We start from the raw sequence: 56,508 nt of genomic DNA, 5'->3' as shown, positions 1-56,508 counted from the left end.
GGCATTCGCATTCTGTTCGACGTGGTGGTGAACCACGTCGGCTACGCCACGCTGGCGGATATGCAGACGTTCCACTTCGGCTCGCTGTATCTGCAAGGCGCGGAGGTGGAGAAAACCCTGGGGAAAAACTGGAGCGACTGGCGCCCCGGGCCAGGGCAAAACTGGCACAGCTTCAACGACTACATCAACTTCAGCGACAAGGCGGGCTGGCGCCCATGGTGGGGGAAAAATTGGATCCGCACCGACATCGGCGACTATGACGCGCCGGGCTATGACGATTTGACGATGTCGCTGGCCTTCCTGCCGGACATCAAAACCGAAGCGCCCGGCGCCAGCGGCCTGCCGCTGTTCTACCGCCACAAACCCGACACCGCCGCGCGCGACATGCCCGGCGCCGCCACCCGCGATTACCTGACCATCTGGCTCAGCCAGTGGGTACGCGATTACGGTATCGACGGTTTCCGCGTCGATACCGCCAAGCACGTGGAAAAACCGACGCTGGCGCTGTTGAAACAGCGCGCCACGGCGGCATTGGCGGCGTGGAAAGCGGAGCATCCGCAGCAGGCGCTGGATGATGCGCCGTTTTGGATGACCGGCGAGGCCTGGGGCCACGGGGTGATGAAAAGCGATTATTACCAAAACGGTTTCGACGCGATGATCAACTTCGATTTCCAGGACCAGGCGTCGCAGGCGCTGGGCTGCTTCGCCGATATCGACGCCACCTACCGGCAGATGGCCGAACGGCTGCAGGACTTCAACGTGCTGAGCTACCTCTCTTCACACGACACCCGGCTGTTCTTCGCCAGCGACGCCAAAGGCTCGCAGGTGCACCAACAGCGGGCGGCGAACCTGCTGTTGCTGGCGCCGGGCGCGGTGCAGATTTACTACGGCGATGAAAGCGGCCGCCCTCTCGGCCCAACCGGCTCCGATCCGCTGCAGGGCACCCGCTCCGACATGAACTGGCCTGAGCTGCAGGGGGAAAAAGCCCCGCTGCTGGCCCACTGGCAACGGTTGGGGCAGTTCCGCGCTCGCCACCCGGCGATCGGCGGCGGCGTGCAAACCCCGTGGCCGCACGCCGCCTACTATGCTTTCAGCCGTCGGCTCGGCGACGATAAGGTGATGGTGGTATGGGCCGGCGAACGGTCACAATAATCCAGCGTAATATGCTACTAATCGGCCAATGAGCGAAGTTTGTGCCCATTGGCCGATTTGTCGGCCGCATTGCAGCGGGATTTGTCTGGCGGTATGGTGGGTGATTACCTGCTAAGAAACAGTACTGCTGCACCTATGACTTTCTCACTTTTCGGCGAAAAATTTACCCGTTATGCGGGCATTACCCGTTTGATGGACGACCTGAACGAAGGCCTGCGCACCCCCGGTGCCATCATGCTCGGCGGCGGCAATCCGGCGCAGATCCCAGAGATGGAAGCCTACTTCAAACAGCTGTGCCAGGAGATGCTCGACCAGGGCAAACTGACCGAGGCGCTGTGCAACTACGACGGCCCGCAAGGCAAGGACGCGCTGCTGAAAGCGCTGGCCAATCTGCTGCGCGACGAGCTCGGCTGGGAGATTTCGCCACAGAATATTGCACTGACTAACGGCAGCCAAAGCGCGTTTTTCTACTTGTTCAACCTGTTCGCCGGCCGCTACGCCGACGGTTCGCGCCGCCGCGTGCTGTTCCCATTGGCGCCGGAATATATCGGCTATGCCGACGCCGGGCTGGACGAAGGGCTGTTCGTCTCCGCCAAACCGAACATCGAGCTGCTGCCGGACGGCCAGTTCAAGTATCACGTCGATTTCGAACATCTCACCATCGGCGATGACATCGGCATGATCTGCGTTTCACGGCCGACCAACCCGACCGGCAACGTGATCACCGACGAAGAGCTGATGAAGCTCGACCTGCTGGCGCAGCAGCGTGATATTCCGCTGGTGATCGACAACGCCTACGGCGTGCCGTTCCCCGGCATCATCTTCAGCGACGCCACGCCGCTGTGGAACCCGAACACCATCCTGTGCATGAGCCTGTCCAAGCTCGGCCTGCCGGGCTCGCGCTGCGGCATCGTGATCGCCGACGAGAAGGTGATCACCGCGCTAACCAACATGAACGGCATCATCAGCCTGTCGCCGGGCAGCATGGGGCCGGCGATGGCGACGGAAATGATCGCGCGCGGCGATCTGCTGCGCCTGTCGAACGAGGTGATTCGCCCGTTCTACAAACAGCGCGTCGAGCACACCATCGAGATTATTCGCCGCTACCTGTCGCCGGAGCGCTGCCTGATCCACAAACCGGAAGGGGCTATCTTCCTCTGGCTGTGGTTCAAGGATCTGCCGATCACCACCGAAGTGCTGTATCAGCGCCTGAAAAAGCGCGGCGTGCTGATGGTGCCGGGCCACTACTTCTTCCCGGGGCTGGAGCACGACTGGCCGCACACTCACCAGTGCATGCGCATGAACTACGTGCCCGATCCGGAGAAAATCGAGCGCGGCGTGGCGATCCTGGCGGAAGAGATCGAACGCGCGCATCAGGAAGCGAACTGAGCTCAACCCATCGGGGCGCCACCACGGCGCCCTTTTTTTGGATTACAGCGTCCAGAACAGCACCGCCAGCAGCTGCGGCGACATGATGCGCAGGAACATCGCCAACGGATATACGGTGGCGTAAGACAGCGCGGCGGCGCCGCTGGTGGGATGCAGACCGTTGGCGAAGGCCAGCGCCGGCGGATCGGTCATCGATCCCGCCAGCATGCCGGACAGCGTCAGATAGTTCATCTTGCCCACCGTGCGCGCCAGAATGCCGACGCTCAGCAGCGGAATAGCGGTGATCAAGGCGCCGTACCCGACCCACGTCAGCCCCTCGCCGTGCAGCAACGTATCGATGAAGTTGCCGCCCGACTTCAATCCGACCACCGCCAGAAACAGCACGATGCCCAGTTCGCGCAGCGCCAGGTTGGCGCTCGGCGGCATAAACCAGTACAGCTTGCCGATGCTGCCGATGCGCCCCAGGATCAGCGCCGCCACCAGCGGCCCGCCGGCCAGCCCCAGCCGCAATGCCGCCGGGAAGCCGGGCACGAACAGCGGAATGGAACCGAGCAATACCCCGAGACCAATACCGATAAAGACCGGCAGCATCTGCACCTGCTGCAGTTTTTGTTGGGCGTTGCCGACAATCGCCGTCACCGCATCGATGGCCTCCGGCCGGCCGACCAGGTTGAGAATGTCGCCAAACTGCAGCGTCACGTTGCTGCCGGCCACCAGCTCCACGCCGGCGCGGTTGAGGCGTGAAATCACCACGTCATACTTTTGCTTCAGATTCAGATCGCGGATTTTCTTGCCCAGCACCTGCTCGTTGGTCACCACCGCCCTCACCACCTGTAGCGCAGTGCCGCGCGTCGACAGCGAGGCATCCACCTCTTCGCCGATCACCAACCGGGCGTTCTCCAGATCTTCGCGTTTGCCCACCAGGTGCAGGTAGTCGCCAAGCTCCAGCCGCTCGTGCGGCGCCGGCACCATCAGCAGCTCCCCGCGCTTGAGGCGCGAACAGACGATCGCTTCACCGTTGAGCAGCGGCACGCTTTTGATCGCCATGCCCTGCAGATTGGGGTTGCGCACCGCCACGTTGATGGCGTGCAGCAGCTCGCGCTGATTGCCCAGACGGCTTTCAAACGCCTGCGCCTCACGCTCGATGTTGATGCGGAAAAACAGCCGGATCAGCCACATCACCAGCAGGATGCCGCATATGCCGAACGGATAGGCCATGGCGTAGCCCATCCCCATGCCGTCCACCAGCGCCGGATCGGAACCGAGATCGGTCAGGATTTGTTGACCGGCGCCCAGCGCCGGGGTGTTGGTGACCGCGCCGGAGAACACGCCGAGGATGATCGGCAGCGGCACGTCGAACAGCTTGTGTACCGCCGCCGCCACTATGCCGCCGGTCACCACCAGCAGCACCGCGAAGGCGTTGAGCCGCAGACCGGAGACGCGCAGCGAAGAGAAGAAACCGGGGCCGACCTGGATGCCGATGGTGTAGACGAACAGGATCAGGCCAAACTCCTGGATAAAGTGCAGCATGTCCCCGTTCAGGCTGATTTGCCCGCTCTGGGCAAAGTGGCCAACCAGGATACCGCCGAACAGCACGCCGCCGATGCCCAGCCCGACGCCATACAACTTCCAGTTCCCCATCCACAGCCCAATGACGGCCGCCAACGCCAACATGCTGACGGTCAGGGCGATATCGCTCATAGGTCACATCCTTGCCAAAAAAGTTGAACACGGGATTTGCGGCCAAAGACACACAATTAACAAGGATTATGGCATCGGGCAGAAGGGGGGACTGTGGCACGCGCCACATAACGCAGCGAGGGAGATCCGTTGGGATCTCCCTCGCATGATGATGACCGCTTTTCAGTCGGTTATTTCGCTTCCAGCTCCGGCGTCGCACCGATGGCGATACGCTGCGGCTGCAAGGCTTCCGGCACCTGACGCACCAGATCAATGTGCAGCAGACCGTTTTCAAATTTGGCTTCGGACACCTGCAGATGCTCCGCCAGGGTGAAAGTCAGCTGGAACTCTTTGCACACCAGACCTTGATGCAGGTATTCAACCTGTTTTTCCGGCGGCGTGGGTTTACCGCTGACGGTCAACCGCGGCCCTTCCACTTCGATATTCAGTTCGCTTTGCCGGAAACCGGCCAGCGCCAGAGAAATGCGGTAGTGATTGTCATCGCTTTTCTCGATGTTATACGGCGGGAACCCCTGAGGTTCCTGGCCGCCCATTGAACTGGCCAATTTATCAAAACCAATCCACTGACGCAGAAGCGGGGATAAATCGTAATTACGCATAGGAACAACTCCTTTCATTAAGCGAGATGTGTTTATTCAGCCCCCTGACGGCAGGCTAATCATGACTTCATATTTACCGGCAGCGTACCTGCCGGCGAAACGGAAATTTATTTAATTTCGATGCGGCGCGGTTTTAATGTTTCCGGCACGATGCGTTGCATGTCGATATACAACAGGCCATTCTCCAGTTTGGCGCCTTTAATTTGAATATGTTCGGCCAGCTGGAATTTACGCTCGAAATTACGCTCGGCGATGCCCTGGTATAAATAGGTTTTTTCTGCCGGTTCATTGTTGTGCGCCCCGCGCACGATCAGCAGATTATCCTGCGTGGTGATCTCCAGCTCCTGCTCGGCAAACCCGGCTACCGCGATGGCGATCCGATAATGATTTTCATCCACCAGTTCGACATTATAAGGGGGATAACCGCCGTTTCCCTGACTCTGGCCAGCCTCCAGCGCGTTGAACAGGCGATCGAAACCAATGGCGGAACGGTATAGCGGGGAAAGATCAAAATTACGCATAAAACAGCCTCCTAAGGCACTTCAGCGAGGTTGAAATAAATACGCCTTCCACTCTGGACAGGCTAATTAAGCCAGAATTCCCTTACGGCGAATTCTCAATTCGGCTCTGATGATAAAATGGGGGTTGCTTTCATCAATTCAACAGGCGAGGATCAAAAAAAATTTGCATCAATAAGGTAAAAGTTTTTTTTACCACTTACACTAAAGTGAGAGAGCCGCCACAGAGCGGGATTTTGCTTCTTTTAAAGCAGCAACAGGATGTTATAAATCAGCTTAATTTAGGGGAACAGCAACCCTGCAGGATGGATTAATGACGACGATGAAAGCGATAGCGACGGGCTGCATGTTGTTGGCGACCAGCGGTTGCTCCAGCGTAATGAGCCATACCGGCCCGAATCAGGGTTACTATCCCGGCACCCGCGCCAGCGTGGACATGCTGAAGGACGACAACACCAGCTGGGCGATGATGCCGCTGGTGGCGCTGGATCTGCCGTTCTCCGCGGTGATGGATACCGTGCTGCTGCCTTACGACTATCTGCGCTCCGGCAACGATGCCACCGCAGACTCGCCAAAAGCGCGTATCCTGCGCAGCGAGCAGCAGAATCTGGCGGCGACCGGCAATCCCGGCCAGGGCGACGACAGCACCGCCACGCACTAATCGCGCACGCAGCGGGTCATCAGGCCCGCCTTACGCCTCAACCACAAAGATCTGGTTGAACCCCGCTATCTCGCGCATAAACGCCACTTTCTTGCCATCCGGCGAAAACACCACGGCATCCCCCGACGGCGGCTGCACGCTGCGCGGCGTCAATCGCTGCAGGCGGCCGCTGGCCACCTCGCACAGCATCACGCTGTTGTCGCACACCAAGGCTATCGTCCCGCCCTGCGGGTGCCAGCTGAACGCCGACTGGATGTCATGCTCGCTGCGGCTCACCTGGCGCGGCTCGCCACCATTAGGCGACACCGTCCACAGCTGCACCACGCCGCCGTCGTCCTTCATCAGAAAAGCTATCTGGCTGCCGTCCGGCGAACTGCGCAGCCAGTGGCGCGGCGCACCAGCCACGCCAGGAAAACGGCGATCCCCGGTAAAGGTTACCCGCCGCTGCCTGACGCCAAGCGGCGGCGCCGGCAGCTCGCTTTCCGTCCCCTGCAGCGGCAGAGCGCCCGCCCGGGCGTAGTCGACGTCGTTCTCCGGCAGATCGACGATAAACACCTCAGACAGCTTCTCTCCGGCGGCGGACAACGTATCGCCGATAAATGCCAGCGCCCAGCGCTGCCGGCTGCCGTCGGCCTTACGGTAGCCTTCGCGGCCGATCCAGCCTTCTTCGTAAGCGCGATTAATCTGATCGCTGCCCGGCCGTGGCTGCGGCACCGTCTCGCTGACCAACACGCAATAGTGGCTGCCGTCGTACTCGCGCGGGTGCTGTTTTGGCGGGTTAACCCCGTGCAGCGGCACGGCCACGCCGACGTTGCGCAGATCGCGCGCCGGATCGCGTTCATGCATCACGTGATCGTTGTAGGTAAAGCTGAGGCGGCTGCCGTCCGGACTGAAAACGTGCACATGGCTGCCGCCGCGCAGCGCGCCGGGCGTATAGGGCGCGGTGATATCCAGCGCGTCGAGGGTGATGGCCAACTCGCGATCCGGTTCGCTGACGATCACCCCGCGGCGATGGTGAAAATCATACTGCCAGGCGCTGTCCGGGTGCTCAGGTCCGTGAATAAAGGCATAGCGCGCCGGCGCATCGGGGCTGACCGTGACCACGCCGACGTGGGCGCCGTGCTGGGCGCGATAAATCACCTCCACCGCGCCGCTGGCGACGTTGACACGCTCGATGCTGAGGCCGGTGAAAGAGGCGCCGTGCGGACGCACGTCATAAGCCAGCCATTGGCTGTCCGGCGTCCAGACGTTGATATTGGTTAACTGATGCCCACGAGGGTCGAAAGTCAGTTGTTTTTCCCGATGGCTCATGGCGGCTCTCCTGCACATGCTGGCACTGAGCCGTCATCTTACCGGATCGCCCGCAGCGTTTCATATGGCCTGTGAGGGTGAGGCGGGAGGAATTTTTCGGTTCGAAATCACGCAATTATTTTTCAGCGTCTTATCATTTAAGCCGATCGACGGCGTCGGCAGGAAATAAGCGGCCGACTAGGCGATTGTATTCCTGCCGGCGAAACTCAACGGCGCCAATGTAATAGGGTGGGTGATGAAAACGCTATTTTTTCATTCTCATCTTCCTTATAAGAATAAGGCAGCGGCGGCGCCTTACTTAACGCAAATAAATAAAAAATCGTGCCGCTAGACGACCGGTTTATGATTATTTTCACCGAAAACGCAATGTTCCTTCCGACCGTTGCCGTTTTCTGATCGGTGTGCCCGAGGGTCGGGCTGCGGGGTTTACAACTAATACAAAAAAGTACAAACTGGATTTTTAGTCCAAAAAAATCTTCTGGAGCCGGTATGAACACCCTCTTCGATGCCATTGTTTCCGCTCATCAGCAACTGCGCCCTCAGGTGCGGGTCACGCCGCTGGAGCGCAGCGTGCTGCTTTCTCAGCAATTGGGCTGCGAGCTGTATCTGAAATGCGACCACCTGCAGCACACCGGTTCCTTTAAATTTCGCGGCGCCAGCAACAAGCTGCGGCTGTTGGATAACGAGCAACGCCGGCGCGGCGTGATCGCCGCCTCAACCGGCAACCACGGCCAGGCGGTCGCTCTGGCGGGGCAGCGTATGGGCGTTGGCGTCACGGTTTATGCGCCGGAGACGGCGGCGAGCATCAAGCTCGACACCATCCGGGCGCTGGGCGGCATCGTGGAATTGGTGCCGGGCGATGCGCTGAACGCCGAACTGGCGGGGGAACTGGCCGCACGCGAACAGGGGAAAACCTATATCTCGCCGTATAACGACGAACAGGTGATCGCCGGCCAGGGCACCTGCGGCATGGAGCTGGTTGAACAACTCGCCGATCTGGACGCGGTATTCGTGGCGGTGGGCGGCGGTGGCTATATCGCCGGCATCGGCACCGTTCTGCGGCAACTGTCGCCAAACACGCAGCTTATCGCCTGCTGGCCGGAAAACGCCACCAGCCTGTACAGCGCGTTGGAAGCCGGCCATATCTTCCCGGTGGAAGAACAAGAAACCTTGTCCGACGGCACCGCCGGCGGCGTCGAGCCGGGCGCCGTGACCTTCCCGCTGTGCCAGCAGCTGATTGACCGTAAAGTGCTGGTCAGCGAGGCGGAGATCAAACTCGCGATGCGCCGGATCGCCGCCAGCGATCGCTGGATTATCGAAGGCGCAGCAGGCGTGGCGTTGGCGGCGGCGATCAAACTGGCGCCGGAATACCGAGGTAAAAAGGTGGCGGTGGTGCTGTGCGGTAAAAACATCGTGCTGGAGAAATACCTCAAGGCCATCGCCGATGCGCATCCTTAATCGGCAGCAAATTCTCGCTGCGTTCGACGCCGAGACCATAACGCCGCTGCTGAAGCAGGGTTTTATCGCCTACTCGCAACAGCGGGTACAACAGCCGCCGGCGCAGCATTTCCTGTTCGAACAGGCCGCCGGCGACTGCTGCATCAAATCCGCCTGGTTGGAAGGCGACGAACTGTTCGTGGTCAAGATCTCCACCGGTTTCTATCGCAATGCCGAACAAGGCCTGCCGAGCAATCAAGGGCTGATGATGGCGTTCTCCGCCCACACCGGCGAGCCCCGCGCACTGTTGCAGGATGAGGGTTGGCTGACCGCGCTACGCACCGCACTGGCCGGCCGCATCGCCGCCGATCTGTGCGCGCCGCCGCATATTCAGGCGATAGGCATGGTCGGCACCGGCCTGCAGGCGCGGCTGCAGCTGCAATGTCTGAAACCGGTGACCGATTGCCGCGAGGTATGGGTGTGGGGCCGCAACGAACAGGCGCTGGCGGCGTATCGACGCGATGTCGAGGCCGAGGGTTTTCGGGTGCGGGTCACGCAGGATGCGGCGGAGCTGGCGGCGCACTGTCAGCTGATCGTCACCACCACGCCCAGCCGCGAACCGATTTTGCAGGCGGCGGATATTCGGCCCGGCACGCACATTACCGCGGTGGGCGCCGACGCGCCCGGTAAGCAGGAGCTGGCGACCGAGCTGGTGGCCCGCGCGGACGCGCTGCTGGTCGATGCGCTGGCTCAGTGTACAGACTATGGCGAGATCGCAACGGCTTATCGGCAGCACAAGCTGATTTCAACGCCGATCGTCGAAATGGGCGCCGCATTGGCGCAGGGCGGACGGGTGCGACGCGAGCCGCATCACATCACCATCGCCGATCTCACCGGGCTGGCGATTCAGGATCTGCAGATCGCCAAAGGGGTGTTGGCGAAAGTATAAAGAGGCGCCGCAGCGCCCCGCGTTATCAGGCGTTGAGCACGAACTTCTCGATAGCGCGCGCCACGCCGTCTTCGGTATTGGCGCTGGTGACAAACTGCGCCACCGCTTTCAGTTCGGGAATGGCGTTGCCCATCGCAACGCCGACGCCGGCATATTCGATCATCGCCGTATCGTTGGCCTGATCCCCCAGCGTCATGATGTTTTCCCGCGCCACGCCCAAATGCTCGGCCAGCATTCTCACCCCGGCGCCCTTATCGACGTTCTTGTGCAGGATCTCGAGGAAATAAGGCGCGCTTTTCAGGATGGTATAACGCTCGCGCGTTTCCGCTGGGATGCGCGCGATAGCGCGGTCCAACAGCTCCGGCTCGTCGATCATCATCACTTTAGGGAAACGCATCTGGCGATCCATCTCTTCCACGCTGCGGTATTTCAGCGGAATGCCGGTCATTTCCGCTTCGTGTATGGTGTACTTGCCGATATCCTTGTTCGGGGTATACAGGGTATCGAAATCAAACGCCTGGTAGTGAACGCCGAACTCGCGCGCCATCTGCTCAAAGTGCAGATAATCCTCAAAGCCCAGCGTTTCTTGCAGAATGCAGGCGCCGTCAGCCGCACGCAGCACCAGCGCGCCGTTATAGGTGATACAGAAATCGCCGGGGCCCTGAATGTCCAACTGGCGCAGATAGTCCTGCACGCCGACATATGGCCGCCCGGTGGCCAGCACCACGTGCACCCCTTTGCGCCGCGCCGCCGCGATAGCCTGCTTTACCGCCGGCGTGATTTGGTGCTGCGGATCCAGCAACGTGCCGTCCATGTCGATCGCAATCAGTTCAATAGCCATTCAACGCTTCTCCCAGTGGTTTTTTCCCATGCTAACGCGTTTCAGCCACGGCTGTCAGCGCCAAAAAAGGCGCAAAAAAAATCCGCGCGGGTCGCCCGGCGCGGATTTTCACAGCCATTAACGCATCAGATATCGATGTTCGCCGCTTTCAGGGCGTTTTCTTCGATAAAGGCGCGACGCGGTTCAACCGCATCGCCCATCAGCGTGGTGAACAGCTGATCGGCAGCGATGGCGTCCTTGACGGTCACGCGCAGCATGCGGCGACTTTCCGGATCCATGGTGGTTTCCCACAGTTGCTCCGGGTTCATCTCGCCCAGACCTTTATAACGCTGCACCGACAGGCCGCGGCGCGACTCTTTCACCAGCCACTCCAGCGCCTGCTCGAAGCTGTCTACCGGCTGACGGCGTTCGCCGCGCTCGATGAACGCGCCCTCTTCGATCAGCCCGCGCAGCTGCTCGCCCAGCTGGCAGATCTTGCGGTATTCGCCGCCGTGGATGAAGTCGAAGTCCAGCTTGTAGTCGGTATCCACGCCGTGGGTGCGGATGCGCAGCGCCGGCTCGAACATCTGGCGCTCACGGTTCTCGAAGATCACGAAATCATAGCTGCTGCCGTGCTGCTCTTTGTCGTTCAGCGCCTGCACCAGCGACGCGATCCAGGTCTTCACCTTGGCTTCATCGCTGAGATCGCCTTCGTTCAGCGTCGGCTGATAGATCAGGCTGTTCAACAGCGCGCGCGGGTAGCGGCGCTCCATGCGGCCGATCAGCTTCTGCACGCCATAGTGCTCGGCCACCAGTTTTTCCAACTGCTCGCCGCCGAGCGCCGGTGCGCTGGCGTTGGTGTGCAGCGTGGCGCCGTCCATCGCGATGGCGATCTGGTACTGATCCATCGCCTCATCATCTTTGATGTACTGCTCCTGCTTGCCTTTCTTCACCTTGTACAGCGGCGGCTGTGCGATGAACACGTGGCCACGCTCGATGATTTCCGGCATTTGGCGGTAGAAGAAGGTCAACAGCAGCGTACGGATGTGCGAACCGTCGACGTCGGCATCGGTCATGATAATGATGCTGTGATAACGCAGCTTGTCCGGGCTGTACTCGTCGCGGCCGATGCCGCAACCCAGCGCGGTGATCAGCGTCGCCACTTCCTGTGAAGAGAGCATTTTGTCGAAACGCGCTTTCTCGACGTTGAGGATTTTCCCCTTCAGCGGCAAGATAGCCTGGTTCTTGCGGTTGCGCCCCTGCTTGGCAGAGCCGCCCGCGGAGTCCCCTTCCACCAGGTAGAGTTCGGACAGCGCCGGATCGCGTTCCTGGCAGTCCGCCAGCTTGCCCGGCAGGCCGGCCAGATCCAGCGCGCCTTTGCGGCGGGTCATCTCACGCGCTTTACGCGCCGCTTCGCGCGCGCGCGCCGCGTCGATGATTTTGCCGACCACGATTTTCGCGTCGCCCGGATTTTCCATCAGGTAATCCACCAGCTTCTCGTTCATCAGAGTTTCAACCGCGGTTTTCACCTCGGAAGAGACCAGCTTGTCCTTGGTCTGAGAGGAGAACTTGGGATCCGGCACCTTCACCGACACCACGGCGATCAGGCCTTCACGCGCGTCATCGCCGGTGGCGCTGACCTTGGCCTTCTTGCTGTAGCCTTCCTTCTCCATGTAGCTGTTCAGCGTACGAGTCATCGCGGTACGGAAACCGACCAGGTGCGTGCCGCCGTCGCGCTGCGGAATGTTGTTGGTGAAGCAGTAGATGTTTTCCTGGAAACCGTCGTTCCACTGCAGCGCCACTTCCACGCCGATGTCGTCTTTCACGGTGGAGAAGTAGAACACGTTCGGGTGGATCGGCGTTTTGTTCTTGTTCAGGTACTCGACAAACGCCTTGATGCCGCCTTCGTAATGGAAGTGGTCTTCACGGTCAGTGCGCTTGTCCTTCAGGCGGATAGACACGCCGGAGTTGAGGAAGGACAGCTCGCGCAGGCGCTTGGCCAGAATGTCGTACTCGAAATCGGTCACATTGGTAAAGGTCTGGTGGCTTGGCCAGAAGCGCACCATAGTGCCGGTCTGCTCGGTTTCGCCCACCACGGTCAGCGGCGCCTGCGGCTCGCCGTGGCTGTAAGTTTGTTCGTGCACTTTGCCTTCGCGGCGGATCACCAGCTCCAGTTTCTCCGACAGGGCGTTAACCACCGAGACGCCCACGCCGTGCAGGCCGCCGGAAACTTTATAGGAGTTGTCGTCGAATTTACCGCCGGCGTGCAGCACGGTCATGATGACCTCTGCGGCTGAAACCCCTTCTTCCGGGTGAATGCCGGTCGGAATGCCGCGGCCGTCATCCTGCACCGATACCGAGTTGTCGGCATGGATGGTGACCTGAATGTCGCTACAGTGGCCCGCGAGCGCTTCGTCGATAGCGTTGTCCACAACCTCGAATACCATGTGGTGCAGACCGGTGCCGTCATCGGTATCGCCGATATACATGCCCGGGCGCTTGCGCACCGCATCCAGCCCTTTTAATACCTTGATACTTGAGGAGTCATAAGAATTCGACATCAACGTTTCTCGCTCATTTTAGTCCTGTGGTTGAACCTCTATTTTACCCTGTTCCACGCGGAACATCTTGCCCTTTTCACCGGCCATGTCGGTCACTTGCTCAGCGCTGACCGCGCTGACAAAAACCTGGGCCTGGGTGGCTTTCAGGCGATCGGCCAGCAACCGGCGACGGCCGGTGTCCAGCTCGGAGGCAAAATCATCAATCAGATACAGGCAACGCCGCCCGCTCTGCCGGGTGAGAAACTCACCCTGCGCCAAGCGCAACGCGCACATCAGCAGCTTAAGCTGACCGCGCGATAACAAATCCTCTACCGGCGTGCCGTCGGCACGAATGCGAAAGTCCGCTTTATGCGGCCCCACCGCGGTATAGGTCAACGCCCTGTCGCGCTCAAACTGGCGCTCCAGCAGCTCGCCGTAGTCGCTCTCTTTGTCCCAGCCGCGCTGGAAGGAGAAGCTCAGGGCGAATTCAGGCAGAAACTGCGCGCAGGTCGCGGTGATATCCGCGGCGATCGCGTCGCTGTATTCCGCCCGCCATTCGCTGATGCGCTCCGCGAGCGGGATCAGTTCCTGATCCCAGGCGCGGATCTGCGCATAGCGACTCACCTGGCGCAGCGCGGCATTGCGCTGCTTCAGTAACCGTTTCAGGTTGCTCCAGGCGGTGAAAAAACCGGGTTCGTTATGAAAACAGCCCCAGTCCAGGAAAGCGCGCCGGAATTTCGGCCCGCCGTTCAGCAGGGTAAAACCTTCGGGGGTGATCAGCTGCATGGGCAGCAGCTGCGCCAGCTCGGCCACCTTGTGGCCGTCGCTGCCATCGATGCGTACTTTGCTGTCACCCTGACGGCTCTTGCTCAATCCTACCGACAGCTCGCGCTCCGCGCCGTCGATGCGGCCATGCAGCACGAACTCCGGTTGGTCGTGGCGGATCACCCGACCGGCCTGCAGGCTGCGAAAGGCGCGGCCATGGCCGAGCGTATACACCGCCTCCAGCACGCTGGTCTTGCCGCTGCCGTTGGCGCCGACCAGGAAGTTGAATCCCGGCGCCAGCGCCAAATCCGCCGCCTCGATATTGCGGAAGTCTTTAATCAATAAACGCGTCAGAGCCATGCAATCTCTTTACCGATGACGGTGCTGTAATTCAAGGTAACGAGACTACAACCGCATTGGCATGACAACGTAGGCCGCCGCCTGGCTGGCGCCGTCTTCGATCTGCACGCTGGAGACCGAGTCGGTCAACAGCAGGCGCACGTCTTCACACTTGAGCGCGTTCAACACGTCCAGCACGTAGCTGACGTTGAAACCGATCTCCATCTCCGCGCCGTCGTAGCTGACGTCGAGGATCTCTTCCGCCTCTTCCTGCTCCGGGTTGTTGGCGGTGATCTTCAGCTGGTTCTGGCTGACGTACAGCCGCACGCCGCGGAATTTCTCGTTCGAGAGAATGGCCGCGCGGGCGAACGCCTGCTTGAGCAGATCGCAGCCGGCTTCCAGCGTTTTGTCCGGGTTCTTCGGCAAGACGCGGCGATAGTCCGGGAAACGGCCGTCAACCAGCTTGGACGTGAAGATGAAATCGCCGACGTGGGCGCGAATGTTGTTGCTGCCGATCTGCAGCTGCAACAGCGAATCGCCGCCGTCCAGCAAGCGCACCAGCTCCATCACCCCTTTACGCGGCACGATCACCGAATGCGACGGCAGCTGCTGGCCGATCGGCATCGAGCACACCGCCAGGCGGTGGCCGTCGGTCGCGACGGTGCGCAGCTCTTCGCCTTCGGTTTCAAACAGCATGCCGTTCAGGTAGTAACGCACGTCCTGGTGGGCCATCGAGAACTGGGTGGCTTCGATCAGGCGCTTCAGCGTCGCCTGCGGCAAGGTGAATTCCACCTCGCTCTGCCAGTCGTCCAGGTTCGGGAAGTCCGCCGCGGGCAGCGTGGACAGCGAGAAGCGGCTGCGGCCGGACCGCACCAGCATGCGCTCGCTCTCCAGCGTGACGGCAATCTCCGCCCCTTCCGGCAGGCCACGGCAGATATCAAAGAATTTGCGCGCGGGCACGGTGGTCGCGCCCGGCTCGTGCGGCTGGGACAGGGCGACGCGCGCCACCATCTCCATCTCCAGATCGGTGCCGGTCAGCAGCAGGGAGCCTTCCGTCACCTGCAGCAGCAGGTTGCCCAGGATCGGCAAGGTCGGGCGGCCGCCCAGCGGGCTGCTCACCTGTTGCAGCGGTTTTAGCAGATGCTCACGTTCAACGATAAATTTCATAGCGCTATGAAGATAATGTTCTGATTAAATTGGAGAAATCTTCTTTGATGTCGTGACTTTCCTCACGCAACTGCTCGATCTTCCGGCAGGCGTGCAACACCGTGGTATGGTCGCGGCCACCAAACGCATCGCCGATTTCCGGCAGGCTGTGGTTGGTGAGTTCCTTCGCCAGCGCCATCGCCATCTGGCGCGGGCGGGCAACGGATCGCGAACGCCGCTTGGACAGCAAATCCGCGACTTTAATCTTGTAATACTCCGCCACCGTCTTTTGGATATTGTCGATGGTGACCAGCTTTTCCTGCAGCGCCAGCAGATCGCGCAGCGCTTCGCGCACGAAATCGATGGTGATGGCCCGGCCGGTAAAGTTGGCGTTGGCGATCACGCGGTTCAGCGCCCCTTCGAGCTCACGCACGTTGGAACGCAGGCGCTTGGCGATGAAGAACGCCACTTCGCCCGGCAGGCGAATGTCGTTTTCGTCGGCCTTTTTCATCAGGATCGCCACGCGGGTTTCCAGCTCCGGCGGCTCGATCGCCACCGTCAGCCCCCAGCCGAAGCGGGACTTCAGACGATCTTCCACCCCGTTGATCTCTTTAGGGTAGCGATCCGAAGTCAGGATGATCTGCTGATTGCCTTCCAACAGGGCGTTAAAGGTATGGAAGAACTCTTCCTGCGAACGCTCCTTGTTGGCAAAGAATTGGATGTCATCGATCAGCAACGCGTCGACCGAACGGTAGTAGCGCTTAAACTCTTCGATGGCATTGTTCTGCAACGCTTTGACCATGTCCTGCACGAAGCGTTCCGAGTGCATGTAGACCACTTTGGCGTTGGCCTTGCGCGCCATGATGCCGTTGCCGACCGCGTGCAGCAGGTGAGTTTTACCCAGGCCGGTGCCGCCATACAGGAACAAAGGGTTGTAGGCGCCGCCCGGATTGTCCGCCACCTGGCGAGCCGCCGCGCGCGCCAGCTGGTTGGACTTACCCTCGACGAAGTTGTCGAAGGTATGTTTGGGGTTGACGTTGGAGCGATAAGAGAGCTCGGGTTGCGCCGCCGCGTTGTCCCAGCTCGGGCGCGAAGGCGCGGCCGTGCGCGCCGCCGGAGCCGCAGGGACGCTGCTGACGCTGGCGGTCACGGTCTGGCTGATCACCTGCGTGATCGGCTTGCTACCGACTTCAAAACGCAGCAAAGGCGCGTCCGTGCCGCAGAAATCATTCAGCAGACCATTGATGTTGTTTAAGTACTTATCGCGAACCCAATCCAGCACAAAACGGTTAGGCGCGTACAGCGCCAGGGTGTTGTCACTCAGTTCCGCCTGCAATGGGCGAATCCACATACTAAATTCTGTGGCAGGTAACTCATCCTGCAATCGGGCAAGACACTGCTGCCAAAGCGAAAGTGACACGGCGGACTCCACTCGAACAAGATCAATAAAGAAAAGAAACGGGCAACTTTTTTATAACTCATGATTTTTGACACATACCCGGCATCGGCTGTTTGCCTGTGGGGGATGCGAACCGCCTTTCACGGTTTGTGTCCCTCACGATCCCGGCATGAGGGATCGCGATCGGAATGACGGATCATAGCGCAATCCGAGCAAGAGATCCTCCCCTTCCTCACAGATTAGATCCATTTTATCCACAGGCCGCGGCCGGCGGCGATCTTTTCACCGCCAGCGCCGAATGACCGCGCAGATCCCGGCCGCTGCGCCGCGTTTTTTACATTGTCAACCGGTTATACCCTGTTATCCACGCCGGATCCTGCGATCGCGCGCAAAGGATCTCACGGGGATCCTTGCGATTTCACCCCGAGTCCGTATAATCTTCGCCCTACGTGTGATACCTGGTTCCTTATGGTGCGTCATTAGCCAGACAGGATTCTGCGGTGACCACGGGCCAAGACCGGATTTTGTTCCGTTATTGGCAGACAACCAGGTAGGCTGGCGCGATGCGAATTGACTCAGGACTGTACAATTATTACAATCCCGCTTCTTTATGTATTGCGATTGAGGCGTCGGTCATCTTCACGCCGAGTAGCCAAACGCGTTTACTGATCAGTAATTATTTTAAGTTTAGGTAGAAATCGCTATGAAACGCACTTTCCAACCGTCCGTATTGAAGCGCAACCGTAGCCACGGTTTCCGTGCTCGTATGGCCACCAAAAATGGTCGTCAAGTTCTGGCCCGCCGTCGTGCGAAAGGCCGTGCTCGTCTGACTGTTTCTAAGTAATAAAGCTAACCCGCTGAGTGGTTAAGCTCGCTTTTCCCAGGGAGTTACGTTTGTTAACTCCCACTCATTTCACTTTCGTCTTCCAGCAGCCACAACGGGCTGGCACGCCGCAAATCACCATCCTCGGCCGCCTGAACCAGCTGGGGCATCCCCGCATCGGTCTTACCGTCGCCAAAAAACACGTCAAACGCGCGCACGAGCGTAATCGGATCAAACGCCTAACCCGCGAGAGCTTCCGCCTGCGCCAGCACGAATTACCGGCGATGGATTTTGTCGTGGTGGCCAAAAAGGGGATAGCGGATTTGGATAACCGCGCGCTGACGGAAGCTTTGGATAAATTATGGCGTCGCCACTGTCGCCAGGCTCCCGCATCCTGATCGGGCTGGTGCGGGCCTATCAGCTCGTCATCAGCCCGCTGCTAGGGCCTCGTTGTCGCTTCCAGCCGACATGCTCTCATTACGCAATTGAGGCATTAAGCAGGTTTGGCATGATAAAAGGCAGTTGGTTAGCATTGAAACGCGTATTAAAATGCCACCCTTTGAACCCAGGTGGCGATGATCCGGTGCCGCCAAAAACCGACGATAACAGAGAACACTAACGATGGATTCGCAACGCAATCTTCTTCTCATCGCTCTGCTGTTCGTGTCTTTCATGATCTGGCAGGCATGGCAAACGGACAATGCTCCGCAGCCGGCCGCACAGACCACGCAACAGACTTCGAACGCAGTAGCCGGTGATGCCGCCAGCCAGGCCGTGCCAGCCAGTGGTCAGGGTAAGCTGATTACCGTGAACACCGACGTGCTGTCACTGACCATCAACACCCGTGGTGGCGATATCGAGCAGGCTAAACTGTTGGCCTACCCGGATACTCTGGGTTCATCGACTCCGTTCCAACTGCTGGAAACCACCCCGTCGTTCGTCTATCAGGCGCAAAGCGGCCTGACCGGTAAAAACGGCCCGGACAACCCGGCCAACGGCGAACGCCCGCTGTATCAGGCGGCGCAGGACAGCTACACCCTGCCGGAAGGCCAGGACGAGCTGCGCATCCCGCTGACCTACACCGATAAAGACGGCGCGATCTACACCAAGACCTTCGTGCTCAAACGCAATCACTATGCGGTCGGCGTGGATTACAGCATCGACAACAAAGGCGCGACGCCGCTGGAGCTGACCCTGTTCGGCCAGCTGAAGCAGACCACCGAATTGCCTAAGCACCGCGACACCGGCAGCAGCAACTTCGCGCTGCACACCTTCCGCGGCGCGGCGTACTCGTCCAGCGAGGACAAGTACCAGAAATACGCGTTCGACAAAGACGAAAACCTGAGCGTCACCACCAAAGACGGTTGGGTCGCCATGCTGCAGCAGTACTTCGCCACCGCGTGGGTGCCGGCGACCAAGGGTGACAACACCTTCTACACCGCCAAACCGGGCGACAACCTGTCCACCATCGGCTTCAAATCTACGCCGGTCGTGGTGCAGCCGGGCGCTCAGCAGCAGCTGAACGCGACCCTGTGGGTCGGCCCGGAGCTGCAGGACCAGATGGCCCAGTTGGCGCCGCACCTGGATCTGACCGTGGATTACGGTTGGCTGTGGTTTATCTCCCAGCCGCTGTTCAAACTGCTGAAGTTCATCCACGGCTTTATCGGTAACTGGGGCTTCTCCATCATCATCATCACCTTCATCGTGCGCGGCATCATGTACCCGCTGACCAAGGCGCAGTACACCTCGATGGCGAAAATGCGCATGCTGCAGCCGAAGCTGCAGGCGATGCGCGAGCGCATCGGTGATGACAAACAGCGCATGAGCCAAGAGATGATGGCGCTGTACAAGGCGGAGAAAGTGAACCCGCTCGGCGGCTGCCTGCCGCTGATCATTCAGATGCCGATCTTCCTGGCGCTGTACTACATGCTGATGGGTTCGGTCGAGCTGCGCCACGCGCCGTTCGCCCTGTGGATCCATGACCTGTCGGCGCAAGACCCGTACTACATCCTGCCAATCCTGATGGGCGTGACGATGTTCTTCATTCAGAAGATGTCGCCGACCACCGTGACTGATCCGATGCAGCAGAAAATCATGACCTTCATGCCGGTGATCTTCACAGTATTCTTCCTGTGGTTCCCGTCCGGTCTGGTGCTGTACTACATCGTCAGCAACCTGGTGACCATCCTGCAGCAGCAGCTGATTTACCGTGGTCTGGAAAAACGCGGTCTGCACAGCCGCGACAAGAAAAAAAGCTAAGCGTAGTGTAGGGGTTCGGCGCGCCGACCCTTGCAGTAACACCAAAGGCGGTCATTAGACCGCCTTTTTGCATCTTAATCGTCAGAGAGAACCGTTATGAGCACCACCGATACCATCGTAGCCCAAGCCACCCCGCCGGGACGCGGCGGCGTCGGCATTCTGCGCATTTCCGGAAGCAAGGCCAAAGACGTCGCCCAGGCGTTGCTCGGCAAGCTGCCGAAGCCGCGCTACGCTGACTATCTGCCGTTCCGCGACGCCACGGGCGCCACCCTCGATCAGGGCATCGCGCTGTGGTTCCCGGGACCGAACTCCTTTACCGGCGAAGACGTGCTGGAGCTGCAGGGCCACGGCGGGCCGGTGATCCTCGATCTGTTGCTCAAGCGCGTGCTGGCGCTGCCCGACGTGCGCATCGCGCGGCCCGGCGAGTTCTCCGAGCGCGCGTTTCTCAACGACAAACTCGATTTGGCGCAGGCCGAAGCGATTGCCGATCTGATCGACGCCAGCTCCGAGCAGGCGGCGCGCTCGGCGATGAACTCGCTCCAGGGCGCGTTTTCCACCCGCATCCACCAGCTCGTGGAAGCGCTCACTCACCTGCGAATCTACGTGGAAGCGGCGATCGACTTCCCGGACGAGGAAATCGACTTCCTGTCCGACGGTAAAATCGAGGCGCAGCTCAACGACGTCATGGCGGATCTGGACAGCGTGCGCGGCGAAGCGCGCCAGGGCAGCCTGCTGCGTGAAGGGATGAAGGTGGTGATCGCCGGGCGCCCCAACGCCGGCAAATCGAGCCTGCTCAATGCGTTGGCCGGGCGCGAGGCGGCGATCGTCACCGATATCGCCGGCACCACCCGCGACGTCTTGCGCGAGCATATCCATATCGACGGCATGCCGCTGCACATCATCGACACCGCCGGCCTGCGCGACGCCAGCGACGAAGTGGAACGCATCGGCATCGAACGTGCATGGAACGAGATCGAACAGGCCGACAGGGTGCTGTTTATGGTTGACGGCACCACCACCGCCGCCACCGAGCCGGCGGAGATCTGGCCGGAGTTTATGGCGCGCCTGCCAGGCACGTTGCCGATCACCGTGGTGCGCAATAAGGCCGACATCACCGGTGAAACGCTGGGTCTGACGGAAGTGAATAACCACTCACTTATTCGCCTGTCGGCCCGCACCGGCGAAGGCGTCGATGTGCTGCGCGATCATCTTAAACAGAGCATGGGCTTCACCAGCAACATGGAAGGCGGCTTCCTGGCGCGCCGCCGCCACCTGCAGGCGCTGGAACTGGCGGCACAGCATCTGGTGCAGGGCAAAGAACAGTTAGTGAGCGCTTACGCGGGGGAGCTGTTGGCCGAAGAACTGCGCCAGGCGCAGCTGGCCTTGAGTGAAATCACCGGTGAATTCACCTCCGACGACCTGCTGGGCCGCATTTTCTCCAGCTTCTGTATCGGCAAGTAACACCGCCAGACGCCTTCACGGCCGGGACAAGCCCTTGTTCCGGCCGTTTTTCTTTTCCGCTCTCGCTCTGCGCGCCTGCTCACAGAGCCGCAGCAGCGTCCCGCGCTATACTGGCCAGTCAGGAATCTCTCTCAGGAACGAGTCAACATGGCATTGACCCTCAAGGTATTGCTGGAAAACCGCCGCGCCGCCGGCGCCAACCCGCTATTGCAGGCCAAGGCCGGGTTAAGCCTGCTGATTGAGGATGATACGACGTCCATACTGTTCGATACCGGCCCCGACGACAGCTTTCTGCGCAATGCGGCGCTGATGGGTGTCGATCTCTCCCGTATCACCGCGACGGTGCTCTCCCACGGCCACTATGACCACTGCGGCGGCGTCGCCTGGCTGCCAGACAACAGCCGTATCATCTGCCACCCGCAGGTCGGCGATGAGCGCTATGCGGCGCTGAAGGTGCTGGGCCACACTCGGAAAATCAAAAAGCTCTCTTTGGATATCGACTACTCACGCCACCGCATGCAATACAGCCGCGAACCGCTGGCGATCGGCGATCGCTTTATGTGGTCAGGCGAAATCGCGGCGCCCGCACCCCGCGCCTACGGGGTGATCGCCGGGGAGAACGCAGCGGTAGATTACGTTATTGACGAAGGGGTGCTGATTTACAAATCGGATCGCGGTCTGGTGATCGTGACCGGCTGCGGGCACCGAGGGATCGTGAATATCGTGCGCCATTGCCAGCAAATCACCGGAATCGACAGGATCCACGCCTTGATCGGCGGTTTTCATCTGCGCTGCGCTTCCCCGCGCACGCTCTGGCGCGTCCGCCGTTTTTTACGGCAGCATCAGCCGGAAAAGATCATGGGCTGCCACTGTACCGGCGCCTGGGGCCGGCTATGGCTGCCGGCAGGGCTCGCGCCGGCCACCGGCGATACGCTGGTTCTGGATTAAGCGTGCCGTTTTACACCAACAACGTCGCGATTACCGCGATGCCGGAGCCCAGCACGACGACGCCGATCCCCTTTTGCCTGCCGTCGCCCCGTAGCAAAAAATACAGTGATGGGATGAAAAAGACGGTCATCACGATAACGGGTATCGACCAGCCCGAGATGATCTTGATAATGCTCGGGTTGATCGTACCAATAAACGTACAGACAACGATATTCCCTGCGATGATTCTCTTTTTGCCCGCCACGCCGAAGGACGTAATGCCATCGATCACGCCGGTCAACGTGCCGATATAGGCGCCGCCGGTCAGTAAACATAGCAACAGGGCAGCGCCTAACCACGCCGTGGCGCTGCCGGTCAAACCGGCGGTATAAAACAGCGCATCCACATTGCGGCTGTTAATGATTGAGATGTCATCCAGCGTCAGCAAACGGCTGATGGCGATAACGATCATGACGATAAACGCCATGATCAGTACCTTGCCAAACAGAATACTGCGTGCCTGCGGTCGCACGGCGCTTTTCGCAAAGCGCTGGATGCACGGGGTAAAGTTAAATGTAAAAAGAAAAATTGGCAGCAGCAGCCACGTCTGCAATGAAATGCCAGGCGACGCCTGCACCGCCTGCCGCCCCCCTGCAGGTTGTAACAGGAAAAACACCGCCAGGATCGCCACCAGTACGATAGAAACCAGTGCCATTCTGGAAATCAGGTGCTCGACTCGCTGACTAAACGCCAACCATGCCGCCGACAGCGCGGCACTCAGCAACAGCGAAATGCCGCCCCTAACCCAGAATCCGTTGTGGAAAAAAGACGCGACGACGTTGACCAAAGTGATGAAATTTATCAGCACGATAATAATCATCGACAAAATAAACAGCACACAGACGATTGCCGCTGCCCGCTCGCCGATAAACGTCGATGATGCCGCCAGGAAATCTTTCTCCGGGTGCGAAATGATGAATTTGAAAAAAAGATAGTGCGCCATCATCGATACCGACATGGCGATAACGATAAACAGCATGAACACCTTCATCCCCAGCACGCCCGGCCCCACCGCCTGCGGCAAAAAGAAAATCCCGGCGCCGAATGCCGTGGAGAAGAAAGTGACTGGCCAATACAAGTGTGAGATTTTCATGATGATGCTCGACCATCATGGCTATGCGCGACACATAGCCAGTTGGCACAAAAAATGTCATTCGAAACAGGATTTACCGAAGAAGACCAGCAAAGAAGGCAAGGCGAAATTATCGTAAAAAGTCGCGGCCGCACGATAGCCGTTAAGCACGTTGACGCGTGAACACAGCGGAAAAACGCCAATATGCGACGTATAATTATCAAAGATTTTATTGGAGGAAATACGATACCGAATGGCCCTGAACGTCGCGGCATTTCCCGCCGCGCAGGTCGGTTTATTTTCCTTGATGATATCGAACGCGTGTTCACCCACCGTCATCTTCACATTTCCGTCTTGGCGCTGAAAATACGCCTCTTTATCCATACGGTTTTTAATGTGGCGTTTAAAGCGATCCGCCATGTTTTTCTCACTGACATAAAATGCATTGATATCAATGTCATGGCGTTGATTAGACGCCAGAATGTAGTCGTTTATTTTTTCCGGAATGATGTACGGCGATGTCGCCATCTTCCTGAATTCGTTAGCGCCGTCTATCTCGCTGCCATCGTTTTTTTCCATATAGAAATCATTTATTTCCATCAAGAAGTCAGGCTGAACACCGAGCCGTCTGATGGATTCGGCAATGTAGTCAATGCAGAAGCGCGCGGACTTTTCCACTTCACTGCTGATAGAAAAACGATCGTCCAAATTAACCACGGTATGCCCGCCGGAAATCACCACCTTATCCGTCAAAAAAGATGATGCCAGCGCGATGAGTTCTTCAACGTTGTTATTTGAAACCTCATTGTTGATAACCTCAGCGATCCCATTCTGATCGGCTTTGTAGACGATAAAGCGATCTTCACCCTTCCAACCTTTTTTGCAGTTACATTTATATTCTTTAAAAACAACACGTTCAGCTGTCTTATAAAAATCGGCGCTTTGCAGCGGCATTAATTCGAGATCTGGCATACCCTTCTTCCCTATTCGTAGCCAATGACGCCAACTTTTTATAACAATAGCTAATGTAAATTTAGTGACCTGACTCTGATAATTAATAAACACCTACAATAAATAGGGTTTTTGTGGGTTTGGTCACATTTTCAAGTTCAGGTTATTTTAACCATTTTTATTATGTGGTTTTATATTTCCAACAAACGAATGCGGAGAGGTGGGCGAGTGGTTTAAGCCAGATTTAAGAAACTAACCGTTTCTTAAATCCACACGAGTCATCGTGTCGTAGGTTCGAATCCTGCTCTCTCCGCCAACTTTTTCTTATCAGGCGGTATTTTATGGGTTCATTGGACGCCGTCGATTCGAAAGCGGCTGGCTTCGGAACTGATTAATTTTATGTACGACCCCATTACGCAACGCGATTTGAGGTCTGAATAACCTTCGCCTTGCATGCCCCCATTCCCTCCTGCACAGCGCAAAAGCCAACAAATCGGATAATCCGCATAGTGTTTTTTGATGATAAATCCTCAACTTAGTCTTAATCTAACACCCCTGCGTTCTTAGCGACCCTCTGTCATGGAGTGAACAATGGCGTGTCATTTTGCCCGATGGACCCCGGCCTCCGCTGTCCTGGATACCCAGAGACTCTCCGACGAAGTGATAGCCGCCACCCGCACCTTTTCCGTTAAGCGCCGCACGCGCTACCTGCAAGGGCGCATTCTGCTCGCCGAAATGATGTTCTACCTGTACGGCCTGCCGACGCTGCCCCCCATCGCCACCACGCCGACCGGCCGCCCCTGCTTCGCCGATCATCAGTTGCCCGATTTTAGCCTCGCCTACGCCAGCAACACCGTGGGCGTGCTGCTTAGCGACGAGGGCAAAGTCGGACTGGATATCGAAGTGATGCGGGCGCGCGGCAGCCGGCAAAGCGCGCTGCAGAACGCGCATCAGACGCCGGCGGAAAGTGCCTGGATCGGCGCGCAGGACGATCGGCTGGAGGCGGAGACTCAGCTGTGGAGCATTCGGCAAAGCGTGCTGAAAATTTCCGGCCTCGGCAACAGCGGCCAGTCCACGCTGCGTCTGCATCCCTTCTCCGGTCACCTGCGCTCCAGCGCCACGCCGGACGTTCAGGTGATGAGCGACGCCGACGAATATCTGAGCTGGGCCTGCGCCGGCAGCCCCGAGCTGGATCGTCTGCTGTGCTGGCGCTACGAAGAGCGCGGCGGCCTGCACAAAGACGGGGAAATATCGCCGCGCAGCCCGGCGGCATCCTCACGCTTCGTTAAACTGACGGGCCTGAAGACGCCAGGTTGACGCGGCGCAAAGCGGATAACGCGGTCTTTACCGCACGAGTTACTGGATTAAATTGTAAAGACAGCTAAATGTTGAGCAATCGCCTATTCTCGACCCGCGCTTTAGCCTACTATTCGCCCATGTTGTACGCTGAATCTGCTCATTCGAAAGGGAGAATCACCATGTCAGACCAAGCCTTAAAAATCGTCACTCTACTCGGCAGCCTGCGCAAAGGCTCCTACAACGCCATGGTGGCCCGCGCCCTGCCTGGCCTGGCTCCGCAGGGCGTCACCATTGAAGCGCTGCCCTCCATCCGCGATATCCCGCTGTACGACGCCGACATGCAACAGGGTGAAGGCTTCCCTGCCGCAGTCGAAGCGATAGCAGAGCAGATCCGCCAGGCCGACGGCGTGATCATCGTCACCCCCGAATACAACTATTCCGTGCCCGGCGGGTTGAAAAACGCCATCGATTGGCTGTCTCGCGTACCGAATCAGCCGCTGGCCGGCAAGCCGGTGGCCATTCAAACCAGCTCAATGGGGCCGATCGGCGGCGCGCGCTGCCAATACCATCTGCGTCAGATCCTGGTGTTCCTCGATGCGATGGTAATGAACAAGCCTGAGTTTATGGGCGGCGTGATCCAAAGCAAGGTCGATGAACAGGCCGGTGAACTGAGCGATCAGGGAACGCTGGATTTCCTGACCGGCCAGCTGTCCGCGTTCAGCGATTTTATTCGCCGCGTGGAGTGAAGGTCTCGCGGCGCCCGCGGGGCGCCGCAACAGGACATGACGTCCGTCAATTTATTGAAATTAAAGCCATAGCATCATGTATTTTTTCATTTTAGCGTTATTTTTCGTTTCCATCACCAGTCCCGCTTTCGCCGCAGACATGCGTTATCCCGCCGGTGAAGAACCGCTGGAGCTGCCTGCGCACAGCGCGCTCAACGCCCAGCTGTCGCGATCCGCGCAAAACCAGGAAGATAAAAAACTGGGCGCCATGTCGCTGTACCTGACGCTGATGCGCGAAGACGGCCGCAATGTCTGGGCGCCCTACCAGCTGGCGGTGTCGTCGGCGGAGAAAGGGCAAACCGAGCTGGCGGAGCGCTACCTGCAGCTGAGCGCCGACCGCGGCCTGTGGTACTACTACAACCTGCTGGAGGACGACGCCTTCAACAGCATCCAGCACTCCGCCACCTACCAATCTATCCTGGCCGCCACCAAAGCGCGCTATCTGCAGCACGCTCGCCGCTATGAAGGCAAGGCCAGCTACGCGATACCGGACGGTGAAACGCCGCCCGAAGGGTGGCCAACGGTGATCTTCCTGCATACCTACGGCAAAGCCGCCGCCATCAGTCCCGAGGAGCGGCTGCTGTTCGGCGAAATGGGCGTGGCCTACATCGAGCTCAACGGCACGCAGATGCTGTCGGAAAACAGCTTCCGCTGGTCGAATTACAGCGACGAGAGCACCCAAACCGCCATTCAGCGTACGCTGCAACAGCTGGCTCCGCAGCTAAAGCTGGATCCCCGGCGGATTTACCTCAGCGCCCGCGGCCAGGGCGCGTTGCACGCCGCCAACCTGATCGCCAAGTACCCGCAGTTTTATGCCGGCGCGCTCTTGATCGCCCCCAACGGCGAGATCAAGCCGGCCCAGCAGTCGCTGGCGGCGCAAAAGAAAATCGTGATGGCGTATTACGATCGGCAGAATTTCAGCGAACAGGCGCTGGCATTGCACTTCGCCAATCTGTTCGGGGAGGATAATCAGGTGCAGACGCTGCACTTCGCCCAGGGGGAGGATGCCGCCGGCAGTTGGCAGGCGCGCTTCAGGCGGCCGTTGCAGTGGGTGCTGGATCGGGCGCCGGATGCGACGCCGGGCGTCTAAGATTTCAGGGCCGACGGGCGTCGGCCCTTTGGCTGTCAATGGCCGTCGACGAAGACGATCTTCAGCACGAACAGCAGCGCCACGACCACCACGCACGGGCTGATTTCACGCCAGCGGCCGGTGCCGAGCTTCATCACGCAGTAGGAGATAAAGCCGAGCGCGATGCCTTCGGTGATCGAGAAACTGAACGGCATCATCACCGCGGTGACAAACGCCGGTACCGCTTCGGTCAGATCGTCCCACTTCACCCGCGCCAGGCTGGAGGTCATCAGCACGCCGACATAGATCAGCGCGCCGGCGGCGGCGTAAGCCGGCACCATGCCCGCCAACGGCGACAGGAAGATCACCAGCAGGAACAGCAGGCCGGTGACCACCGCCGTCAGACCGGTGCGTCCGCCGACGGCGACGCCGGACGAGCTTTCGATGTAAGCGGTCACGGAAGAGGTCCCCGCCAGAGAACCGGCCACTGAGCTGATGCTGTCAACGTACAACGCCTGCTTCATGCGCGGGAACTTGCCCTGGTTGTCGGTCAGGCCGGCTTTATCGGTGACGCCGATCAGGGTGCCGGAAGAGTCGAACAGGTTCACCAGCATAAACGAGAAGATGACCCCGGCCAGCCCGATGTTCAGCGCGCCGGCCACGTCGACCTGGCCCACCACCGAGGTGATGCTCGGCGGCAGGGAGAACAGGCCGCCGTATTTCACGTCGCCCAGCATCCAGCCGATCAGGGTGGTGACCACGATAGATACCAGCACCGCCGCGTGGAAGTTGCGCGAAGAGAGCACGGCGATGATGAAGAAGCCGAGCGCCCCCAGCAGCACGTTGTGCGAGGTCAGGCTGCCGATGGTCACCAGCGTGTCCGGATTGGCCACCACGATGCCGGCGTTTTTCAGCCCCATCATGCCGATGAACAGGCCGATGCCGCTGGTGATGCCGACGCGCAGGCTGACCGGAATGTTGGCGATCATCCAGTAACGGATGCGGAAAATGGTCAGCAGCAGCAGGCCGACCGCGCCCCAGAAGATGGCGCCCATGCCCACCTGCCAGGAAATGCCCATCGCCCCGACCACCACGAAGGCGAAGAAGGCGTTCAGGCCCATCGCCGGCGCCAGCGCCACCGGCAGGTTCGCCAGCAGGCCCATAAAGATGCTGCCGAAGGCGGCGATCAAACAAGTGGTGACAAATACTGCCTGGGTATCCATGCCCGCCGCGCCCAAAATTTGCGGGTTAACGAACACGATATACACCATGGTGAGGAAGGTGGTGATACCGGCAATCGTTTCCGTACGCGCCGTCGTGCCATGTTGCTTGAGTTTAAACACGCGCCCAAGCAAGCCTTGCTCAGCGTCAAGGCCAGATACTGGTTTGGTCATTATCAGAATTCCGAAAATGGGAATGGACAGTCGCCGGCTATCCTATAACAAAAAGTGGGGCTTTTGACGCCGGTCACAGGTTTTTTTCGCCGTCTTTACGGCTAAACGTGTCAACGACTTGTATTTACAGGCATTCATACCCCGTTGCCGCCCGCTGCGTTGCCGTTTGCCGGCACGGCCGATAAAATGGTCTATCGCCCCCTCTGTCCCTATCCGTTAAAAACAGGAATCCGCATGTCTTCGACCTTTATCGATAAGCTGGCGTTGATCGCGCTGAAAGATGACAAAGTGGCGCTGGTGCGCTCGCACAATAAGACGCTGTTTTATATGCCGGGCGGAAAGCGCGAAGCGGGCGAAACCGACGAACAGGCGCTGTGCCGCGAAATCGACGAAGAGCTGACCGTTGCGCTGCAGCCGCAATCCATCGCGTTTTACGGCGAGTTCACCGGCCCGGCGGACGGCAAGCAGGACGGCACCCAGGTGCGCATTCGCTGCTACCAGGCCGACTTTACCGGGCAACTGCAGCCGGCCGCCGAAATCGCCGAGCTGAAGTGGTGCGACAGCCGCGATCTGCCGCAGTGCTCACACGTCGCCGCGCTGATTTTGCACGATCTCAAGGCGCGTAACCTGATCAAGTGATCGCTGAGTCGCCTTGGCGGCGTTAACCCGAAGGAACCTGTCCCGCATGAATCAGATTGACTGCATTTTGTTCGACTGCGATGGCACGCTGGTGGACAGCGAAGTGCTGTGCAGCAAAGCCTATGTCCATATGTTCGCCCACTACGGCATTCATCTGTCGCTGGAAGAGGTATTCAAGAAATACAAAGGGGTGAAGCTGTACGAGATCATCGATCGGGTCAATGCCGAGCAGGGCACTGACCTGGAAAAAGAGACGCTGGAGCCGCTGTATCGGCAGGAAGTGGCGCGGTTGTTCGACAGCGAGCTGCAACAGATTGCCGGCGCCCGCGAGCTGCTGGCACAGGTGACGGTGCCTGTCTGCACCGTCTCCAACGGGCCGGTCAGCAAGATGCAGCACTCGCTCGGCCTGACCGGCATGCTGCCTTATTTTGATGACCGGTTGTTCAGCGGCTATGACATTCAGCGCTGGAAGCCGGATCCGGCGATCGTGTTTCACGCCGCCGAACAGATGCGGGTGCCGGTGACGCGCTGCATCCTGGTGGACGATTCGCCCGCCGGCGCGCAGGCCGGCATCAATGCCGGCATTCCGGTCTTTTACTTCTGCGCCGATCCGCATAATCCGCCGATCGATCACCCGCTGGTGACCACGTTTGACGACCTGGCTCAATTGCCCGCGCTGTGGCGCGAACGCGGCTGGCGGCTGACGGCCGATTAACTGGCCGGCAACGGCGGCTTGTTGCGCCACCAGCGCCAGGACCGCTTCAGCGCGCGGGTTTGCGCGCCGAAGCGGCGGTTGACCGCGTTGGCCAGCAGATCGAGCGCCAGGCAGAATACGAAATAGACCAGCGCCACAAACAGGAACACTTCCATCGGATAGACCATGCTGCGGTTGTTGACCTGGGTCGCCAGGAAGGTCAATTCGCCAACGCCGACGATATAAGCCAACGAGGTGTCTTTGATCAGAGAAATCCACTGGTTGATGAACGACGGCACCATCATGCGCAGCGCCTGCGGCAGCACGATCATGCGCAGCGTCTGCCAGCGCGTCAGCCCCAGAGAAAGCCCGGCCTGCCACTGGCCGGGACCGATCGCGGCGATGCCGGCCTTCACCGCATGAGCCAGATAGGCCGAAGCGATCAACGCCAGCGCACACACCACGGTGGTAATTTCCGGGATCTCGACGCCAAACACCATCGGCAGCAGGAAATAGGTCCAGAAGATCAGCATGATGACCGGAATAGCGCGGAAAAAGCCCAACACCGCCGCCAGCAGCCCGGCGGCGACGCCGCGCGACATCGCCAGCGCCACGCCGAGTAAGGTGCCGAGCACCGCCGAGACCACGCCGGCCATCAGGCTGATCGCCAACGTCAGCGCCGCGCCGCCCAGCGACCCATCCGGCCAGGTGCCCCACAGCAGGTAACCCAGGTTGTCATGAATCACGCTGAAATCCATCTCAATGTCCTCCCAGCGGTTTACGCTGTTGTCGCCACATGCCCCAACCTTCCAGCAGCGCGATGATGGCGATATACAGTACCGTCGCCACGCCGAACGCCTGGAAGGTGCGCAGGGTTTCGGTTTCGACCTGACGCGAGGCGTAAGAGAGTTCGGCAACGCCGATCGCCATGGTCAGCGACGAGTTCTTGATCACGTTCATGTATTGCCCCAGCAGCGGCGGCAGCGCGATTTTCAGCGCCTGCGGCAGCACCACGTAGCGCATCGCCTGCCAGCCGGTCAGCCCCAGCGCCTGAGCGGCATATTTCTGCCCGCCGGCGACGCCGCGAATGCCGGAGCGGATCTCTTCGGCGATAAAGGCGGTGGAGTACAGCGTCAGGCCGAAGAAACCGGCGAGAAACTCGAACGACGGCCACTCAAGCGGGCCGACCTGATGTGCGCTGTTCAGCCACTGCATGGCGGCGGACGGCAGGATTTGCCCGGCGGCGAAGTACCAGAAGAACAGCTGCACCAGCAGCGGCGTATTGCGAAACAGCGAGCTGTACCCCATCGCCAGCCAACGCAGCGGCCTCAGGCTGCTGTCGCGCATCGCCGCCAGCACGAAGCCCAACAGCGTGGCCGCCAGGCCCGCGCAGGCGGAAAGCCACAGCGTCAGCAGAAAGCCGTGCCACAGCCAGTTCAGGTATTGCGGCGCCAGCAGCCAGTCCAGGTTCATGTTCAATCCTTGTCTTGCAGAATGCATCAGGGGCGCAGCAAGCTGCGCCCCTCCGTACCGATCTCACCGCGAGCGGTTAAATCAGGCTTTCGGTTGCTGATCCAAAGGCGCGATTTTGAAATCGCCGCGCGGCTGGGCGGATTTGGTTTCCGGCCCGAACCAGCGATCGTAAATCTTAACCGCTTCGCCGTCGTTTTCCAGCTTGATCAGCGTCTCATTCACCGCGGCGGTCAGGCGATCCTCGCCCTTGGGAATGCCCACGCCCTGATACTCTTTGGTCAGGCTGAACGGCGAAATTTCAAATTCCGCCTTCTGCGCCGCCGGCAGGTTGCCGAGCAGGCCGACCAGCTTGGCGTCGTCCTGAGTGATCGCCTGCACGTTGCCGTTGCGCAGCGCCACGAACGCCAGCGGGGTATCATCGTAGGAGATCACTTTCGCCGTCGGGAAACGCTCGCGCAGGGTGATTTCCTGCACCGTGCCCTTGTCCGCGCCAATGCGCAGCTTCTTGATGTCTTCCGGGGTTTTCAATACGCCTTTGCGGGCGATGAATTTCTGGCCGGTGGCGAAATACGGCACGCTGAAGTTCACTTCCTTGGCGCGCTCGTCGGTAATGGTGAAGTTGGCGGCAATCAGGTCAACCTTCTTCGACACCAGCAGCGGAATGCGGTTGGCCGGGTTGGTGGCGCGCAGCTCCACTTTCACCCCCAGCGCTTTGCCGATCGCGTCGGCGACGTCCACATCGTAGCCCACCAGCTTTTTGCTCTGCGGATCGATGTAGCCGAACGGCGGGTTGCTGTCGAACACCGCGATACGCACCACGCCGGCTTGCTTGATATCGTCAAGTTTGTCCGCGTGCGCGGCGCCGGCGGCGAGGCCGGTCAGACTGGCTAACAACGTTAAGGCCAAAGCGCGATGTTTCATAGAAAGCTCCTAAGTGGTTGATGTCCTGCTGGCGAATAAGCTAGCAAGCGCCACATAGGTCAGGAAATAATATAAAAAGCTATATTTATAACCTTTTTATCTTTACGCGTTTAAGATGGAATAAAGGCGCGGGAAACCGCGCCTTTGAAGGATATTACCCGGAAAGAGTTAGTCGGCCTTTTCGTCTTTACCGCCCGGAGAGAGCAGCTTTTCCAGGGCATCGCCGCCCAAATGACGGAAATCCTGCCCCTTGACGAAATAGAAGATAAATTCGCAGATGTTCTGACAGCGGTCGCCGATACGCTCGATAGAGCGGGCGCAGAACAGCGCGGTCAGCACGCTCGGAATGGTGCGCGAGTCTTCCATCATGTAGGTCATCAGCTGACGCACGATGCCTTCGTATTCCTGGTCGACCTTTTTATCTTCGCGGTAAATACGGATCGCTTCGTCCAGATCCATGCGCGCGAACGCGTCCAGCACGTCGTGCAGCATCTGCACGGTGTGGCGCCCCAGCGACTCCAGACTGACCAGCAGCGGCTGATGCTGGTGCGAGAACTTTTCCAGCGCGGTGCGGCAGATCTTGTCCGCCACGTCGCCGATGCGCTCCAGCTCGGAAATGGTTTTGATGATCGCCATCACCAGGCGCAGATCGCTGGCGGTCGGCTGGCGCTTGGCGATGATGCGCACGCACGCTTCGTCGATCGCCACTTCCATCATGTTGACCTTGGCGTCGCCTTCAATTACGCGCTTGGCCAACTCGCCATCCTGATTGTGCATCGCGGTGATGGCATCGGTCAGCTGTTGCTCCACCAGCCCGCCCATGGTCAGCACCTGGGTGCGGATATGCTCGAGCTCTGCGTTGAACTGGCCGGAAATGTGTTTGTTTAAATTCAGGTTATCCATGATGCTTCCTATCAACCATAACGGCCAGTGATGTAGTCTTCAGTCTGCTTTTTCTGCGGCGCAGTGAACAGGTTATCAGTATCACTGAACTCGATCAGCTCGCCCAGATACATAAATGCGGTAGAGTCGGAGCAGCGCGCTGCCTGCTGCATGTTGTGCGTCACGATCACCACGGTGTAATCGGCCTTCAGTTCACTGATCAGCTCTTCAATCTTGCCGGTAGAGATCGGATCCAGCGCCGAGCAAGGCTCATCCAGCAACAGCACTTCCGGACGAATGGCGATGCCGCGGGCGATGCACAGACGCTGCTGCTGGCCGCCGGAGAGGCTGTAGCCGCTCTGGTGCAGCTTGTCCTTGGTTTCGTTCCACAGCGCGGCCTTGGTCAGCGCCCACTGTACGCGCTCGTCCATATCGGCGCGCGACAGCTTTTCAAACAGGCGAACGCCGAAAGCGATGTTGTCGTAAATCGACATCGGGAACGGCGTCGGCTTCTGGAACACCATGCCGACCTTGGCGCGCAGCAACGCGATATCCGAGTTGTCGGTCAGGATGTTCTGGCCGTCCAGCAGAATGCCGCCTTCCGCACGCTGTTCCGGGTACAGCTGGTACATCTTGTTAAAGGTGCGCAGCAGGGTGGATTTGCCGCAGCCGGATGGGCCGATAAACGCGGTGACCTTGTTCTTGGCGATATCCAGCGTGATGTTCTTCAGCGCATGGAATTTGCCGTAGTAGAAGTTCAGATCGCGTACCTGAATTTTGCTGCTGGAAGCGTCAGTAACCATACTCATCAAGACTTCTCTCTTTTCATCAGCGCCGCCAAAGCGGCGCTCAAAATTTTACGAATGCTTTTTCTTGGCGAAAATTACGCGCGCCAGGATATTCAGTAACAGTACGCACAGGGTGATCAACAGCACCCCGGCCCAAGCCAACTGTTGCCATTCGGCGAACGGGCTCATGGCGAATTTGAAGATGGTCACCGGCAGGTTGGCGATCGGCTGCATCAGGTCGGTGCTCCAGAACTGGTTCGACAGCGAGGTGAACAGCAGCGGCGCGGTTTCCCCCGCAATGCGCGCAATCGCCAGCAGCACGCCGGTGATGATGCCGGACACCGACGCCTTCAGCGTGATGGCGGAAATCATGCGCCATTTCGGCGTGCCCAGGGCATAGGCGGCCTCGCGCAGCGTATCCGGCACCAGCTTCAGCATGTTCTCGGTGGTGCGAATGACGATCGGCACCTGCAGCAACGCCAGCGCCACGATGCCGGCCCAACCGGAGAAGTGTTCCATCTTCGCCACCACGATGGTGTAAACGAACAGGCCCACCACGATCGACGGTGCGGACAGCAGGATGTCGTTGATAAAGCGGATCACTTCCGCCAGCCAAGATTTACGGCCGTATTCCGCCAGGTAGATGCCGGCCATGATGCCCAGCGGCGTACCGAAGAGGGTCGCCCACAGGATCAACAGGCCGCTGCCGGCGATGGCGTTGGCCAAGCCGCCGCCCGCGGTGTTCGGCGGCGGGGTCATCTCGGTGAACAGCGCCAGCGACATGCCGTCGAAGCCTTTGGTGACGGTGGCGATAAGGATCCAGATCAGCCAGAACAGCCCGAACGCCATGGTCGCCATCGACAGGAACAGCGCGAGGCGATTTTTCTGCCGGCGCCAGGCCTGCATTTTGCGGCGGCTTTCCGCCAGAACGACTGCGTTTTGCATATCCATCGTCGCCATGTTAACGCCCCTCATTCTTGGCCAGACGCATGATCATCAGTTTCGACAGCGCCAGCACGATAAAGGTGATAACAAACAGAATCAGACCCAGCTCCATCAACGCGGCAGTGTGCACGCCGGACTCGGCTTCAGCGAATTCGTTGGCCAGCGCCGAGGTGATGCTGTTGCCCGGCATGTATAGCGAAGCGCTGTCGAGCTGGTAAGTGTTGCCGATGATAAAGGTCACCGCCATGGTCTCCCCCAGCGCACGGCCCAGGCCCAGCATCACCCCGCCGATGACGCCGTTTTTGGTGAACGGCAGCACGATGCGCCAGATGACTTCCCAGGTGGTGCAGCCGATGCCGTAGGCCGACTCTTTCATCATCACCGGGGTCTGTTCGAACACGTCGCGCATCACTGCGGCGATGTAAGGAATGATCATGATCGCCAGGATCACCCCGGCGGCCAGGATGCCGATGCCGAAGGCTGGGCCGGAAAACAGCTCGCCAACGATTGGAATGCCCGACAGCACATCGCCCACCGGCGTCTGGAAGTATTCGGCGAACAGCGGGGCGAACACGAACAGTCCCCACATGCCGTAGACGATGCTCGGAATGGCCGCCAGCAGCTCAATGGCGATGCCCAGCGGCCGCTTCAGCCAGTTCGGCGCCAGTTCGGTCAGGAACAGCGCGATGCCGAAGCTCACCGGCACGGCGATGATCAACGCGATAAGCGAGGTGACCACGGTGCCGTAGATCGGCACCAGCGCGCCGAACTGCTCCGCCGGCGCGTCCCACTCTTTGGTCCACAGGAACGCAAAGCCGAATTTCTGCATGCTTGGCCAGGAGGCGAAGATCAGCGAAACGATGATGCCGCCCAGCAACAATAGGGTAATCAGCGCAGCCAGTCTCACCAGCGCGCTGAAAATGATGTCACCGTTTTTGCCCGGTGCTTTGATGGTCGGCTTGTACTCAGCCATAGATTACTCTCTGTTTGAACCCTGGCAGCCCCAACCGGGATCGGAGCCTGAAGAACTGTGTGGGGCGCGGCGAACCCGCGCCCCTGCGTTGTTAGTACAGCGCTTTACCTGAACTGTCTTTTACGTTGGTTTTCCAGGCCGCACGCACCTGCTCAACCACTTCTGCCGGCAGGGTGGCGTAATCCAGCTCGTTAGCTTGTTTTGCACCGGTTTTGTAGGCCCAGTCGAAGAACTTCAGCACTTCGGCGCCCTGAGCAGGGTTTTTCTGCTCTTTGTGCACCAGGATGAAGGTGGTGGAGGTGATTGGCCACACGTTGTCGCCTTTCTGGTCAGTCAGATCCTGAGCAAAGGTTTTGCTCCAATCCGCACCCTTGGCGGCGTTGCTGAAGCTCTCTTCGGTCGGGCTGACCGGTTTGCCGTCGGCGGACACCAGCTTGGTGTAAGCCAGGTTGTTCTGCTTGGCGTAAGCGTATTCTACGTAGCCGATAGAGCCTGGCAGACGCTGAACGAAGGCGGCGATGCCGTCGTTGCCTTTACCGCCCAGACCGGTCGGCCAGTTAACGGTAGAACCGGCGCCAATCTTTTCTTTCCACTGCGCATTGGCTTTGGACAGGTAGCTGGTGAACACGAACGAAGTGCCGGAACCGTCGGCGCGGCGCACTACGGCGATGTTTTGGTCAGGCAGTTTCACGCCTGGGTTCAGCTTGGTGATAGCCGGATCGTTCCACTTTTTGACGTTGCCCAGGTAGATATCGCCCAGGGTTTTGCCGTCCAGCGTCAGTTCGCCGGATTTGATGCCCGGAATATTCACCGCCAGCACCACGCCGCCGATCACGGTCGGGAACTGGAACAGGCCGTCGGCCGCCAGCTTGTCGTCAGACAGCGGGGCGTCGGAAGCGCCAAAGTCAACGGTGTTGGCCACGATTTGCTTTACGCCGCCAGAGGAGCCGATGCCCTGATAGTTAACTTTGTTGCCGGTTTCTTTCTGATAAGAATCTGCCCACTTGGCGTAAACCGGAGCGGGGAATGTCGCACCTGCACCGGTCAGGCTGGCAGCAGCGAACGCGGACACGGCGGTCAGGGAGAAGGTCGCTGCCACAATACTGGCGACGGTGGTACGCATCAGTTTCATAATCCCTCCTAATGGGATACTTAAAATCGACTTCGAGTCGTTTTAATCAGAGTAAGTATTGCTGCAGGAGGGAAAATAGGACAGTTTGGTGACAGAAAAATGTACGCAATATGACAGTTATATTACAGTGCATTTAATGAGTGTTTGTTTGTATTTAAATCAGAAGGTTAGCCGTGAAACAGCACATTTCCCAAGCAATAAAAAACCGGCTTGGCGCGGCCTATCCGCTTGAATATGACAACGTTTATCACCGAAACGGCAGCGCTGTCATCTTTAAGGTCACTCATGAAAAAAGCCGGCGCTAAGGCCGGCTTTTGCAGTTTACCTGCGGCAAATTACTCTACGGTGACAGACTTCGCCAGGTTGCGCGGCTGGTCAACGTCGGTGCCTTTGATCAGCGCCACATGGTAAGACAGCAGCTGCAACGGCACGGTGTAGAAGATCGGCGCGACGATTTCCTCGACGTGCGGCAGAGGAATGATGGTCATGCCTTCGCTGCTGACGAAGCCGGCGTCCTGATCGGCGAACACGTACAGCTGGCCGCCGCGCGCGCGCACTTCTTCAATGTTGGACTTCAGCTTTTCCAGCAGTTCGTTGTTCGGCGCCACCACAATCACCGGCATATCGGCGTCGATCAGCGCCAGCGGGCCGTGTTTCAACTCGCCCGCCGCATAAGCTTCGGCGTGAATATAGGAGATCTCTTTCAGCTTCAGCGCCCCTTCCATGGCGATCGGATACTGATCGCCACGGCCGAGGAACAGCGCATGGTGCTTGTCGGAGAAGCCTTCCGCCAGCGCTTCGATCTCTTTATCCATCGACAGCATCTGCTCGATACGCGCCGGCAACGCCTGCAGACCATGCACGATCTCGTGCTCCACGCTTTCCGCCATGCCTTTCAGACGGCCCAGGCGCGCCACCAGCATCAACAGCACGGTGAGCTGCGTGGTGAAGGCTTTGGTCGAGGCGACGCCGATTTCCGTGCCCGCTTTGGTCATCAACGCCAGATCGGATTCACGCACCAGCGAAGAGCCGGCAACGTTACAAACGGCCAGCGAACCGAGATAACCCAGCTCCTTGGACAGGCGCAGCGCCGCCAGAGTGTCGGCGGTTTCGCCGGACTGCGACAGAGTGATGATCAGGCTGCCCGGACGCACCGCCGATTTGCGGTAACGGAATTCGGACGCGATCTCGACATCGCACGGCACGCCGGCCAGCGCTTCGAACCAATAACGCGCCACCATACCGGAGTGGTAAGAAGTGCCACAGGCGATAATCTGCACGTGCTGCACCTTGGCGAGCAGCTCGTCGGCATGCGGCCCCAGCTCACTCAGGTTGATTTGGCCATGACTGAAACGCCCTTCCAGGGTGTTTTTCAGCGCCAGCGGCTGTTCGTAAATCTCTTTTTGCATGTAGTGGCGGTAAGCGCCCTTGTCGCCGGCGTCATACTGCACCTGGGATTCGATCTCAGGGCGCTCGATGGCGTTGCCCTGTTTGTCGAAAATGTTGACGGTGCGGCGAGTCACTTCCACCACGTCGCCCTCTTCCAGGAAGATGAAGCGGCGGGTGACCGGCAGCAGCGCCAGCTGATCGGAAGCGATGAAGTTTTCCCCGACGCCGCGGCCGATAACCAGCGGGCTGCCGGAACGCGCCGCGACCAGCACGCTCGGATCGCGGCTGTCCATCACCACGGTGCCATAAGCGCCGCGCAGCTGCGGGATCACGCGCTGAACCACTTCCAGCAGCGTACCGCCTTGCAGTTGTTCCCAGTGCACCAGGTGCGCAATCACTTCGGTATCGGTTTCAGAGCTGAAACGGTAACCGCGTTCAATCAGCAGTTCGCGCAGCGGCTCGTGGTTTTCGATGATGCCGTTATGCACCACGGTAATGTAGTCGGAAACATGCGGGTGCGCGTTCGCTTCGGTCGGTTCACCGTGCGTAGCCCAACGGGTGTGAGCGATGCCGGTACCGCCGTGCAGATCGGTTTGTTCCGCCGCTTCGGCCAGCTTTTGCACCTTGCCAACGCGACGCAGGCGACTGACGTTGCCTTTTTCATCGACCACCGCCAGACCGGCGGAGTCATAACCGCGGTACTCGAGACGGCGTAAACCTTCCAACAGAATTTCTGCGATATCACGTTGCGCTACTGCGCCTACAATTCCACACATCAGTTGTATTCCTAATGAACGTCCTTCGTGGACGTTTTCGATGCCTTGACCTGATTTTTGCCGGTTTTACCGTGCGTCCCCGAGCCTGTAGATGGTGGGGTTATTATGTTTTGTATTGGGCTCGTGAATAGAGCCCAACGCAAAACACACTATGGCTTCTTCTTCACCGGGCGCTGCCAGCCCTGAATGTGCACCTGCTTGACGCGGCTCAGGACCAGTTCGTTTTCGGCGATATCTCGCGTCACCGTGGTGCCGGCGGCAATGGTGGAGCCTTTACCGACCGACACCGGCGCCACCAGCTGAGTATCGGAACCGACGAACACGCCATCGCCGATCAGCGTCTTGTGCTTGTTGGCGCCATCGTAGTTGCAGGTGATGGTGCCGGCGCCGATATTCACGTCATCGCCGATTTCAGCATCGCCCAGGTAGCTGAGGTGACCGGCCTTGGAGCCTTTGCCCAGGCGCGCCTTTTTCATTTCCACGAAGTTGCCGACGTGAGCCCCTGCCGCCAGCTCCGCGCCTGGGCGCAAGCGGGCGAACGGCCCCACCGTGCAGTCTGCTTCCAGCACGCTGTCTTCCAGTACGCTGTAAGGGCTGATCTCGCAGTCATCACCGATCACGCAGTTTTTTAGCACGCAGCCGGCGCCGATTTTCACCCGGTCGCCCAGCTTGACGTGACCTTCGATAATTACATTCACATCAATAGTGATGTCGCGGCCGTGAACAAGTTCACCGCGCAGGTCGAAACGCGCCGGATCCAACAGCATTACGCCGGCCAGCAGCAGCTTTTCAGACTGTTCCGACTGGAACACGCGCTCCAGGGTCGCCAGCTGCAGACGGTTGTTCACGCCTTCCACTTCGCTCAAACGCGATGGGTGCACGGCTTCGATTTTCTTGCCGTCGGCATGCGCCAACGCAATGATATCGGTGATGTAAAACTCACCCTGTGCGTTATCGTTATTCAACATCCCCAGCCAGCGCTTCAGATCGCGCCCATTCGCCACCAGGATGCCGGTATTGATCTCATTGATCTGACGCTGCGCTTCGCTGGCGTCTTTATGCTCGACGATGCCCACCACGTCGCCGTTCTCACGCACGATGCGGCCATAGCCGCTCGGGTCGTCCAGCTTGACCGTCAGCAGGCCAATGCCGCCCTGCGGCTTGGCCGCCAACAGGCGCTGCAGCGTATCCACGGAGATCAACGGCACGTCGCCATACAGCATCAATACGTCTTCATCGTCGGCAAAATGCGGCGCCGCCTGCTGCATCGCATGGCCAGTGCCCAGTTGCTCGGCCTGCAGCACCCAGTTCAGCGCGCCCTCGGTCAGCGTGCTTTTCAGCAGATCGCCGCCGTGGCCGTATACCAGGTGTACATGTTGCGCGCCCAGTTTCATCGCGGCATCAATGACGTGTTGCACCATCGGCTTGCCGGCCAACGGATGTAAGACCTTGGGAAGATCGGAATACATGCGTGTTCCCTTGCCCGCGGCGAGGATAACCACGCTCATTGCGCTGTTCGACATAAGCAACCTGATAACTCCATTTTGATAGACGAAAGTAAAACCGTTTAGCGGCGATATTACTACATATTTCTCTGCACGAACCCGGCGCAGGCCGCGCGGGCCTTGGCCTGCCGCTATCGCGGCCAATTCGACGCCGGGACGAAAAAACTGTCGGCGATCGGCGACGTTTCTTTCCCGATATCAGGGGTTATACACCACTCTGTACGCCGGGCTGAAATGCTTATTTTAAAGTAAAAAAAAAGCGACCCTATAGGCCGCTTTCTTAAAGTTGGGTGCAGGGCACCCAAACATTACATCGCTTTTCTGGTGAGCTCGATAACGCGCAGTTTTGCGATCGCTTTCGCCAGTTCAGCGGATGCCTGAGCATAGTCGACATCGCCATGAGAGCTGCGAATGTGTTCTTCAGCTTTACGCTTAGCTTCCAACGCTCTCGCTTCGTCGAGGTCAGTACCACGGATAGCAGTGTCCGCCAGCACGGTAACCACGCTCGGCTGCACCTCGAGGATGCCGCCGGACAGGTAGATGAACTCTTCTTCACCGTGCTGCTTAACAATACGCACCATGCCAGGCTTGATGGCAGTCAGCAGCGGCGCATGGCCAGGGAAGATCCCCAGTTCACCTTCGCTGCCTGTCACCTGGATCTTCTGCACCAGGCCGGAAAACATCTGTTTTTCCGCGCTGACTACATCCAGATGGTAAGTCATAGCCATATCACCCTCCTCTCAAGGCGTTACAGTTTCTTGGCTTTTTCCACTGCTTCTTCAATGGTGCCAACCATGTAGAACGCCTGCTCCGGCAGGTGGTCATAGTCGCCGTCCATAATGCCTTTGAAACCACGGATGGTGTCTTTCAGCGATACGAACTTGCCCGGAGAACCGGTGAAGACTTCTGCCACGAAGAACGGCTGAGACAGGAAGCGTTGGATCTTACGCGCACGGGATACGACCAGCTTGTCTTCTTCAGACAGCTCGTCCATACCCAGGATCGCGATGATATCTTTCAGTTCCTGGTAGCGTTGCAGAATGGACTGCACGCCACGCGCTACGTCGTAGTGCTCCTGGCCAACGACCAGCGGATCCAGCTGACGGCTGGTGGAATCCAGCGGGTCAACGGCCGGGTAGATACCCAGAGAAGCGATGTTACGGCTCAGTACCACGGTTGCGTCCAAGTGCGCAAAGGTGGTGGCTGGAGACGGGTCAGTCAAGTCATCCGCAGGAACGTAAACGGCCTGTACGGAAGTGATGGAACCGGTCTTGGTCGAGGTGATACGTTCTTGCAGAACGCCCATCTCTTCCGCCAGCGTTGGCTGATAACCTACCGCGGATGGCATACGGCCCAGAAGTGCGGACACTTCGGTACCGGCCAGGGTGTAACGGTAGATGTTGTCAACGAACAGCAGAACGTCACGGCCTTCGTCACGGAATTTCTCCGCCATGGTCAGACCGGTAAGCGCAACGCGCAGACGGTTACCTGGTGGCTCGTTCATCTGGCCGTAAACCAGGGATACTTTGTCCAGAACGTTGGAGTCGGTCATTTCGTGGTAGAAGTCGTTACCCTCACGAGTACGCTCGCCCACGCCCGCAAACACGGAATAACCGGAGTGCTCGATCGCGATGTTACGGATCAGCTCCATCATGTTTACGGTTTTACCTACGCCCGCACCGCCGAACAGACCGACTTTACCGCCCTTGGCGAACGGACAAATCAGGTCCATTACCTTGATACCGGTTTCCAGCAGTTCCTGGGAGCTGGACAGCTCTTCGTAGCTTGGCGCCGCGCGGTGAATCGCCCAACGCTCTTCTTCGCCGATGTCGCCTTTCATGTCGATCGGTTGACCCAATACGTTCATGATACGACCCAGGGTAGCTTTACCCACCGGCACTTCAATCGGGTGGTCCAGGTTGTTCACTTTCAGACCGCGACGCAGACCGTCGGAGGTCCCCATTGCGATACAGCGAACCACGCCACCGCCCAGCTGTTGCTGAACTTCCAACACCAGTTTTTCGGTGCCGTTTTCTACCTCAAGGGCGTCGTACACTTTCGGTACGGCATCCTGAGGGAACTCGACGTCCACCACGGCGCCGATTACCTGGATAATCTTTCCAGTAGCCATCTTGAATCCTCTACGTAATTCGTAAACCTAGCTTAAACCGCGGAGGCTCCCGAAACGATCTCGGTGAGTTCCTGAGTGATGCTGGCCTGACGCGCCTTGTTGTATACCAACTGCAGCTCTTTGATCAGGCTACCGCCGTTATCGGTTGCGGCTTTCATCGCGACCATTCGTGCGGCCTGCTCGCTGGCCAGGTTTTCCACGACGCCCTGATAAACCTGCGACTCCACATAGCGGCGCAGCAAGGTATCAAGCAGCACTTTTGGATCGGGTTCATACAGGTAATCCCAAGGCGTTTTCTTCAGCTCTTCGTCATCGGCTGGCGGTAACGGCAGCAGCTGAAGCACTTGCGGCTCTTGGGACATCGTATTAACAAATTTGTTGCTGACAATGTACAGCTTGTCCAAACGACCTTCGTCGTAGGCCTGCAGCATCACTTTCACCGGCCCGATCAGATCCGACAGGGAAGGTTTGTCCCCCATGCCGGTCACCTGGGCAACCACGTTGCCGCCCACGGAACCAAAGAAAGAGGCCGCTTTAGAGCCAATCAGCGCCAAGTCGGTTTCGACGCCTTTTTCGGACCAGGCTTTCATCTCCGCCAGCAGCTTTTTGAACAGGTTGATGTTCAAGCCGCCGCAGAGACCACGGTCAGTAGACACCACCAGATACCCGACGCGCTTAACGTCACGCTCATCCAGGTACGGGTGCTTGTACTCCAGATTCCCTAACGCAAGGTGACCAATCACTTTGCGCATGGTCTCTGCATAAGGACGGCTGGCCGCCATGCGATCCTGCGATTTACGCATTTTGGAGGCGGCGACCATTTCCATCGCTTTAGTGATCTTTTGCGTGTTTTGCACGCTAGCGATCTTACTACGTATCTCTTTTGCGCCGGCCATCTCTGCTTCTCCTCAGTGCCAGACGGCCTGCTGTCTTTCAACAGCAGGACCGTTCGGCGTTACCAGGACTGGGTTTTCTTGAAGGTCTCGAGGACGTCTTTCAACTTGCCCTCGATCTCATCGTTGAAGTTGCCAGTTTGGTTGATGTGGTTCAGCAGTTCGGCGTGCTCGCGATCCGCATAGGCGACCAGCGCGGCTTCGAAGCTCACCACTTTGGCGACTTCGACGTCATTCAGGTAACCGCGTTCTGCGGCAAACAGCACCAGAGACTGTTGTGCAACCGACATCGGCGCATACTGTTTCTGTTTCAGCAGCTCAGTCACTTTCTGACCGTGGCTCAGCTGTTTGCGGGTCGCGTCGTCCAGATCGGAGGCGAACTGGGAGAACGCAGCCAATTCACGATACTGCGCCAGCGCGGTACGGATACCGCCGGACAGTTTCTTCATGATCTTGGTCTGCGCGGCGCCACCAACACGGGATACGGAGATACCCGGGTTAACTGCCGGACGAATACCGGAGTTGAACAGGTTGGATTCCAGGAAGATCTGACCATCGGTAATCGAGATTACGTTGGTCGGAACGAACGCGGAAACGTCACCCGCCTGGGTTTCAATGATCGGCAGAGCGGTCAGTGAACCGGTTTTACCTTTAACTTCACCTTTGGTGAAGGCTTCAACGTACTCGGCGTTGACGCGCGCTGCGCGCTCCAGCAAGCGGGAGTGCAGGTAGAATACGTCGCCTGGGTAAGCTTCACGACCTGGCGGACGACGAAGCAGCAGGGAAATCTGGCGGTAAGCAACGGCCTGTTTGGACAGGTCATCGTACACGATCAGCGCGTCTTCACCGCGGTCACGGAAGTATTCGCCCATTGCGCAACCGGCGTATGGCGCCAGGTATTGCAGTGCGGCGGATTCGGAAGCGGTCGCCACCACCACGATGGTGTTGGCCAATGCGCCGTGCTCTTCCAGTTTGCGCACCACGTTAGCGATGGTGGACGCTTTCTGGCCGATAGCCACGTAAACGCATTTGATGCCGGAGTCGCGTTGGTTGATGATCGCATCGATCGCCAACGCGGTTTTACCGGTCTGACGGTCACCGATCACCAGCTCACGCTGGCCACGGCCGATTGGAATCATGGCGTCAACGGATTTGTAGCCAGTTTGAACCGGCTGATCAACGGACTGACGCTCGATAACGCCTGGCGCGATAGCTTCTACCGGAGAGAAACCGTCGTTCTCAATCGGGCCTTTGCCGTCGATTGGCGCGCCCAGGGTGTTAACTACGCGGCCCAGCAGACCACGACCGACTGGAACTTCCAGGATACGGCCGGTGCATTTAACCTTCATGCCTTCGGCCAGATCCGCGTACGGACCCATGACCACGGCACCGACGGAGTCGCGCTCCAGGTTCAATGCGATTGCGTAACGGTTGCCAGGCAGCGCGATCATTTCGCCCTGCATAACTTCGGCCAGGCCGTGTACGCGGATGATCCCGTCGCTGACGGAAACGATAGTACCTTCATTGTGAGCTTCGCTCACTACATTGAACTGAGCAATGCGCTGCTTGATCAGTTCGCTGATTTCGGTGGAATTCAGTTGCATGCTCCAGTCCCCTTAAGACTGCAAGACGTCTGTCAGGCGTTCAAGACGACCGCGAACGCTGCCATCAATCACCATATCGCCGGCGCGAACAACGATGCCGGCCAGTACAGACTTGTCAATTTTGCAATTCAGCTTAACTTTGCGTGACAGACGTTTTTCCATCGCAGCGGCGATTTTCGCCTGCTGTTCGTCGTTCAGCGCGCTCGCAGAGAGCACTTCGACTTCGACGGTGGATTCCAGCGAGGCGCGCAGTTCGATGAACTGCTGCAGCACGGCAGGAAGAACCAGTAAACGTCCATTTTCGGCCATTACACGGATAAAGTTCTGGCCATGTTCGTCGAGCCGATCGCCACAAACCGCGATGAACGTCTTGGACAGCGTTTCTGGCGCAACCGCGCCAGACAGCAGTTCAGAAATCTGTTCATTGCGAGTGACTTCAGCCGCAAACGCCAGCATGTCCTGCCAGCGCTCTACGCTTTGGTGCTCAACGGCAAAGTCAAAAGCTGCTTTGGCGTAGGGGCGAGCTACAGTTACAAATTCAGACATCAGCCCCTCCCTCCTTACAGTTCAGCGACCAGTTTATCAACGATGTCGCTGTTAGCAGCTTCATCCACGGAACGTTCGATGATCTTCTCGGCGCCGGCAATTGCCAGCATCGCGACTTGCTTACGCAACTCTTCACGAGCGCGCTTACGTTCGGCTTCGATCTCAGCCTGAGCCTGCGCCACGATTTTGTTACGTTCCTGCTCGGCTTCGGCTTTCGCTTCATCCATGATCTGAGCTTTGCGTTTGTTCGCTTGCTCGATGATCACCTGAGCTTCTGCTTTGGCAGTTTTCAGCTGGTCGGTCGCATTGGCTTGCGCTAAGTCCAGATCTTTTTTGGCACGCTCTGCAGAAGCGAGGCCGTCAGCGATTTCTTTCTGACGCTTCTCGATGGCAGCCATGATCGGCGGCCATACGTACTTCATGCAGAACCAGACAAACAGAACGAACGCGATGGCCTGGCCGAGGATTGTTGCGTTAAGATTCACAGCACAATGCCTCTTTAAAAGTTAATAGTTTGGTTACGTCGTAGAGGGTTGCTCTACTTACGCGACGGCGAACATCACGTACAGACCCAGACCTACAGCGATCATCGGGATGGCGTCGACCAGACCCATAACGATAAAGAACTGTGTACGCAGCAGAGGAATCAGGTCAGGCTGACGAGCAGCGCCTTCCAAGAATTTACCACCCAGGATGCCGATACCGATCGCAGCACCGATTGCCGCTAAACCCATCATCACAGCGGCAGCCATGTACAGCAGATCCATACTCAGGTTTTCCATGACAGTCTCCAGTTTGTTTCAGTTTAAAAGTGCAAGTGTTTTAAGAAAATCAGTGCTCTTCAGACGCCATCGACAGATAGACGATCGTCAGAACCATGAAAATAAAGGCTTGAAGCGTAATGATCAGGATGTGGAAGATAGCCCAAGGCAAGCTCAGGACCCACTGTGACCACCACGGCAACAGGCCGGCAATCAGGATGAAGATCAACTCACCCGCATACATGTTGCCGAACAGTCGCAGACCCAGTGAAACAGGTTTGGACAGCAGGCTGACACCTTCAAGAATCAGGTTGATAGGAATGAATACAGGGTGGTTGAACGGCTGCATGGTCAACTCTTTAACAAACCCGCCAACGCCTTTCATTTTGATGCTATAGAACAGAATCAGGATAAACACGCCCAGCGCCATCGACAGCGTGACGTTCACATCGGCGGTAGGCACGACGCGCAGCGCAGGCAGGCCGAGGATGTGTTCGCCAACGTAAGGCAGGAAGTCGATGGGCAGCAGGTCCATCAAGTTCATCAGGAACACCCAGACGAACACGGTCAGCGCCAGCGGCGCAATCACCTTGCTCTTGCCGTGGTACATGTCGCGCACGCTGCTGTCGACGAAACCGACCACCAGCTCCACGGCGGTTTGCAGTTTACCCGGCACGCCGCTGGTGGCGTTTTTGGCCACTTTGCGGAAGATCACCAGGAAAAGCGCCCCGAGGACGACGGAGAAAAACATCGAGTCGATGTTGATCGACCAGAACCCAGTCCCGACCTGAAGCTGCGTCAGGTGGTGACCGATATACTCCTGTGGAGTCAAGACTTCTCCTGCAGACATGATGCCTCTTACCCTTATTTAGTTAAGTTCGGTAACTGTTAATCACGGCCGGTGCCACTATCTGCACCACTAACACCGCTAAATAGGTCAGGCCAAGCGGTATAAACTCCGCCTTGAACACCCCCAGCGCCACGATCAGCAAAACGATGGTGATCACGACCTTTAGCCCCTCGCCGATGGCGAACGACCAGGCGACCCTACCGGGCGCCGGCGTTTGCGCCTGATGGCGCAAGGCAAACAGCATAAACATTGCACTCGGCAACCAGGCGGCGAGACCGCCTGCCAGCGCCGAAGCGCTCCATTCCGGGCTTTTCAGCCAGAAAGCAACGCTGATCAGAACAAAAGTCATTAACTGCAAAAACAGCAGTTTGCGTGCGACTTTCCCGCTGTAAAGGGACACAGACATGACGTTTGTTCTCTCCGTACCCCAGAGGGGGTATGCTGAGTGACGTATACAACTGTTTTTGCTGTCCTGAGTCAAGCAGCAAAAAACGAGCAAATTATACGGGGCATACCAACGAATTCAATCGATAAGTAGCGAAAAGGTGAACAATTATTTAAATTTCCCTATTCCAGCCTATTTTCACAAGAAAACGGTCGGAATAATAGGGCGCATTTAATTGTCTGATTATTCCAGCGTTGCGTTTAGAAACGCGAGGCCGATCACAGTAATGTCCCTTCCTGATTTATAGCCGATGGTCAACCAAACCGTCTTTAGCAATTTGAGCGATCAAAAGATTATATAAATCAAAACATTATCAGTTAACTGTTCAAAAACAATCCGTATACCCGATGAAAACCTTTTATTGACAAGCAGCGGGGCAATATTCCAACAGCCAATTAACATTAGCAGCAAACGCCAATCTTTCGCACATGATTGCTAACGTGACTATTTCCAAATGCAATTACTCTATTGTCGCTAATTAGCCGCGTTTTTTGTGTTAATAGAAAGTAAATTAACTAAAAAAAGCGACCAACTAATTAGCCTGCTTACCTTTCTGCTGGGTACGACCTTTAATTCACGCTTGTTTGATCAAAAGCAAACTCAGTTTGCCTTAAGAATCACCAGATGACGTTCGCCTTCCAGTTCAGGCACCTGCAGCCGCACGATGGACTCCAGGCTAACGCCAGCCGGCAGCTGCGTCAGTTCTTCATCCGGACGCACGCCTTTCAACGCGTAAAAACGCCCCTGCCCTTTCGCCGGCAGGTGATGGCACCAGGACAGCATATCCTGCAGCGAAGCGAATGCCCGGCTGATCACGCCATCGAACGGTGGCTCGGCCGGAAACGCTTCGACGCGGCTCTGCACCGGCTCGATATTGTTCAGGCCCAGCTCATGCTGCACCTGACGCAGAAAACGCACGCGCTTGCCCAGGCTGTCGAGCAGCGTGAAATGCGCGTCCGGGCGCACGATCGCCAGCGGAATGCCCGGTAGACCGGGGCCGGTGCCGACATCGATAAAACGCGAGCCCTGCAGATGCGGATTGACCACAATGCTGTCGAGGATGTGGCGCACCAGCATTTGTTGCGGATCGCGCACCGACGTGAGGTTATAAGCCTTGTTCCACTTATCCAGCATGCCGACATAGCCCAGCAGCTGCTGTTTCTGCTGATCGGGCAGCTCAATGCCTGCTGCCGCGAGCAGCGAGTCTAATTTTTTTTGCACAACGGATCCTCTGGCAGGCGCTGAACGACCAGCGGATGGTTAGCTGGCGCAATGAGGCGACTATGATAATTCAGGGCGCAAGTGATGTCAGCGGCCGTTTGGCTACGGGTTGAGCAAACGGCCGCCTGGATGCGGGATTTATGCGCTGCGGCGCAGCAGTCCCTGCTTTTTCAGCCAGATCAGCAAAATCGAGATCGCCGCTGGCGTAATGCCGGAGATGCGCGAAGCCTGGCCGATGGAGTTCGGTTTGTGATCGTTCAGCTTGGCGATCACTTCGTTCGACAGTCCCGAAACCTGACGGTAGTCAAGATCCAGCGGCAGCACGGTATTCTCGTTGCGCTGCTGTTTTTCGATCTCTTCCTGTTGGCGAGCGATGTAGCCTTCGTATTTGACCTGGATCTCGACCTGCTCGGCGGCTTGGACGTCGTCCAGCGGCGGCGCGAAGGCGTCGGTGCCGGTCAACTGCGCATAATCCATCTCCGGGCGACGCAGCAGTTCTTCGCCGTTCGCTTCACGCGACAGCGGCGCTTTCAGCAGCACATTGACCTGTTCGACGTTCTCGGCGTGCGGATGCATCCAGATGTCGCGCAGGCGCTGACGTTCGCGTTCGATTCGCTCCAGCTTCTCGCTGTAACGCGCCCAACGCACGTCGTCCACCAGGCCCAGCTCGCGGCCTTTTTCCGTCAGGCGGAGATCGGCGTTGTCTTCGCGCAGCATCAGACGATACTCGGCGCGAGAGGTAAACATGCGGTACGGCTCTTTGGTACCAAGGGTGCTGAGATCGTCCACCAGCACGCCGAGGTAGGCCTGATCGCGACGTGGCGCCCAGCCCTCTTGTTCATCGGCGAAACGCCCGGCATTCAGACCGGCCAGCAAGCCCTGCGCGGCGGCTTCTTCATACCCGGTGGTGCCGTTGATCTGGCCGGCGAAGAACAGGCCCTGAATGAATTTGCTTTCCAGCGTCGGCTTCAGATCGCGCGGATCGAAGAAATCGTACTCGATGGCATAACCAGGGCGAATAATACGCGCGTTCTGCATTCCTTCCATCGAACGGACGATCTGCATCTGCACATCGAAAGGCAAGCTGGTGGAAATCCCGTTAGGGTAAATCTCGTTGCTGGTCAGGCCTTCCGGCTCAAGGAAGATCTGGTGCGCGTTGCGATCGGCAAAACGCATGACCTTGTCTTCGATCGACGGGCAGTAACGTGGGCCGATCCCTTCGATGATCCCGGCATACATCGGGCTGCGATCGAGGTTATTGCGGATCACGTCATGGGTTTTTTCATTGGTGTGGGTGATGTAGCACGCCATTTGTTCCGGGTGCTGGCTGGCATCGCCCAGGAACGAGAATACCGGCACCGGCGTATCGCCGTGTTGCGGCGCCAGTACGCTGAAATCGATAGTGCGGGCGTCGATGCGCGGCGGCGTACCGGTTTTCAAGCGGTTAACGCGCAGCGGCAGTTCACGCAAACGCTGCGACAGCGAGATCGAAGGAGGATCCCCGGCGCGGCCGCCGCTGTAATTCTCCAGGCCGATATGGATCTTGCCGTCCAGGAAGGTGCCTACGGTCAATACCACCGCCTTGGCGCGGAATTTCAGGCCCATTTGGGTGACGGCGCCGACTACGCGATCGTTTTCTACGATCAGATCCTCAACCGGCTGTTGGAAGATCATCAGGTTGGGCTGGTTCTCCAACGCGGTACGGATCGCCTGGCGATACAAGACGCGATCCGCCTGAGCGCGAGTGGCGCGAACGGCAGGGCCTTTACTGGCGTTTAGTATCCTAAACTGGATGCCGGCATGGTCGATCGCCGTCGCCATCAAGCCGCCGAGCGCATCAATTTCCTTAACCAGATGCCCTTTACCAATACCGCCAATCGCCGGGTTACAAGACATCTGTCCCAGCGTATCGATATTGTGTGTCAATAATAAAGTCTGACGTCCCATGCGCGCCGCGGCCATGGCGGCCTCGGTACCTGCATGGCCACCACCGATGATGATGACGTCAAATTGATCTGGATAAAACATGGAACTGCACCTCGCCGTATTGCGAACGATCGTATTTGCCCTGGGGTCGGGGATTCTACTCAAGTTTAGACGATCGACCAAGTGGTCCGGATCGTCGGTAATTAAAAGAAGATCTTTTTTATTTAAAGATCTCTTTATTAGATCTCTTATTAGGATCGCGATCCTCTGTGGATAAGTGACTATTCACGATGAAGATCAGCAGATTAAGGAGGATCGTTTGCTGTGAATGATCGGTGATCCCGACGCAGATAAGCTGGGATCTAAAAGGCTTGTTATGCACAGGACAAAAAGCGCTCTACGGTTGTTATTGGGATAACTACGGCTTTTACCCTGCTTTTAAGCTTAGTTATCCACAATCGTTCGCGCGATCTTTAGACGAATTAGAGTAAATTAATCCAGTTTTTTACCCATTCCTCGGCCGGATCCTCGGGAATTTCATGCTCGGTCACGTCGATCTCGAGACGATCGCCGATCCTTTTAGCGCCTCTGCCGATCAACAGATCGTCGATCTGTTTGATCGCGCCGCAGAAGGTGTCGTATTCCGAACTGCCCAAACCGACGGCGCCGAACTGCACCTCGGAAAGATCCGGCTGCTGCTCAGCGATCTGTTCCAGCAGCGGTTGAAGGTTATCCGGCAGTTCGCCGGCGCCGTGCGTGGAAGAGACCACCAGCCAGCGGCCGGTCAACGGCAGTTCATCCAGTTCAGGGCCGTGCAGCATCTCGGTAGAGAAACCCGCGTCTTCCAGCTTTTCAGCCAAATGTTCAGCCACGTATTCGGCGCTGCCAAGCGTACTGCCACTGATCAGAGTAATGTCTGCCATGAACCAACGATCCCAACCTTCTCACTCAAAGTGGCTGCATTGTACGCTGTGAATCGGCTGGGATCTACCTGTGGATAATGTGGGTATGCAATTTGGCGGGTTACGGCACGATGGTGCGCATAATGGGGTTCTGCAGCGAGATCAGCGTTTCGGTAGACTGGATCTCGTCGATGGTCTGGATCTTGTTGATAAGTACCTGTTGCAACGCGTCGATCGATCGGCACATTACCTTAATAAAGACGCTGTAGTGGCCGGTGGTGTAATAGGCTTCCACCACTTCTTCCAGGCTTTCCAGCTTCTTCAGCGCCGAAGGGTAATCCTTGGCGCTCTTTAAGATGATGCCGATAAAGCAGCACACGTCGTAGCCCAGCTGTTTGGGGCTGACGTCGATGCGCGCGCCGGTGATGATCCCGGCCTGCTTCATCTTCTCCACCCGCACATGAATAGTGCCGGGGCTGACGGCGAAGTTTTTCGCCAGTTCGGCGTACGGTGTGCGCGCATTGTCCATCAGGGCGTTGAGGATGCCGCGATCGAGATTATCGATCTGATAAATTTCCGCCATTTAATCCCCCATTAATTAACGATTGTTGAATTCTGTCCGGGTAAAAATGAACGATTAAAAGTGAAAAGGCAATATTGATTAATGGATATTGAATTGGCGTGTCATTTTGTTGCTTAATCGATGGCAACAGAGACAGGTTTACAAGAGATACGGCAATGAAAAAACAGTTTATCCAAAAACAACAACAAATCAGCCAGGTCAAATCCTTCTTCTCCCGCCAGCTGGAGCAACAGCTCGGTCTGATCGAAGTGCAGGCTCCGATCCTTAGCCGCCTGGGCGACGGCACGCAGGATAACCTTTCCGGCAGCGAGAAAGCGGTGCAGGTCAAAGTCAAAACCTTGCCGGACGCCACCTTCGAAGTGGTGCATTCGCTGGCGAAATGGAAACGCAAAACCCTGGGCAGCTACGATTTCGGTGCCGGCGAAGGCCTGTATACCCATATGAAGGCGCTGCGCCCGGATGAAGACCGTCTGACGCCAATCCACTCGGTGTACGTCGATCAGTGGGACTGGGAGCGGGTGATGGGCGACGGTGAGCGCAGCCTGGACTACCTGAAAAACACCGTGCGCAGCATTTACGCTGCGATCAAGGCGACGGAGGCGGAAGTCAGCCGTGAGCATGGCCTGACCCCATTCCTGCCGGAACAGATCCACTTCGTGCACAGCGAAACCCTGCTGCAGCGCTATCCGGATCTGGACGCCAAAGGGCGTGAGCGGGCGATTGCCAAAGAATTGGGAGCGGTGTTCCTGATCGGCATCGGCGGCAAGCTGTCGCATGGCAAATCGCACGATGTGCGTGCGCCGGATTATGATGACTGGACTACGCCGACGGCGGATGGCCTGGCGGGCCTGAACGGCGATATCGTGGTGTGGAACCCGGTGCTGCAGGACGCTTTCGAGCTGTCTTCCATGGGCATCCGCGTCGACGCCGCGGCGCTGAAACATCAGCTGGCGCTGACCGGCGACGAAGAGCGCATGAAGCTGGAATGGCACCAGTCGCTGCTGCGCGGCGATATGCCGCAGACCATCGGCGGCGGCATCGGTCAGTCGCGTCTGGTGATGCTGCTGTTGCAGCTGTCGCATATCGGCCAGGTGCAGTGCGGCGTGTGGTCGCCGGAAGTGCGCGGCGCGGTCGAAGGCCTGCTCTAACCGCCTAGCGCCGCCAGCGGCGCATCAAACGGCTTTTCAACCCGGTATCAAAGCGCCAGATATGATCGAAGATGCGCATGATGCCGGGTTTGCCATAGGCGGACATCGCCACCGCGTGAAAACGTTGCTGGTGGCTTTGTTGCTGCTGTTTCACCTTCTTTATTACCTCCTCCGGCAACCGCTGGGCAATAAAATCGGAAATGATCACCGCATCGGCGTCGAACCAGCCGCTCTCCGCCATTTTGGTGACGGTGGCGTTCAGGCAGGCCGCCAGATCGGTGCCGCCGCGAAACTGCTGGCCGAGAAAACGCACTGCCTGCTCGATGCCGCTGACGGCGGTGAGTTCGTAATGCACGATCTGGTTAGCGAACAGCATGATATAGCAGCGGCGGTTGTCCGCCAGCGCAATGCGCAGCAGCGCCAGACAGAAGGCCTTGGCGCACTGTTCGTTGAAACCGCCCATCGATCCGGAGGTGTCCACGCAGACGATAAACGGCCCGCGCGGCTGTTGATCCTGCTGCTGGTGAGTGACCTGGCGGATCAGGATCTGTTCCTGCCAGACGTCGCCCTGCAGACGGTAGCTCAGCAGCCGCTTTTCCAACAGGCGGCGATAAAACTCGAACTCCAGCTCTTCAATCCCCAGCGTCGCCAGCTCCGGCGGCAGCAGGCGCAGGATGTCGTCGCTCTGATGAATGCCGCTCACTTCTTCCGGCAGCGTGGCCGGCACCTGCACCATGACCCTGAACGGCTCTGGCTGCGCGTCCTGTTGCTGCACCGCCTTGGCCTGATAGCTGCGGCCCAGCTGTTGCGCCAGCTTTTTCAGCTCCGGCTGCTGCTGCAAAAAGTTGCCGTACTCCACCAGCCGCTGGTAATCGCCACGCTGCAGCTGGCCTTTGCTCATGTCCCACAGCCTGCCGGCGGCGGTGTCATTTTCCGACAGCAGCGGCTCCAGCGCGCCGCTCAGCGCCAGGCGCTCCTGCAGCTCCGCCATCAGCTGCTCGCGCTCTTGTTCCAGCAACTGGTGGTGCAGCATGGTGGCTTGCAGCGTCAGGCTGATGCGCCAGCGCTGCAGAAACAGGGTTTGAAAGCTGTCGTCAAGCGGGTGATTGGGCAGATCGGCGGCGTCCACCAGCGCGCGCGCCTGTTCATAAAACGGCGAGACCAGCTGGCGCAGCAGTTCCATCGTGTCGTTGAGGTTGTGATAAAACTGGGTGTTGTTCTCCAACTGGCACTGTTGGTAGCGGTAAAATTCCTGCGCCAGCGCGGGCGGCACCATTGCCTCCTGCAGACGTTCCTTAAGCTGCAGCTTCCAACGCGGCAGATCGCGATCCAGCGCCCGGCGAAGGGCCGGAAACTTTTTAAAGAATACCGACAGCTGCGGCGCCGCCAGCATGCCGACGATCATCTCCTCGATCATCTCGCCTTCGGTGATCGCCAGCAGCAGATCGAGCGTCTCCAGACTGAGCATGGTTACTGGCCGCGCATTTGCTGCAGTTGTTGTTTAACCTGTTCCGCGACCTGCAGCAGACTGGCTTCGATCTTGGCCAGGCCGGCTGCGGGCGTGAACAGACAGGGCTGATGTTGGCTGAAGGCGCGGCGTTGCTCCGCCAGGCGTTGGGCCAATCCGTCCATTTCATCCAGCAGCGCTTGCGGCGTGGCGGTGGCCTGTTTGCCCGGCAGCGCCAGCAATGACGGCTGGCGGCTGACGTCCAACACCGTGAGGTGCAGTTGATCGTCCACGTCCAAATCGATCGGCTGCGCGAAGCCGATGCCATTTAGCTTGGCGCGCACGTCGCCGCCTTTTTGCAGCCAGTTGTCCAGCGCGCTGCTTTCGATGCTCAGATGGTTGACCTGAATGTCATGCAGCTGCAGCGGCTTTTGCAACAGCAGGGTAAGGGTGCCGACGGCGAACGGCGTGGCCGGCGCGTATTGCGGTTTGCGGCTGAACATGCCGCCTTTTTTCACCAGGCTGATGGCCTGCCGATCGCTTTGCTGCTGCTGGTCCTGCAGCCAGCGGGTGTGGATCTGTTGCAACTGGATCAGCATCGACTGCTGCTGATAGGCCGACTCGGTCAGCAACTGATCGATCTGCTGTTGCAGCAGCTTCAGCGAGGTGAGATCGTGCCACAGGCAGTCTTTCAATAGCATCAGGTCGAGCGGGGCGATGGTATCGCGCCCGCTGAAGAAGGCGCAGGCCTGCAGCAGACGCAGGGCTTTTTTCCAGCGCCGATCGGAGACGTAAGGCGCCTGCTCCAGCGCATCCAGCCGCTGGCGCAGCTGGAAGATCAGCTCAAAACAGGCTTCCGGCAGCGCGACTTTGTCGATCTGCGGTTGCCACTGCAGAAACTCTTCGTCGCTGATGCTGAGCGCCGCCGGCACCGGGTTTTGGCTTTCGCTCTGGCGGTTGACCAGCAGCGAGCGGAAATTCTGTTTATCCTGCACCTTGTCCAGCCACAGACGGATCAGCATGCGGTCATATAAGGCTTCGAGGCTGTTGTCCGCTTCGGGCAGTTCGTTGGAGGCGGTGACCAGCAGGCGCAGCGGGATCGGTTCTT

The 56,508-nt window shown here is 58.4% G+C and carries 55 protein-coding genes and 1 pseudogene (1 of these 56 only partly in view); 19 read left to right on the top strand and 37 right to left on the bottom strand.

From position 1 onward, the window contains the following. Together ADK28_RS11360 and ADK28_RS11355 are read left to right on the top strand one after the other, a co-directional pair. Positions 1-1,152 carry the 3' portion of an alpha-amylase gene (locus ADK28_RS11360; RefSeq protein ID WP_048795692.1) on the top strand. 912 nt of this gene lie to the left of the window's left edge, so 1,152 of the gene's 2,064 nt are visible here — the last part of the coding sequence; its start codon lies beyond the left edge, outside the window; the stop codon is at positions 1,150-1,152. A gap of 135 nt (positions 1,153-1,287) precedes the next feature. Continuing rightward, a complete protein-coding gene (locus ADK28_RS11355; protein WP_015376153.1) occupies positions 1,288-2,541 on the top strand; it encodes a valine--pyruvate transaminase in 1,254 nt (417 codons plus the stop codon). A gap of 42 nt (positions 2,542-2,583) precedes the next feature. Here the strand turns inward: ADK28_RS11355 and ADK28_RS11350 are convergent, their stop codons facing one another. From ADK28_RS11350 to ibpA, 3 genes are all read right to left on the bottom strand, one after another. Continuing rightward, entirely contained in the window at positions 2,584-4,242 is a 1,659-nt protein-coding gene (locus ADK28_RS11350) for a putative transporter (RefSeq protein WP_016929592.1), read from the bottom strand. Positions 4,243-4,412: 170 nt separating this feature from the next. Next, positions 4,413-4,841, bottom strand: a complete 429-nt coding sequence (ibpB, locus tag ADK28_RS11345; RefSeq protein ID WP_004933922.1) for a small heat shock chaperone IbpB — start codon at positions 4,839-4,841, stop codon at positions 4,413-4,415. Positions 4,842-4,948: 107 nt separating this feature from the next. Then, the gene (gene ibpA / locus ADK28_RS11340) at positions 4,949-5,362 is read right to left on the bottom strand and encodes a small heat shock chaperone IbpA (protein WP_004933919.1); all 414 of its coding nucleotides are present in this window, start codon (positions 5,360-5,362) and stop codon (positions 4,949-4,951) included. A 310-nt stretch (positions 5,363-5,672) separates the two neighbouring features. Here ibpA and ADK28_RS11335 point away from each other — a divergent pair, with 310 nt between their 5' ends. Further along, positions 5,673-6,020, top strand: coding sequence for a YceK/YidQ family lipoprotein (locus tag ADK28_RS11335; RefSeq protein ID WP_033631396.1), 348 nt, complete (start codon positions 5,673-5,675; stop codon positions 6,018-6,020). 30 nt (positions 6,021-6,050) lie between these two features. Here the strand turns inward: ADK28_RS11335 and ADK28_RS11330 are convergent, their stop codons facing one another. Beyond that, the gene (locus tag ADK28_RS11330) at positions 6,051-7,331 is read right to left on the bottom strand and encodes a DUF3748 domain-containing protein (RefSeq protein WP_033639094.1); all 1,281 of its coding nucleotides are present in this window, start codon (positions 7,329-7,331) and stop codon (positions 6,051-6,053) included. Positions 7,332-7,820: 489 nt separating this feature from the next. Here ADK28_RS11330 and ADK28_RS11325 point away from each other — a divergent pair, with 489 nt between their 5' ends. Further along, entirely contained in the window at positions 7,821-8,789 is a 969-nt protein-coding gene (locus ADK28_RS11325) for a threonine/serine dehydratase (protein ID WP_016929596.1), read from the top strand. Further along, positions 8,776-9,717, top strand: coding sequence for an ornithine cyclodeaminase family protein (locus ADK28_RS11320; protein WP_048795691.1), 942 nt, complete (start codon positions 8,776-8,778; stop codon positions 9,715-9,717). The genes ADK28_RS11325 and ADK28_RS11320 overlap by 14 nt, the downstream gene beginning before the upstream one ends. A gap of 25 nt (positions 9,718-9,742) precedes the next feature. Here ADK28_RS11320 and yidA read toward each other — a convergent pair whose 3' ends face one another. From yidA to dnaA, 5 genes are all read right to left on the bottom strand, one after another. Further along, entirely contained in the window at positions 9,743-10,558 is an 816-nt protein-coding gene (yidA, locus tag ADK28_RS11315; RefSeq protein WP_016929598.1) for a sugar-phosphatase, read from the bottom strand. 125 nt (positions 10,559-10,683) lie between these two features. Further along, positions 10,684-13,098 carry a DNA topoisomerase (ATP-hydrolyzing) subunit B gene (gene gyrB, locus ADK28_RS11310; protein WP_016929599.1) on the bottom strand — a complete coding sequence of 805 codons (2,415 nt, stop codon included), beginning with the start codon at positions 13,096-13,098 and terminating at the stop codon, positions 10,684-10,686. Between the two features lie 18 nt (positions 13,099-13,116). Beyond that, positions 13,117-14,202: a DNA replication/repair protein RecF gene (gene recF / locus ADK28_RS11305; protein ID WP_042783382.1), complete on the bottom strand. Its 1,086-nt coding sequence runs from the start codon at positions 14,200-14,202 to the stop codon at positions 13,117-13,119. A 45-nt stretch (positions 14,203-14,247) separates the two neighbouring features. Then, positions 14,248-15,348, bottom strand: a complete 1,101-nt coding sequence (gene dnaN / locus ADK28_RS11300) for a DNA polymerase III subunit beta (RefSeq protein ID WP_004933892.1) — start codon at positions 15,346-15,348, stop codon at positions 14,248-14,250. A 4-nt stretch (positions 15,349-15,352) separates the two neighbouring features. Continuing rightward, positions 15,353-16,747, bottom strand: coding sequence for a chromosomal replication initiator protein DnaA (gene dnaA, locus ADK28_RS11295; RefSeq protein ID WP_080286904.1), 1,395 nt, complete (start codon positions 16,745-16,747; stop codon positions 15,353-15,355). A 682-nt stretch (positions 16,748-17,429) separates the two neighbouring features. On the opposite strand from dnaA, the gene rpmH reads away from it, so the two are divergent. The 6 genes from rpmH to ADK28_RS11275 all read left to right on the top strand — a co-directional run bounded on the left by rpmH (position 17,430) and on the right by ADK28_RS11275 (position 22,217). Next, positions 17,430-17,570 (top strand): 50S ribosomal protein L34, encoded by a 141-nt coding sequence (gene rpmH, locus ADK28_RS30035; RefSeq protein ID WP_000831330.1) that lies wholly within the window; start codon positions 17,430-17,432, stop codon positions 17,568-17,570. Positions 17,571-17,587: 17 nt separating this feature from the next. Then, positions 17,588-17,947 carry a ribonuclease P protein component gene (gene rnpA, locus ADK28_RS11290; RefSeq protein ID WP_004933883.1) on the top strand — a complete coding sequence of 120 codons (360 nt, stop codon included), beginning with the start codon at positions 17,588-17,590 and terminating at the stop codon, positions 17,945-17,947. Then, positions 17,911-18,168 (top strand): membrane protein insertion efficiency factor YidD, encoded by a 258-nt coding sequence (yidD, locus tag ADK28_RS30030; protein WP_004933881.1) that lies wholly within the window; start codon positions 17,911-17,913, stop codon positions 18,166-18,168. Before rnpA ends, yidD begins: the two co-directional genes overlap by 37 nt. A gap of 2 nt (positions 18,169-18,170) precedes the next feature. Next, positions 18,171-19,808: a membrane protein insertase YidC gene (yidC, locus tag ADK28_RS11285; protein WP_048795690.1), complete on the top strand. Its 1,638-nt coding sequence runs from the start codon at positions 18,171-18,173 to the stop codon at positions 19,806-19,808. Between the two features lie 96 nt (positions 19,809-19,904). Beyond that, positions 19,905-21,269, top strand: coding sequence for a tRNA uridine-5-carboxymethylaminomethyl(34) synthesis GTPase MnmE (mnmE, locus tag ADK28_RS11280; RefSeq protein WP_016929602.1), 1,365 nt, complete (start codon positions 19,905-19,907; stop codon positions 21,267-21,269). A 147-nt stretch (positions 21,270-21,416) separates the two neighbouring features. Beyond that, a complete protein-coding gene (locus ADK28_RS11275) occupies positions 21,417-22,217 on the top strand; it encodes an MBL fold metallo-hydrolase (RefSeq protein ID WP_048795689.1) in 801 nt (266 codons plus the stop codon). 10 nt (positions 22,218-22,227) lie between these two features. Here the strand turns inward: ADK28_RS11275 and ADK28_RS11270 are convergent, their stop codons facing one another. Both ADK28_RS11270 and ADK28_RS11265 read right to left on the bottom strand, forming a co-directional pair. Beyond that, positions 22,228-23,349, bottom strand: a complete 1,122-nt coding sequence (locus ADK28_RS11270) for a threonine/serine transporter (RefSeq protein ID WP_033639101.1) — start codon at positions 23,347-23,349, stop codon at positions 22,228-22,230. A 57-nt stretch (positions 23,350-23,406) separates the two neighbouring features. Next, complete coding sequence (locus tag ADK28_RS11265) at positions 23,407-24,300, bottom strand: hypothetical protein (protein WP_033639102.1); 894 nt, start codon at positions 24,298-24,300, stop codon at positions 23,407-23,409. Positions 24,301-24,493: 193 nt separating this feature from the next. On the opposite strand from ADK28_RS11265, the pseudogene ADK28_RS31485 reads away from it, so the two are divergent. The 4 genes and pseudogenes from ADK28_RS31485 (at position 24,494) to ADK28_RS11250 (ending at position 27,453) form a co-directional block, all read left to right on the top strand. Continuing rightward, positions 24,494-24,595: pseudogene (locus tag ADK28_RS31485) on the top strand. Positions 24,596-24,870: 275 nt separating this feature from the next. Next, positions 24,871-25,596, top strand: coding sequence for a 4'-phosphopantetheinyl transferase family protein (locus tag ADK28_RS11260; protein WP_033639103.1), 726 nt, complete (start codon positions 24,871-24,873; stop codon positions 25,594-25,596). Positions 25,597-25,757: 161 nt separating this feature from the next. Next, on the top strand, positions 25,758-26,324 hold the full coding sequence (locus ADK28_RS11255; protein WP_004933859.1) for an NADPH-dependent FMN reductase: 567 nt from the start codon (positions 25,758-25,760) through the stop codon (positions 26,322-26,324). 76 nt (positions 26,325-26,400) lie between these two features. Beyond that, positions 26,401-27,453, top strand: a complete 1,053-nt coding sequence (locus ADK28_RS11250) for a hypothetical protein (protein ID WP_033639104.1) — start codon at positions 26,401-26,403, stop codon at positions 27,451-27,453. A 35-nt stretch (positions 27,454-27,488) separates the two neighbouring features. On the opposite strand, the gene ADK28_RS11245 is transcribed toward ADK28_RS11250, so the two are convergent. Beyond that, complete coding sequence (locus tag ADK28_RS11245; RefSeq protein WP_004933851.1) at positions 27,489-28,826, bottom strand: NCS2 family permease; 1,338 nt, start codon at positions 28,824-28,826, stop codon at positions 27,489-27,491. 234 nt (positions 28,827-29,060) lie between these two features. On the opposite strand from ADK28_RS11245, the gene ADK28_RS11240 reads away from it, so the two are divergent. Both ADK28_RS11240 and yieH read left to right on the top strand, forming a co-directional pair. Next, on the top strand, positions 29,061-29,465 hold the full coding sequence (locus ADK28_RS11240; RefSeq protein ID WP_033639105.1) for an NUDIX hydrolase: 405 nt from the start codon (positions 29,061-29,063) through the stop codon (positions 29,463-29,465). 46 nt (positions 29,466-29,511) lie between these two features. Beyond that, the gene (yieH, locus tag ADK28_RS11235) at positions 29,512-30,180 is read left to right on the top strand and encodes a 6-phosphogluconate phosphatase (protein WP_016929610.1); all 669 of its coding nucleotides are present in this window, start codon (positions 29,512-29,514) and stop codon (positions 30,178-30,180) included. Here yieH and ADK28_RS11230 read toward each other — a convergent pair. The 8 genes from ADK28_RS11230 to pstS form a co-directional block, all read right to left on the bottom strand. After that, complete coding sequence (locus tag ADK28_RS11230; protein ID WP_048795688.1) at positions 30,177-30,917, bottom strand: amino acid ABC transporter permease; 741 nt, start codon at positions 30,915-30,917, stop codon at positions 30,177-30,179. The two genes, yieH and ADK28_RS11230, sit on opposite strands and share 4 nt — an antisense overlap. A gap of 1 nt (position 30,918) precedes the next feature. Beyond that, positions 30,919-31,632, bottom strand: a complete 714-nt coding sequence (locus ADK28_RS11225; RefSeq protein WP_016929611.1) for an amino acid ABC transporter permease — start codon at positions 31,630-31,632, stop codon at positions 30,919-30,921. A gap of 81 nt (positions 31,633-31,713) precedes the next feature. Continuing rightward, positions 31,714-32,553 (bottom strand): ABC transporter substrate-binding protein, encoded by an 840-nt coding sequence (locus ADK28_RS11220; protein ID WP_016929612.1) that lies wholly within the window; start codon positions 32,551-32,553, stop codon positions 31,714-31,716. A gap of 168 nt (positions 32,554-32,721) precedes the next feature. Continuing rightward, positions 32,722-33,456 carry a phosphate signaling complex protein PhoU gene (gene phoU, locus ADK28_RS11215; protein ID WP_016929613.1) on the bottom strand — a complete coding sequence of 245 codons (735 nt, stop codon included), beginning with the start codon at positions 33,454-33,456 and terminating at the stop codon, positions 32,722-32,724. An 11-nt stretch (positions 33,457-33,467) separates the two neighbouring features. After that, positions 33,468-34,238, bottom strand: a complete 771-nt coding sequence (pstB, locus tag ADK28_RS11210; protein ID WP_016929614.1) for a phosphate ABC transporter ATP-binding protein PstB — start codon at positions 34,236-34,238, stop codon at positions 33,468-33,470. A 54-nt stretch (positions 34,239-34,292) separates the two neighbouring features. Beyond that, the gene (pstA, locus tag ADK28_RS11205) at positions 34,293-35,183 is read right to left on the bottom strand and encodes a phosphate ABC transporter permease PstA (protein ID WP_004933824.1); all 891 of its coding nucleotides are present in this window, start codon (positions 35,181-35,183) and stop codon (positions 34,293-34,295) included. Position 35,184: 1 nt separating this feature from the next. Then, positions 35,185-36,141, bottom strand: a complete 957-nt coding sequence (pstC, locus tag ADK28_RS11200) for a phosphate ABC transporter permease PstC (protein ID WP_016929615.1) — start codon at positions 36,139-36,141, stop codon at positions 35,185-35,187. A gap of 91 nt (positions 36,142-36,232) precedes the next feature. Continuing rightward, positions 36,233-37,273, bottom strand: a complete 1,041-nt coding sequence (gene pstS / locus ADK28_RS11195) for a phosphate ABC transporter substrate-binding protein PstS (RefSeq protein WP_004933819.1) — start codon at positions 37,271-37,273, stop codon at positions 36,233-36,235. Between the two features lie 173 nt (positions 37,274-37,446). On the opposite strand from pstS, the gene ADK28_RS33310 reads away from it, so the two are divergent. Continuing rightward, complete coding sequence (locus ADK28_RS33310; RefSeq protein WP_256364571.1) at positions 37,447-37,578, top strand: hypothetical protein; 132 nt, start codon at positions 37,447-37,449, stop codon at positions 37,576-37,578. A 30-nt stretch (positions 37,579-37,608) separates the two neighbouring features. Here the strand turns inward: ADK28_RS33310 and glmS are convergent, their stop codons facing one another. The 15 genes from glmS to asnC all read right to left on the bottom strand — a co-directional run bounded on the left by glmS (position 37,609) and on the right by asnC (position 52,805). Next, a complete protein-coding gene (gene glmS / locus ADK28_RS11190; protein WP_028128067.1) occupies positions 37,609-39,438 on the bottom strand; it encodes a glutamine--fructose-6-phosphate transaminase (isomerizing) in 1,830 nt (609 codons plus the stop codon). A 149-nt stretch (positions 39,439-39,587) separates the two neighbouring features. Beyond that, positions 39,588-40,961 (bottom strand): bifunctional UDP-N-acetylglucosamine diphosphorylase/glucosamine-1-phosphate N-acetyltransferase GlmU, encoded by a 1,374-nt coding sequence (gene glmU, locus ADK28_RS11185; protein ID WP_048795687.1) that lies wholly within the window; start codon positions 40,959-40,961, stop codon positions 39,588-39,590. Between the two features lie 290 nt (positions 40,962-41,251). After that, positions 41,252-41,671 carry a F0F1 ATP synthase subunit epsilon gene (locus tag ADK28_RS11180; protein WP_004933814.1) on the bottom strand — a complete coding sequence of 140 codons (420 nt, stop codon included), beginning with the start codon at positions 41,669-41,671 and terminating at the stop codon, positions 41,252-41,254. Between the two features lie 20 nt (positions 41,672-41,691). Next, the gene (atpD, locus tag ADK28_RS11175) at positions 41,692-43,074 is read right to left on the bottom strand and encodes a F0F1 ATP synthase subunit beta (RefSeq protein WP_004933813.1); all 1,383 of its coding nucleotides are present in this window, start codon (positions 43,072-43,074) and stop codon (positions 41,692-41,694) included. A 32-nt stretch (positions 43,075-43,106) separates the two neighbouring features. Then, positions 43,107-43,970, bottom strand: a complete 864-nt coding sequence (atpG, locus tag ADK28_RS11170) for a F0F1 ATP synthase subunit gamma (protein ID WP_004933811.1) — start codon at positions 43,968-43,970, stop codon at positions 43,107-43,109. Positions 43,971-44,029: 59 nt separating this feature from the next. Then, positions 44,030-45,571, bottom strand: coding sequence for a F0F1 ATP synthase subunit alpha (atpA, locus tag ADK28_RS11165; protein ID WP_033652328.1), 1,542 nt, complete (start codon positions 45,569-45,571; stop codon positions 44,030-44,032). Between the two features lie 12 nt (positions 45,572-45,583). Continuing rightward, positions 45,584-46,117, bottom strand: coding sequence for a F0F1 ATP synthase subunit delta (gene atpH, locus ADK28_RS11160; RefSeq protein ID WP_015376133.1), 534 nt, complete (start codon positions 46,115-46,117; stop codon positions 45,584-45,586). A 14-nt stretch (positions 46,118-46,131) separates the two neighbouring features. Further along, positions 46,132-46,602: a F0F1 ATP synthase subunit B gene (atpF, locus tag ADK28_RS11155; RefSeq protein WP_004933804.1), complete on the bottom strand. Its 471-nt coding sequence runs from the start codon at positions 46,600-46,602 to the stop codon at positions 46,132-46,134. Between the two features lie 57 nt (positions 46,603-46,659). After that, the gene (gene atpE, locus ADK28_RS11150; protein ID WP_004093904.1) at positions 46,660-46,899 is read right to left on the bottom strand and encodes a F0F1 ATP synthase subunit C; all 240 of its coding nucleotides are present in this window, start codon (positions 46,897-46,899) and stop codon (positions 46,660-46,662) included. A gap of 49 nt (positions 46,900-46,948) precedes the next feature. After that, complete coding sequence (gene atpB, locus ADK28_RS11145; protein WP_015376132.1) at positions 46,949-47,728, bottom strand: F0F1 ATP synthase subunit A; 780 nt, start codon at positions 47,726-47,728, stop codon at positions 46,949-46,951. Positions 47,729-47,750: 22 nt separating this feature from the next. After that, positions 47,751-48,134 carry a F0F1 ATP synthase subunit I gene (gene atpI, locus ADK28_RS11140; RefSeq protein WP_004933796.1) on the bottom strand — a complete coding sequence of 128 codons (384 nt, stop codon included), beginning with the start codon at positions 48,132-48,134 and terminating at the stop codon, positions 47,751-47,753. Between the two features lie 639 nt (positions 48,135-48,773). Beyond that, positions 48,774-49,394, bottom strand: a complete 621-nt coding sequence (rsmG, locus tag ADK28_RS11135) for a 16S rRNA (guanine(527)-N(7))-methyltransferase RsmG (RefSeq protein ID WP_015379471.1) — start codon at positions 49,392-49,394, stop codon at positions 48,774-48,776. Between the two features lie 138 nt (positions 49,395-49,532). Next, on the bottom strand, positions 49,533-51,422 hold the full coding sequence (gene mnmG, locus ADK28_RS11130; RefSeq protein WP_033639108.1) for a tRNA uridine-5-carboxymethylaminomethyl(34) synthesis enzyme MnmG: 1,890 nt from the start codon (positions 51,420-51,422) through the stop codon (positions 49,533-49,535). Positions 51,423-51,802: 380 nt separating this feature from the next. After that, on the bottom strand, positions 51,803-52,243 hold the full coding sequence (gene mioC / locus ADK28_RS11125) for an FMN-binding protein MioC (RefSeq protein WP_048795686.1): 441 nt from the start codon (positions 52,241-52,243) through the stop codon (positions 51,803-51,805). 100 nt (positions 52,244-52,343) lie between these two features. Next, positions 52,344-52,805, bottom strand: a complete 462-nt coding sequence (gene asnC, locus ADK28_RS11120) for a transcriptional regulator AsnC (RefSeq protein ID WP_004933786.1) — start codon at positions 52,803-52,805, stop codon at positions 52,344-52,346. A 155-nt stretch (positions 52,806-52,960) separates the two neighbouring features. Here asnC and asnA point away from each other — a divergent pair, with 155 nt between their 5' ends. Continuing rightward, a complete protein-coding gene (gene asnA / locus ADK28_RS11115; protein WP_016929623.1) occupies positions 52,961-53,953 on the top strand; it encodes an aspartate--ammonia ligase in 993 nt (330 codons plus the stop codon). A 4-nt stretch (positions 53,954-53,957) separates the two neighbouring features. Here asnA and viaA read toward each other — a convergent pair whose 3' ends face one another. Both viaA and ADK28_RS11105 read right to left on the bottom strand, forming a co-directional pair. Further along, complete coding sequence (gene viaA / locus ADK28_RS11110; protein WP_048795685.1) at positions 53,958-55,421, bottom strand: ATPase RavA stimulator ViaA; 1,464 nt, start codon at positions 55,419-55,421, stop codon at positions 53,958-53,960. Between the two features lie 2 nt (positions 55,422-55,423). Next, positions 55,424-56,508, bottom strand: a 1,085-nt coding sequence (locus ADK28_RS11105; protein WP_048795684.1) for an ATPase RavA domain-containing protein, incomplete at its 5' end; no start/stop codon positions are given.

Origin of the sequence: Serratia sp. 506_PEND (assembly GCF_001076875.1) — a bacterium.
In the GTDB taxonomy this organism is placed as follows: domain Bacteria; phylum Pseudomonadota; class Gammaproteobacteria; order Enterobacterales; family Enterobacteriaceae; genus Serratia; species Serratia marcescens.
Note: the sequence above shows the minus strand (reverse complement) of the source record. Positions and strands in the feature narration are given on the sequence as shown.

What these genes read in the sequence shown, in the direction of transcription:
- ADK28_RS11330 (WP_033639094.1), bottom strand. Translation starts at nt 7,331, where the DNA reads ATGAGCCATCGGGAAAAACAACTGACTTTCGACCCTCGTGGGCATCAG.
- asnC (WP_004933786.1), bottom strand. Translation starts at nt 52,805, where the DNA reads ATGGCGGAAATTTATCAGATCGATAATCTCGATCGCGGCATCCTCAAC.
- glmS (WP_028128067.1), bottom strand. Translation starts at nt 39,438, where the DNA reads ATGTGTGGAATTGTAGGCGCAGTAGCGCAACGTGATATCGCAGAAATT.
- phoU (WP_016929613.1), bottom strand. Translation starts at nt 33,456, where the DNA reads ATGGATAACCTGAATTTAAACAAACACATTTCCGGCCAGTTCAACGCA.
- ADK28_RS11240 (WP_033639105.1), top strand. Translation starts at nt 29,061, where the DNA reads ATGTCTTCGACCTTTATCGATAAGCTGGCGTTGATCGCGCTGAAAGAT.
- yidD (WP_004933881.1), top strand. Translation starts at nt 17,911, where the DNA reads ATGGCGTCGCCACTGTCGCCAGGCTCCCGCATCCTGATCGGGCTGGTG.
- ADK28_RS11355 (WP_015376153.1), top strand. Translation starts at nt 1,288, where the DNA reads ATGACTTTCTCACTTTTCGGCGAAAAATTTACCCGTTATGCGGGCATT.
- ADK28_RS11270 (WP_033639101.1), bottom strand. Translation starts at nt 23,349, where the DNA reads ATGAAAATCTCACACTTGTATTGGCCAGTCACTTTCTTCTCCACGGCA.
- mioC (WP_048795686.1), bottom strand. Translation starts at nt 52,243, where the DNA reads ATGGCAGACATTACTCTGATCAGTGGCAGTACGCTTGGCAGCGCCGAA.
- recF (WP_042783382.1), bottom strand. Translation starts at nt 14,202, where the DNA reads ATGGCTCTGACGCGTTTATTGATTAAAGACTTCCGCAATATCGAGGCG.
- mnmG (WP_033639108.1), bottom strand. Translation starts at nt 51,422, where the DNA reads ATGTTTTATCCAGATCAATTTGACGTCATCATCATCGGTGGTGGCCAT.
- ADK28_RS11275 (WP_048795689.1), top strand. Translation starts at nt 21,417, where the DNA reads ATGGCATTGACCCTCAAGGTATTGCTGGAAAACCGCCGCGCCGCCGGC.
- ibpA (WP_004933919.1), bottom strand. Translation starts at nt 5,362, where the DNA reads ATGCGTAATTTTGATCTTTCCCCGCTATACCGTTCCGCCATTGGTTTC.
- ADK28_RS11180 (WP_004933814.1), bottom strand. Translation starts at nt 41,671, where the DNA reads ATGGCTATGACTTACCATCTGGATGTAGTCAGCGCGGAAAAACAGATG.
- ADK28_RS11225 (WP_016929611.1), bottom strand. Translation starts at nt 31,632, where the DNA reads ATGAACCTGGACTGGCTGCTGGCGCCGCAATACCTGAACTGGCTGTGG.
- pstS (WP_004933819.1), bottom strand. Translation starts at nt 37,273, where the DNA reads ATGAAACTGATGCGTACCACCGTCGCCAGTATTGTGGCAGCGACCTTC.
- ADK28_RS11350 (WP_016929592.1), bottom strand. Translation starts at nt 4,242, where the DNA reads ATGAGCGATATCGCCCTGACCGTCAGCATGTTGGCGTTGGCGGCCGTC.
- ADK28_RS11245 (WP_004933851.1), bottom strand. Translation starts at nt 28,826, where the DNA reads ATGACCAAACCAGTATCTGGCCTTGACGCTGAGCAAGGCTTGCTTGGG.
- ADK28_RS11250 (WP_033639104.1), top strand. Translation starts at nt 26,401, where the DNA reads ATGTATTTTTTCATTTTAGCGTTATTTTTCGTTTCCATCACCAGTCCC.
- atpG (WP_004933811.1), bottom strand. Translation starts at nt 43,970, where the DNA reads ATGGCCGGCGCAAAAGAGATACGTAGTAAGATCGCTAGCGTGCAAAAC.
- ADK28_RS11230 (WP_048795688.1), bottom strand. Translation starts at nt 30,917, where the DNA reads ATGGATTTCAGCGTGATTCATGACAACCTGGGTTACCTGCTGTGGGGC.
- glmU (WP_048795687.1), bottom strand. Translation starts at nt 40,961, where the DNA reads ATGTCGAACAGCGCAATGAGCGTGGTTATCCTCGCCGCGGGCAAGGGA.
- ADK28_RS11335 (WP_033631396.1), top strand. Translation starts at nt 5,673, where the DNA reads ATGACGACGATGAAAGCGATAGCGACGGGCTGCATGTTGTTGGCGACC.
- ADK28_RS11325 (WP_016929596.1), top strand. Translation starts at nt 7,821, where the DNA reads ATGAACACCCTCTTCGATGCCATTGTTTCCGCTCATCAGCAACTGCGC.
- atpH (WP_015376133.1), bottom strand. Translation starts at nt 46,117, where the DNA reads ATGTCTGAATTTGTAACTGTAGCTCGCCCCTACGCCAAAGCAGCTTTT.
- mnmE (WP_016929602.1), top strand. Translation starts at nt 19,905, where the DNA reads ATGAGCACCACCGATACCATCGTAGCCCAAGCCACCCCGCCGGGACGC.
- dnaN (WP_004933892.1), bottom strand. Translation starts at nt 15,348, where the DNA reads ATGAAATTTATCGTTGAACGTGAGCATCTGCTAAAACCGCTGCAACAG.
- yidA (WP_016929598.1), bottom strand. Translation starts at nt 10,558, where the DNA reads ATGGCTATTGAACTGATTGCGATCGACATGGACGGCACGTTGCTGGAT.
- atpI (WP_004933796.1), bottom strand. Translation starts at nt 48,134, where the DNA reads ATGTCTGTGTCCCTTTACAGCGGGAAAGTCGCACGCAAACTGCTGTTT.
- ADK28_RS11320 (WP_048795691.1), top strand. Translation starts at nt 8,776, where the DNA reads ATGCGCATCCTTAATCGGCAGCAAATTCTCGCTGCGTTCGACGCCGAG.
- ADK28_RS11220 (WP_016929612.1), bottom strand. Translation starts at nt 32,553, where the DNA reads ATGAAACATCGCGCTTTGGCCTTAACGTTGTTAGCCAGTCTGACCGGC.
- ADK28_RS11255 (WP_004933859.1), top strand. Translation starts at nt 25,758, where the DNA reads ATGTCAGACCAAGCCTTAAAAATCGTCACTCTACTCGGCAGCCTGCGC.
- pstA (WP_004933824.1), bottom strand. Translation starts at nt 35,183, where the DNA reads ATGGCGACGATGGATATGCAAAACGCAGTCGTTCTGGCGGAAAGCCGC.
- rpmH (WP_000831330.1), top strand. Translation starts at nt 17,430, where the DNA reads ATGAAACGCACTTTCCAACCGTCCGTATTGAAGCGCAACCGTAGCCAC.
- atpB (WP_015376132.1), bottom strand. Translation starts at nt 47,728, where the DNA reads ATGTCTGCAGGAGAAGTCTTGACTCCACAGGAGTATATCGGTCACCAC.
- ADK28_RS11265 (WP_033639102.1), bottom strand. Translation starts at nt 24,300, where the DNA reads ATGCCAGATCTCGAATTAATGCCGCTGCAAAGCGCCGATTTTTATAAG.
- ADK28_RS11260 (WP_033639103.1), top strand. Translation starts at nt 24,871, where the DNA reads ATGGCGTGTCATTTTGCCCGATGGACCCCGGCCTCCGCTGTCCTGGAT.
- pstC (WP_016929615.1), bottom strand. Translation starts at nt 36,141, where the DNA reads ATGGCTGAGTACAAGCCGACCATCAAAGCACCGGGCAAAAACGGTGAC.
- pstB (WP_016929614.1), bottom strand. Translation starts at nt 34,238, where the DNA reads ATGGTTACTGACGCTTCCAGCAGCAAAATTCAGGTACGCGATCTGAAC.
- atpD (WP_004933813.1), bottom strand. Translation starts at nt 43,074, where the DNA reads ATGGCTACTGGAAAGATTATCCAGGTAATCGGCGCCGTGGTGGACGTC.
- yidC (WP_048795690.1), top strand. Translation starts at nt 18,171, where the DNA reads ATGGATTCGCAACGCAATCTTCTTCTCATCGCTCTGCTGTTCGTGTCT.
- ibpB (WP_004933922.1), bottom strand. Translation starts at nt 4,841, where the DNA reads ATGCGTAATTACGATTTATCCCCGCTTCTGCGTCAGTGGATTGGTTTT.
- gyrB (WP_016929599.1), bottom strand. Translation starts at nt 13,098, where the DNA reads ATGTCGAATTCTTATGACTCCTCAAGTATCAAGGTATTAAAAGGGCTG.
- atpE (WP_004093904.1), bottom strand. Translation starts at nt 46,899, where the DNA reads ATGGAAAACCTGAGTATGGATCTGCTGTACATGGCTGCCGCTGTGATG.
- viaA (WP_048795685.1), bottom strand. Translation starts at nt 55,421, where the DNA reads ATGCTCAGTCTGGAGACGCTCGATCTGCTGCTGGCGATCACCGAAGGC.
- asnA (WP_016929623.1), top strand. Translation starts at nt 52,961, where the DNA reads ATGAAAAAACAGTTTATCCAAAAACAACAACAAATCAGCCAGGTCAAA.
- yieH (WP_016929610.1), top strand. Translation starts at nt 29,512, where the DNA reads ATGAATCAGATTGACTGCATTTTGTTCGACTGCGATGGCACGCTGGTG.
- atpA (WP_033652328.1), bottom strand. Translation starts at nt 45,571, where the DNA reads ATGCAACTGAATTCCACCGAAATCAGCGAACTGATCAAGCAGCGCATT.